At 71.9% G+C, this 57268-nt stretch carries 49 protein-coding genes; 31 read left to right on the top strand and 18 right to left on the bottom strand.

What is annotated here, in order from left to right; all coding sequences use genetic code 11:
• Positions 1-497 precede the first annotated feature (497 nt).
• Positions 498-1511 (top strand): alpha/beta fold hydrolase, encoded by a 1014-nt coding sequence (locus ACFV1J_RS30050; RefSeq protein WP_385863279.1) that lies wholly within the window; start codon positions 498-500, stop codon positions 1509-1511.
• A 129-nt stretch (positions 1512-1640) separates the two neighbouring features.
• Here the strand turns inward: ACFV1J_RS30050 and ACFV1J_RS30045 are convergent, their stop codons facing one another.
• A complete protein-coding gene (locus tag ACFV1J_RS30045; RefSeq protein WP_385863277.1) occupies positions 1641-2390 on the bottom strand; it encodes a PIG-L deacetylase family protein in 750 nt (249 codons plus the stop codon).
• A gap of 545 nt (positions 2391-2935) precedes the next feature.
• Between ACFV1J_RS30045 and ACFV1J_RS30040 the strand changes: the two genes are divergently transcribed.
• From ACFV1J_RS30040 to ACFV1J_RS30015, 6 genes are all read left to right on the top strand, one after another.
• Positions 2936-3688, top strand: a complete 753-nt coding sequence (locus ACFV1J_RS30040) for a GntR family transcriptional regulator (protein ID WP_385863275.1) — start codon at positions 2936-2938, stop codon at positions 3686-3688.
• Positions 3689-4302: 614 nt separating this feature from the next.
• On the top strand, positions 4303-6024 hold the full coding sequence (locus ACFV1J_RS30035) for an APC family permease (protein WP_385863272.1): 1722 nt from the start codon (positions 4303-4305) through the stop codon (positions 6022-6024).
• A 267-nt stretch (positions 6025-6291) separates the two neighbouring features.
• Positions 6292-6471, top strand: coding sequence for an SPOR domain-containing protein (locus ACFV1J_RS30030; protein WP_385863270.1), 180 nt, complete (start codon positions 6292-6294; stop codon positions 6469-6471).
• Between the two features lie 50 nt (positions 6472-6521).
• Positions 6522-6947, top strand: a complete 426-nt coding sequence (locus tag ACFV1J_RS30025) for a (deoxy)nucleoside triphosphate pyrophosphohydrolase (protein ID WP_385863269.1) — start codon at positions 6522-6524, stop codon at positions 6945-6947.
• 265 nt (positions 6948-7212) lie between these two features.
• Positions 7213-7674 carry an ATP-binding protein gene (locus tag ACFV1J_RS30020; protein WP_385863314.1) on the top strand — a complete coding sequence of 154 codons (462 nt, stop codon included), beginning with the start codon at positions 7213-7215 and terminating at the stop codon, positions 7672-7674.
• A 171-nt stretch (positions 7675-7845) separates the two neighbouring features.
• On the top strand, positions 7846-10521 hold the full coding sequence (locus tag ACFV1J_RS30015) for a SpoIIE family protein phosphatase (RefSeq protein ID WP_385863311.1): 2676 nt from the start codon (positions 7846-7848) through the stop codon (positions 10519-10521).
• A gap of 423 nt (positions 10522-10944) precedes the next feature.
• On the opposite strand, the gene ACFV1J_RS30010 is transcribed toward ACFV1J_RS30015, so the two are convergent.
• From ACFV1J_RS30010 to ACFV1J_RS29995, 4 genes are all read right to left on the bottom strand, one after another.
• Positions 10945-11763 carry a succinate dehydrogenase/fumarate reductase iron-sulfur subunit gene (locus tag ACFV1J_RS30010; RefSeq protein WP_385863267.1) on the bottom strand — a complete coding sequence of 273 codons (819 nt, stop codon included), beginning with the start codon at positions 11761-11763 and terminating at the stop codon, positions 10945-10947.
• Complete coding sequence (locus ACFV1J_RS30005) at positions 11760-13703, bottom strand: fumarate reductase/succinate dehydrogenase flavoprotein subunit (protein ID WP_385863265.1); 1944 nt, start codon at positions 13701-13703, stop codon at positions 11760-11762. Before ACFV1J_RS30005 ends, ACFV1J_RS30010 begins: the two co-directional genes overlap by 4 nt.
• A 90-nt stretch (positions 13704-13793) precedes the next feature.
• Entirely contained in the window at positions 13794-14621 is an 828-nt protein-coding gene (locus ACFV1J_RS30000) for a hypothetical protein (protein ID WP_385863263.1), read from the bottom strand.
• A 96-nt stretch (positions 14622-14717) separates the two neighbouring features.
• Entirely contained in the window at positions 14718-15017 is a 300-nt protein-coding gene (locus ACFV1J_RS29995; protein ID WP_385863261.1) for a hypothetical protein, read from the bottom strand.
• 408 nt (positions 15018-15425) lie between these two features.
• On the opposite strand from ACFV1J_RS29995, the gene ACFV1J_RS29990 reads away from it, so the two are divergent.
• From ACFV1J_RS29990 to ACFV1J_RS29960, 7 genes are all read left to right on the top strand, one after another.
• On the top strand, positions 15426-17816 hold the full coding sequence (locus ACFV1J_RS29990; protein ID WP_385863259.1) for an ABC transporter family substrate-binding protein: 2391 nt from the start codon (positions 15426-15428) through the stop codon (positions 17814-17816).
• A 183-nt stretch (positions 17817-17999) separates the two neighbouring features.
• Positions 18000-19904: a translational GTPase TypA gene (gene typA / locus ACFV1J_RS29985; RefSeq protein WP_385863258.1), complete on the top strand. Its 1905-nt coding sequence runs from the start codon at positions 18000-18002 to the stop codon at positions 19902-19904.
• Positions 19905-20253: 349 nt separating this feature from the next.
• Positions 20254-21873 carry an ABC transporter substrate-binding protein gene (locus tag ACFV1J_RS29980; protein WP_385863256.1) on the top strand — a complete coding sequence of 540 codons (1620 nt, stop codon included), beginning with the start codon at positions 20254-20256 and terminating at the stop codon, positions 21871-21873.
• Positions 21874-21897: 24 nt separating this feature from the next.
• Positions 21898-22821, top strand: coding sequence for an ABC transporter permease (locus tag ACFV1J_RS29975; protein ID WP_385863254.1), 924 nt, complete (start codon positions 21898-21900; stop codon positions 22819-22821).
• Complete coding sequence (locus ACFV1J_RS29970; protein ID WP_385863252.1) at positions 22814-23803, top strand: ABC transporter permease; 990 nt, start codon at positions 22814-22816, stop codon at positions 23801-23803. Before ACFV1J_RS29975 ends, ACFV1J_RS29970 begins: the two co-directional genes overlap by 8 nt.
• Before the next feature lie 11 nt (positions 23804-23814).
• The gene (locus ACFV1J_RS29965) at positions 23815-24834 is read left to right on the top strand and encodes an ABC transporter ATP-binding protein (protein ID WP_385863250.1); all 1020 of its coding nucleotides are present in this window, start codon (positions 23815-23817) and stop codon (positions 24832-24834) included.
• Entirely contained in the window at positions 24821-25855 is a 1035-nt protein-coding gene (locus ACFV1J_RS29960; protein WP_385863248.1) for an ABC transporter ATP-binding protein, read from the top strand. The genes ACFV1J_RS29965 and ACFV1J_RS29960 overlap by 14 nt, the downstream gene beginning before the upstream one ends.
• An 8-nt stretch (positions 25856-25863) precedes the next feature.
• On the opposite strand, the gene ACFV1J_RS29955 is transcribed toward ACFV1J_RS29960, so the two are convergent.
• The 6 genes from ACFV1J_RS29955 to ACFV1J_RS29930 form a co-directional block, all read right to left on the bottom strand.
• The gene (locus tag ACFV1J_RS29955) at positions 25864-26232 is read right to left on the bottom strand and encodes a MerR family transcriptional regulator (protein WP_385863246.1); all 369 of its coding nucleotides are present in this window, start codon (positions 26230-26232) and stop codon (positions 25864-25866) included.
• Positions 26233-26316: 84 nt separating this feature from the next.
• A complete protein-coding gene (locus tag ACFV1J_RS29950; RefSeq protein ID WP_385863244.1) occupies positions 26317-27450 on the bottom strand; it encodes an ABC transporter ATP-binding protein in 1134 nt (377 codons plus the stop codon).
• 12 nt (positions 27451-27462) lie between these two features.
• Complete coding sequence (locus tag ACFV1J_RS29945) at positions 27463-28524, bottom strand: ABC transporter ATP-binding protein (protein WP_385863242.1); 1062 nt, start codon at positions 28522-28524, stop codon at positions 27463-27465.
• Positions 28525-28535: 11 nt separating this feature from the next.
• Positions 28536-29507, bottom strand: a complete 972-nt coding sequence (locus tag ACFV1J_RS29940; protein ID WP_385863240.1) for an ABC transporter permease — start codon at positions 29505-29507, stop codon at positions 28536-28538.
• Between the two features lie 141 nt (positions 29508-29648).
• The gene (locus ACFV1J_RS29935) at positions 29649-31448 is read right to left on the bottom strand and encodes an ABC transporter substrate-binding protein (RefSeq protein ID WP_385863238.1); all 1800 of its coding nucleotides are present in this window, start codon (positions 31446-31448) and stop codon (positions 29649-29651) included.
• Positions 31449-31558: 110 nt separating this feature from the next.
• The gene (locus ACFV1J_RS29930) at positions 31559-32593 is read right to left on the bottom strand and encodes an ABC transporter permease (RefSeq protein WP_385863237.1); all 1035 of its coding nucleotides are present in this window, start codon (positions 32591-32593) and stop codon (positions 31559-31561) included.
• 507 nt (positions 32594-33100) lie between these two features.
• Between ACFV1J_RS29930 and ACFV1J_RS29925 the strand changes: the two genes are divergently transcribed.
• On the top strand, positions 33101-34225 hold the full coding sequence (locus ACFV1J_RS29925) for a hypothetical protein (RefSeq protein ID WP_385863235.1): 1125 nt from the start codon (positions 33101-33103) through the stop codon (positions 34223-34225).
• 166 nt (positions 34226-34391) lie between these two features.
• Here the strand turns inward: ACFV1J_RS29925 and ACFV1J_RS29920 are convergent, their stop codons facing one another.
• The gene (locus tag ACFV1J_RS29920) at positions 34392-36554 is read right to left on the bottom strand and encodes a prolyl oligopeptidase family serine peptidase (protein WP_385863233.1); all 2163 of its coding nucleotides are present in this window, start codon (positions 36552-36554) and stop codon (positions 34392-34394) included.
• Between the two features lie 268 nt (positions 36555-36822).
• Between ACFV1J_RS29920 and ACFV1J_RS29915 the strand changes: the two genes are divergently transcribed.
• From ACFV1J_RS29915 to ACFV1J_RS29875, 9 genes are all read left to right on the top strand, one after another.
• Positions 36823-37017 (top strand): hypothetical protein, encoded by a 195-nt coding sequence (locus ACFV1J_RS29915; protein WP_030413952.1) that lies wholly within the window; start codon positions 36823-36825, stop codon positions 37015-37017.
• A gap of 137 nt (positions 37018-37154) precedes the next feature.
• Positions 37155-38096, top strand: a complete 942-nt coding sequence (gene mshB, locus ACFV1J_RS29910) for an N-acetyl-1-D-myo-inositol-2-amino-2-deoxy-alpha-D-glucopyranoside deacetylase (protein ID WP_385863230.1) — start codon at positions 37155-37157, stop codon at positions 38094-38096.
• Positions 38093-38611, top strand: coding sequence for a DUF6113 family protein (locus ACFV1J_RS29905; protein ID WP_385863229.1), 519 nt, complete (start codon positions 38093-38095; stop codon positions 38609-38611). Before mshB ends, ACFV1J_RS29905 begins: the two co-directional genes overlap by 4 nt.
• Before the next feature lie 218 nt (positions 38612-38829).
• Complete coding sequence (locus tag ACFV1J_RS29900; protein ID WP_385863227.1) at positions 38830-40971, top strand: hypothetical protein; 2142 nt, start codon at positions 38830-38832, stop codon at positions 40969-40971.
• 169 nt (positions 40972-41140) lie between these two features.
• Positions 41141-42136, top strand: a complete 996-nt coding sequence (locus ACFV1J_RS29895; protein WP_385863226.1) for an ABC transporter ATP-binding protein — start codon at positions 41141-41143, stop codon at positions 42134-42136.
• Positions 42133-42870 carry an ABC transporter permease gene (locus ACFV1J_RS29890; protein ID WP_385863224.1) on the top strand — a complete coding sequence of 246 codons (738 nt, stop codon included), beginning with the start codon at positions 42133-42135 and terminating at the stop codon, positions 42868-42870. The genes ACFV1J_RS29895 and ACFV1J_RS29890 overlap by 4 nt, the downstream gene beginning before the upstream one ends.
• Complete coding sequence (locus tag ACFV1J_RS29885) at positions 42867-44123, top strand: sensor histidine kinase (protein WP_385863222.1); 1257 nt, start codon at positions 42867-42869, stop codon at positions 44121-44123. Before ACFV1J_RS29890 ends, ACFV1J_RS29885 begins: the two co-directional genes overlap by 4 nt.
• Before the next feature lie 100 nt (positions 44124-44223).
• Entirely contained in the window at positions 44224-44829 is a 606-nt protein-coding gene (locus ACFV1J_RS29880) for a response regulator (protein ID WP_385863220.1), read from the top strand.
• Positions 44830-44933: 104 nt separating this feature from the next.
• Positions 44934-46067 carry a PP2C family protein-serine/threonine phosphatase gene (locus ACFV1J_RS29875; RefSeq protein WP_385863218.1) on the top strand — a complete coding sequence of 378 codons (1134 nt, stop codon included), beginning with the start codon at positions 44934-44936 and terminating at the stop codon, positions 46065-46067.
• Here ACFV1J_RS29875 and ACFV1J_RS29870 read toward each other — a convergent pair.
• Positions 46034-46903 (bottom strand): tetratricopeptide repeat protein, encoded by an 870-nt coding sequence (locus ACFV1J_RS29870; RefSeq protein ID WP_385863216.1) that lies wholly within the window; start codon positions 46901-46903, stop codon positions 46034-46036. The genes ACFV1J_RS29875 and ACFV1J_RS29870 overlap by 34 nt on opposite strands.
• A gap of 17 nt (positions 46904-46920) precedes the next feature.
• Entirely contained in the window at positions 46921-47991 is a 1071-nt protein-coding gene (locus tag ACFV1J_RS29865; RefSeq protein WP_385863214.1) for a GNAT family N-acetyltransferase, read from the bottom strand.
• 140 nt (positions 47992-48131) lie between these two features.
• On the opposite strand from ACFV1J_RS29865, the gene fdxA reads away from it, so the two are divergent.
• Both fdxA and ACFV1J_RS29855 read left to right on the top strand, forming a co-directional pair.
• The gene (gene fdxA / locus ACFV1J_RS29860) at positions 48132-48452 is read left to right on the top strand and encodes a ferredoxin (protein WP_018089397.1); all 321 of its coding nucleotides are present in this window, start codon (positions 48132-48134) and stop codon (positions 48450-48452) included.
• Between the two features lie 151 nt (positions 48453-48603).
• Positions 48604-49716 (top strand): bifunctional succinyldiaminopimelate transaminase/glutamate-prephenate aminotransferase, encoded by a 1113-nt coding sequence (locus ACFV1J_RS29855; protein ID WP_385863212.1) that lies wholly within the window; start codon positions 48604-48606, stop codon positions 49714-49716.
• A gap of 92 nt (positions 49717-49808) precedes the next feature.
• On the opposite strand, the gene ACFV1J_RS29850 is transcribed toward ACFV1J_RS29855, so the two are convergent.
• Complete coding sequence (locus ACFV1J_RS29850) at positions 49809-50294, bottom strand: ATP-binding protein (protein WP_385863210.1); 486 nt, start codon at positions 50292-50294, stop codon at positions 49809-49811.
• Between the two features lie 318 nt (positions 50295-50612).
• Complete coding sequence (locus ACFV1J_RS29845; RefSeq protein WP_385863208.1) at positions 50613-51539, bottom strand: heavy metal transporter; 927 nt, start codon at positions 51537-51539, stop codon at positions 50613-50615.
• Positions 51540-51579: 40 nt separating this feature from the next.
• On the opposite strand from ACFV1J_RS29845, the gene dapE reads away from it, so the two are divergent.
• Positions 51580-52671 carry a succinyl-diaminopimelate desuccinylase gene (gene dapE, locus ACFV1J_RS29840; protein WP_385863207.1) on the top strand — a complete coding sequence of 364 codons (1092 nt, stop codon included), beginning with the start codon at positions 51580-51582 and terminating at the stop codon, positions 52669-52671.
• Between the two features lie 121 nt (positions 52672-52792).
• Positions 52793-53548: a TIGR00730 family Rossman fold protein gene (locus tag ACFV1J_RS29835; protein ID WP_385863206.1), complete on the top strand. Its 756-nt coding sequence runs from the start codon at positions 52793-52795 to the stop codon at positions 53546-53548.
• Positions 53549-53602: 54 nt separating this feature from the next.
• Here the strand turns inward: ACFV1J_RS29835 and folP are convergent, their stop codons facing one another.
• Complete coding sequence (folP, locus tag ACFV1J_RS29830) at positions 53603-54502, bottom strand: dihydropteroate synthase (RefSeq protein ID WP_385863203.1); 900 nt, start codon at positions 54500-54502, stop codon at positions 53603-53605.
• A 91-nt stretch (positions 54503-54593) separates the two neighbouring features.
• On the opposite strand from folP, the gene ACFV1J_RS29825 reads away from it, so the two are divergent.
• Both ACFV1J_RS29825 and ACFV1J_RS29820 read left to right on the top strand, forming a co-directional pair.
• Entirely contained in the window at positions 54594-55034 is a 441-nt protein-coding gene (locus tag ACFV1J_RS29825) for a DivIVA domain-containing protein (RefSeq protein WP_385863202.1), read from the top strand.
• Entirely contained in the window at positions 55034-55639 is a 606-nt protein-coding gene (locus ACFV1J_RS29820) for a DNA-3-methyladenine glycosylase I (protein WP_385863201.1), read from the top strand. Before ACFV1J_RS29825 ends, ACFV1J_RS29820 begins: the two co-directional genes overlap by 1 nt.
• A 143-nt stretch (positions 55640-55782) precedes the next feature.
• Here the strand turns inward: ACFV1J_RS29820 and ACFV1J_RS29815 are convergent, their stop codons facing one another.
• A complete protein-coding gene (locus tag ACFV1J_RS29815) occupies positions 55783-56583 on the bottom strand; it encodes an enoyl-CoA hydratase/isomerase family protein (protein ID WP_385863200.1) in 801 nt (266 codons plus the stop codon).
• A 324-nt stretch (positions 56584-56907) separates the two neighbouring features.
• On the opposite strand from ACFV1J_RS29815, the gene ACFV1J_RS29810 reads away from it, so the two are divergent.
• Positions 56908-57075 carry a DUF3117 domain-containing protein gene (locus ACFV1J_RS29810; protein WP_179198936.1) on the top strand — a complete coding sequence of 56 codons (168 nt, stop codon included), beginning with the start codon at positions 56908-56910 and terminating at the stop codon, positions 57073-57075.
• Positions 57076-57268: the final 193 nt, after the last annotated feature.

Below are 57268 nucleotides of genomic sequence, written 5' to 3'. Positions count from 1 at the left end.
CGGCGCGGGCCTGTCGGCTGTGCGGCCCGTTAGTTGTGTGTGCCCCGTTAGCCGTGTGTGCCTGTTAGCCGTGCGTGCCTTGTCAGGCCAGGCGGTCCGTTAGCCGTGCGTGCCCGTTAGTCGTGCGGCTCCGTCCGGACGGGCCGGCGCACGCACTACGACGGTCGCCGTCACCCGCACCGGCCCCCGGTCACCGGCCCCCGGTCACCGGTCGCCGGTCACCGGGCGAGGAGGGTCCGGCCCCTGAGGGGCGGGGCCCTCCTTGCGTGCTGTCTCCGCCTTGCGTGCCGGCTCCGCGGCGGGTGTGCGCTTGCCGGCTCCGCGGCGTACCGGAGGGCGCGCCGGATGGAGAGTGTCGGATGGAGCGCGCCGGATGAAGCGCGTCTGACGGAGCGCGCCGGGTGGAGGGGGTTGATCCATTCTCTCCCGGAAATGGGGGCCCGCGCATCGACTTCGCAGATGATCTTGAACGCATTTCGCGGCCCTAGCGTGGAGGCATGACGCAGAGCGCGAAGAACGGGAATACCGCGAAGAACGGACAGAGCGGGAAGAGCGGGCCGAACGCGAGCTACGTCGCCGAGGACCTGGTGTGCACGGCCGGCGACGGGGTGGAGCTGGCGGTGCGGGACCACGGCGGGGCGGGCACGGCGGTGCTGCTGGTGCACGGGGCCGGGCGGACGCTCGTGGACTGGGAGCGGGCGGCACCGCTGCTGGCCACCGGGCACCGGGTCCTGGCGATGGACCTGCGGGGGCACGGGCGGTCGGGGGACGGCGCGGTGCCGTGGACGTTCGAGCTGGCCGTCGAGGACGTACGGGCGGTGCTGACGGCGTGTGGGATACCGCGGGCCGTGGTGGTCGGGCACTCCCTGGGCGGCATGGTGGCCGTACGGTGCCTGGAGGCACTGGCGGACGTCGTGCCCGCGGCGGTGAACCTGGACGGGCACGGGATGGGGCGGCCGGAGCAGTACCTGGGGCTGGACCCGGAGTGGGTGCGCGAACGGCTCGCTGAGGCAAGGAAGTTGGCGGAACAGGCGGGCGGACGGGCCTTCGACGCCGAGGCGTTGGCCGGCGTGATCGGTTATCAGGTGGGCATGGCCGGTGAGTTGGGGATTCCCGCCGACGTGATGGAGGCGGGGGTACGGCGCGCGCTGGCCGAGACCGCGGACGGGCGGCTCTTCCTGCGGCCCGGACGGCAGCAGGCCGGGGAGCTGCAGGAGGCGATGGCCGGCATCGACCTGTTCGGGCGGTACCGCAACGTTTCCCGGCCGCTGCTGATCGCCCGCGCCCTGCGCCCCAACCCGCCGGTGCCGGGCGTGCCGTCGTGGTTCGACGACCTGATGGCGGCCTACGTGGAGGGCCTGCGCCACGATCTGGCGGAGCTGGCCCGGACACAGCCGCAAGTGACCGTCGCCGGGGTGGACGCGACCCACGCGATGGTGCTCGAACGCCCGGAGGAGATCGCACGGTTGGTGGCCACGTTCGTGGCGGGGGCGGTGAACGGGGAGCGGTAAGGCGGGCGGTGAACCGGGTGCGGCGGGTGAGACGGGGCGGTGAACGGGGGCGGCGGTGAGACGGGGCGGTGAGGCCGTACGTGTCGCGTACGCCCGGGTGGGGGCGGACAGGTGCGGCGCGTCGCCGGGCTAGCGCGGGAACAGCTGGAACAGGGTTGCCGGGCGGCCCCGGTGGCGTTCGCCGCCGGCGCGGAGGGTCTGCTCGATGAAGGCACGGGCGTAGGACTGCGCGTCCTGCCCGTGCCCGCGCAGGCCGTTGATGTACGTACTGTGCGCCGCCAGGGAGGCCACCGCACGGTCGATGCCGGGGCCGACCTCGGCGGCGTGCGTGGGGTACGGGGAGCCGGCCACGGCCACCCAGCGCACGCCGTTCCAGGGCGCGATACCGGAGGCGTCGGCGAGCTCCGGGAAGATCCAGCGGTTGCCGGCGTCGCCCGCCGCGTCCAGGACCGCGCGGCCGACCACCCGGTGGTCCGGGGTGTTCCAGTGCACCCCGGCCCAGGTGTCGTGGTGGTTGACGGTGAGCAGGAGCTCCGGGCGGTGGCGGCGGATGGCCGCGGAGAGGTCGCGGCGCAGCGCCGGCCCGCCCTCGATCGTGCCGTCCCGGTAGTGGTCGAGGAATTCCACGGTGTGGACGCCGACCAGCGCGGCGCCGGCCCGCTGTTCGGCCTCGCGCACCCGGGCGCACTCCTCGGGAGCCAGCCCGTCGATACCGGCCTCCCCACGGGTGACCAGGAGGTAACTGACCTCGCGCCCCGCCGCGGTCCATTCGGCGATGGCCGCGGCGGCGCCGTACTCGAGGTCATCGGGGTGGGCGGCGACGGCGAGGGCGCGCTGCCAGTCCTTGGGCATGGGGGAGAGGTGGGACTCGGCGGGCATGGACGCCTTCCTTCCTGCTCCGGTCGTTCCGGTCCGGGGTGGTCGTTCCTGCTTCGGTCGTTCCGGTTGGGGGTGATCGTTTTCGGGGGCGGTCGTTTCCGGTTGGGGAGCGGTCGTTTCTGTTCCGGTCGTCGTTCCGGTTCGGGAGCGGTCGTTCCTGTTCCAGCGTGGTCGATTCTGCTCCGGGTGGTCGTTCCGTTTCCGGGTCGCGGCGCTCCCTGCTCCGGAGCGGCCCGGGACGGTCGCTTTTCGGTCGCGTTTCGACCGCTTTCCGGGGTGGTCGTCGGCCGTCCCGTGGCAGCGGCTGGTGTCGGGCCCGTCCCGATGTGGGGCGTGTGGACGATCGTGACATGACGAGGTGGCGCTTGCGGGTGTGACGCGGGGGATGGGCGAGGCGGAAGATGCGCAAGGCCGGTGCGGTCGCGGACGGTCCGCAGGTGGCTGAGCTGGGTTTCATCACATCAGGTGAATATCTGGCCCAAGCTTGCGGTCGACCACGCGCGGTTGCCACGCTGTTGCTGACTGTCAAGCTGTTGGGAGGGCACGTGCCTTTCGGTGAGCAGCCCGCGTACCTACGCGTCGCCGGCGACCTGCGCCAGAAGATCGTCGAGGGGGTGCTGCCGCCGCACACCCGCCTCCCCTCCCAGGCCCGGATCCGCGAGGAGTACGGCGTCTCGGACACCGTCGCCCTGGAGGCCCGCAAGGTCCTGATGGCGGAGGGCCTCGTCGAGGGCCGCTCGGGGTCGGGGACGTACGTACGGGAACAGCCCGTTCCGCGGCGTATCGCGCGGGGCGGGTTCCACGCGGCGGGTGGGTGCACGCCCTTCCGGCAGGAGCAGACGGACGAGCGGGTGCGCGGCACCTGGGAGTCCAGCAGCGAGCAGGAGGCGGCCAGTTCGGCGGTGGCCGGCCGGCTGCGGATCCCGCCGGGCGCCAAGGTGATGCGCACCCGCTACCTCTTCCGCGCGGAGGGCGAGCCGGCGATGCTCTCGACGTCCTGGGAGCCGCTGGAGGTGACCGGCCGGACGCCGGTGATGCTGCCCGAGGAGGGGCCGCTGGCCGGACGCGGCGTCGTCGAGCGGATGGCGGCGATCGAAGTGGTGGTGGACAACGTCATCGAGGAGGTTGGCGCGCGCCCCGCGCTGGCGGAGGAGGCCATGGCGCTGGGCGGTGTCCCGGGCCATGCGGTGCTGGTGATCTCGCGGACGTACTTCGCCGGCGGCCGCCCGGTCGAAACGGCCGACATCGTCACCCTCGCGGACCGCTACCGGGTCGCGTACCACCTGCCGGTCAAGTAAGGCGCTGGACGGGGCGGGTGGGCGGGCGTGGGGTTCGCCGCTGACCCATGAGCCGTAGGCCGGCCGCTGTCCATGAGCCGTAGGGCCGCTGGCCCTTTGGGCGTAGAGCCGCTGACCCTTAGGGCGGGGGCGAACAGATCCCGTAGGGGTAGCGAGCGCCCCCTGTGGGCCCACAACGGCCCGCGAGGCGCAGGTATTCCCACGTCGAGCACCCGAGACTTCCCGTCCAAGCACCCGAGACTTCCCGCGTTGCGGACCGAGGCTTCCCGCCCAAGCACCCGAGACTTCCCGCGTTGCGGACCGAGGCTTCCCGCGTGAGCACCCGAGGCTCCCCGCCAAGAGGGCCCGGTACTCCCTGCGTCAGCACCCGAAGCTCCCCGCCGTGAGCATCCGAGGCCGCGCCCCTGCGAGATCCGTAGTGACTTTCGGCCTCAAGTTCGTTGTCCGTTTTGTCGGTGTATGCACGTAAACGTTGGCCGGATCTTGGTGTTGGAAACGTCACACAGCCTCAACTGGGCGGCTGTTTTGGCCGAGTGCGGGAAACCGATCTTCGGATTCGCTCTTACGATGGCGAAGTTTGTGCACGGCACGGGGGAAGACCAGGAGACCAGCACGTGAGCACGACGAAAACCCCGAGTGCGGAGCAGGGTTCGCACTCGCATTACCGTCGGTCCCTCGGGACCATCGCCCTGACCGCCACGGGTCTCGGGTCGATCATCGGCTCCGGTTGGCTCTTCGGGGCCGAGCGGGCCGCCGCCATCGCGGGGCCGGCCGCGATCATCGCCTGGATCATCGGCGCGCTGGTCGCACTCACCATCGCCCTGACCTACTCCGAGCTCGGCGCGATGTTCCCCAAGGCCGGCGGCATGGTCCGTTACGGCCAGTACTCGCACGGCTCGCTCGCCGGCTACCTCGCCGCGTGGGCGAACTGGATCGCCATCGTTTCGGTCATCCCCGGCGAGGCCACCGCCTCGGTCCAGTACATGAGTTCCTGGGACTTCGGCTGGGCGCACGCGCTCTACGACGGCAAGGAGCTGACCGGCACCGGCGTCGGGCTCGCCAGCATCCTGCTGATCTTCTACTTCTTCCTCAACTGGTTCGCGATCACGCTGTTCGCGAAGACCAACACCGCGATCACGGTCTTCAAGGTCGTCGTCCCGGTGCTGACCGCCAGCGCCCTGATGCTGGCGCACTTCGACACCAGCAACATCGCGCACCACGGCGGCTTCACCCCCAACGGCTGGAGCTCGGTCTTCACCGCCGTCGCCGTCTCCGGCATCGTCTGGGCCTACAACGGCTTCCAGTCCCCGCTGAACCTCGCCGCCGAGGCCCGTAACCCCGGCAGGTCGCTGCCCAAGGCCGTGGTCTCGTCGATCATCATCGCGCTGGTCATCTACGTGGCGCTGCAGGTCGCGTTCCTGATGGCGGTGCCCGGCGGCAAGCTGGGCGCCGGCGGCGGCTGGGCCGGCCTCGGCTACAACTCGCCGCTCGCCGACCTCGCGGTGACCTGGGGCCTGAACTGGCTGGCACTGCTGCTGTACGCGGACGCCTTCGTCTCGCCGTCCGGCACCGGCATGATCTACGCCGCCACCACCTCGCGCATGATCCACGGCGTGCAGGAGAACGGCCACCTGCCCGGCGTCTTCGGCAAGGTGGACAAGAAGACCGGTGTGCCGCGCCCCGCGCTGCTGCTCAACCTCGTGATCGCGTTCCTCTTCCTCGCGGTCTTCCGCGGCTGGGGCTCGCTGGCCGAAATCGTGTCGGTCGCCACGGTCATCTCGTACATCACCGGACCGGTCGCCGTGATGTCGCTGCGCCGGCTGTCGCCGAACCTCAAGCGCCCGGTCAAGCTGCGCGCCATGCCGGTCATCGCGCCGGTCGCGATGATCTTCGGCTCGCTGGTCCTGTACTGGGGCCGCTGGCCGCTGACCGGCAAGGTCATCCTGATCATGGCCGTGGGCCTGCCCGTCTGGGCCTGGTACGAGATCGGCAAGCCGCTCACCCAGGGCCGCAAGCCGTGGGCCGCGCTGCTCCCGCACCTCAAGGCCGGCGTCTGGATGGTGGCGTACCTGCTGGTCATGGCCGCCGTTTCGTACCTGGGCGGCAAGGACTTCGGCGGGAAGGGCTACCTCCCCGAGGGCTGGGACATCCTCCTGGTCGCCGTGCTCGCGCTCGCCTTCTACTACTGGGGCGTGCGCAGCTCCTGGCGTAACCCGTCCCTGGTGAAGGTCGAGGAAGAGATCACCGCCGCGGAACAGAGCGATGCGGCGGACGAGGCGGGAGAGGCCGACGGGACGGGAGCGGCCGAGGGGGCCAAGGCGCCCGTGGGCGCGTAAGGGACCCTCCCCTCGGGTGGCCCGCGCCGGGTCACCCGCCCCACCCCGCCCCACCCCACCCGCCCGAGTCGTTCGGGCCACACCGGCCACTCGCAGGCCGCCCCGGTTCGCCGGGGCCCGCGGGTGGCCGGTTCGGTATCTCTTTGTGTAATTCCATATCCGGTGCGTAAAGGTCGGGCGTACGCTCGGGCATATGCGGATTGCGATTTCGGCATCAGCAGACGAGGGGCGCGTCACGGCGCGCTGTACGGCGGACGGAGGGGCGCAATGACCGAGAACGGAGCCGTGCTGCCCTGGCTCGTCATCCGCCAGGACGAAGGCGGCAACCGGTATCGCGTGGGCCGATATGCCACCCGAGCGGAGGCGGAGCGGGTGGCCGAACGGCTCGATACCCGGGGCAACCAGCGGCTTTACGTGGTCGAGAAGGTCAATCGCGCGACGACCTGAGGGACGCCGCGCAGAAGCGGGACGAGGACGGGGGACGTAGGCTGCCGCGCATGACGACGGTGCACGTAGTGGTGGGCGGAGCGGTGTGCGAACGCGGGCGGCTGCTGGCCGCCCGGCGCAGTGCGCCGCCCGCGTTGGCCGGCCGCTGGGAGCTGCCCGGCGGCAAGGTCGAGGACGGCGAGACGCCCGAGCGGGCGCTGGAGCGCGAGCTGCGCGAGGAGCTCGGCGTCGAGACCGAGATCGGGGAACGCATCCCGGGCGAGTGGCTGCTGCGGCCCGGCTACGTCCTCCAGGTGTGGACGGCGCGGCTGGTGTCCGGAGTGCCGCAGCCCCTGCAGGACCACGACGAGCTGCGCTGGCTGCGGCCCGGCGAGGAAGAGCAGGTCGACTGGCTGGACCAGGACCGGCCGGCGGTCGCCGAGGCGATGCGCCGACTGGCCGCCACGGCCGCCGGGGTACCGGGCGTACGGCGCTGAGCGGCAGCAGCGGGTCGGGAGGCGCTCCGGCTCGGTGTCCTGACGGCGCGTGCCCATCGGTCCGCCGTCCGGCGCGCCCGGCGTAGCGTGGCCCCTCCGCCGCGCGCGCAGGCCCGCCCACCAGGCATCTCTCACGTCACCGCAGACATATGCGCCATTTGCGGCACAGTGCGTGGTTGCGGGCGGTACTCCACCCCCGATATCGGGTATGTCCTGTTTGAGTCCTTGAATGCGGGTAATCCGACGGGCATGCCTCGGCTGGGATGTGATCGGCGTGAGCGACAGCGCAGCGGAAGGCGTCCCGGCACCCGGTCCCGGCCGCGTCCGCAAGCGCGGTATGGCCACCGGCTCACCGATCGCCGAATGGAGCTTCCCGGCCGATCCGGGCGCCGTACGCACCGCCCGCACCGTCGTCCGCCGGGTGCTCAACGACTGGGGCCTGAACGGCGCCGCCGACGTGGCCGTACTCCTCGTCAGCGAGCTCGTCACCAACTCCCTGCGCCATGCCACCGGACCGATCGGGGTGCGCATGGTCCTGCTGAGCGCCGGCGAGCTCCTCGTCGAGGTCTCCGATCCGCTGCCCGACCCGCCGCAGGAACGCACCGCCGCCCCCGATGACGAGGGAGGACGCGGATTGCAGCTGGTCGCCTGCAGTTCGCGGCGCTGGGGGACCCGACGCGGAAAGAGTGGCAAGACAGTGTGGTTCGAGCTGTCGGTGGCTGGTTAGGAGACAGGTGGGGTCCTGATCGTTGCCATTTCATCGACATTCTGTCGATGGCCTGCGATCGAGACTGTGCTGTGATCGTGAAGACCGTGTTCCGGATAGCCGAGGTGCTGGATACTCGGGGTGGTCCGGTCCGGGCACGATGAGCTGGAGGGGACGGGGCTCGTGAGCGAGATGTCAACTGGCGGGGCAGAACCCGCGCAGGCCGATGGTCAGGGCGGTGCGGACAGCCCCGGCGACCCAGGTGCCGGTCCGCACGCGCGCGAACCGCAAGGCCCGCCCATCTGGCAGAGCAGCCGCCCCGGATCCATCTACGACTACATCCGCGTGGCCTCCTTCTCCCTCGGGCCCGACGGGCGCATCGACCAGTGGAGCGAGCGCGCCGAGCAGATGCTCGGCATCCCCGCCCGCTACGCCCTCGGCAAGGACCCCGTAGCGGCCTTCGTACCCAGCGAGTTGCGGGAGACCGGGCGCCGCAAGGTCTCCGAGATCCTCGACGGCCGGGAGTGGACCGGCCTGGTGCCCTACCGCCGCAACGAGGACGGACCGGCCGACGGGCTCGCCGAGATCTACGTCATGCCGTCCCGCAACGACGCGGGCGAACGCGCCGCGGTCTGCGTCGTCGTCGACGTCCGCGCGCTGCGCGGCATCGAGACCGACCTCGCCGCCTCGCAGGCCGTTTTCGGTCAATCTCCCATGGGCTTCACCCTGTTCGGCACCGACCTGAAGCTGCTGCGCGTCAACGAACGCTTCGCCACGGTCTTCGGCGGCCCGGCGAGCAAGTACCGCGGCCGCACCCCGCACGACTTCCTGCCCCGCCCCGAGGCCGAGCGGATGACCGCCGCGCTGCGCCGCGTCCTGGAGACCGGCGAACCGGTCACCGAGATGCAGCTGGTCGGCGCGGTGCCCGGCGAGGACGAGCGCCGCCGCTGGTCGATCTCGCTCTACCGGCTGCACGGCGCCAGCGGCCGCCCCATCGGCGTCGCCGCGCTCGCCGCCGACGTCACCGGCCGGCGCCGGGCCGAGCGCGAGGCCGCCAACGCCCGCCGCAACCTCGCCCTGCTGAACGAGGCCGGCGCCCGGATAGGCAACTCCCTCGACCTGGAGACCACCGCCCGCACCCTCCTCGACGTCGCCGTCCCCCAGTTCTGCGACCTGGCCTCCGTCGACCTCTACCAGGGGCTGCTGTCCGGCGACGAGGCCCCGCCCGGCACCAGCGACGGCAGCGCCGAACTCCGCCGGGTGGCCTTCGCCAGCGCCGTCTCCGACGCCCCGCTCGCCGGGGCCCCCTGCTGCGAGCCGCCGGACGCGCCGGGCCCGGTCGCGGTCGGCGCCGTCCACCGCTACCCGTTCAACTCCCCCTGCGCCGGCGCCCTGCGGACCGCCCAGGCGCAGATCATCCCCGGCCGGGAGAGCGACGACGGGCCGGAGCTGGGCGCCGTGGTGCACTCCACCCTCGCCGTCCCGATGGTCGCCCGCGACACCGTCGTCGGGCTGGTGCAGTTCTCCCGTACGAAGGGCAGTGAGCCGTTCGGCGAACGCGACACCGCACTCGCCGTCGAACTCGCCGCGCGCGCCGCGGTCTGCATCGACAACGCCCGCCTCTACCGCCGCGAACACGAACGCGCCCTGATATTGCAGCGCAGCCTGCTGCCGCCGGGCGACCCCGAGGCAGCCGGCCTCGACATCGCCTGCCGCTACCTGCCCGGCACCACCGCCACCGAGGTCGGCGGCGACTGGTTCGACGTCATCGAACTCCCCGGCCACCGCACCGCGTTGGTCGTCGGCGACGTCATGGGCCGCGGACTGCGCGCCGCCGTGGCGATGGGCGAACTCCGCACCGCCGTACGGACCTTGGCCCTGCTGGACCTGGAACCCGCCGAGGTGCTCTCCGCGCTGGACGAGATCGCCCGCGGGCTCGGCGGCGGCGGCGACGGCCGCGCCAAGGTCCGCGACCCGCGCGGCCGCTCGGGCACCGCCGGGCCCGCCGCCGAGCCGAGGCGCTCGGCCCGTACCGCCGACCTCTCCGAGGTCTACCTCGCCACCTGCGTCTACGCCGTCTACGACCCGGTCACCCGGCGCGCCACGTTCGCCAACGCCGGGCACCTGCCCCCGGTGCTCGTCGAGGAGGGCGAGGACGCGCTGCTGCTCGACGTACCGCCGGGGATGCCGCTGGGGGTGGGCGGCGAACCGTTCGAGGAGATCGAGGTCGACCTGCCGGACGGGTCGCTGCTCGCGCTCTACACCGACGGCCTGGTCGAATCCCGCGAACACCCGCTGGACGAGGGGCTGCAGGCGTTCCGCCGGGCGCTGTCGGGCGCCGACCGCCCGCTGGAGGACGCCTGCGACCACGTGCTCAGCGCCCTGGACACCTCGCACGGTGAGGACGACATCGCGCTGCTGATGGCGCGGGTGCACGGGCTGCCCAAGGACGCGGTGGGCGACTGGAGCCTCGCGCCGGACGCCCGCTCGGTGGCCCGGGCCCGCGAGCTGGCCCGCGACCAGCTGATGGACTGGGGCCTGCAGGGCCTGGTCGACACCACGGAACTGCTGGTCAGCGAGCTGGTGACCAATGCGCTCCGGCACGGCCACGGCGAGATCCGGCTGCGGCTGCTGCTGGACCGCACCCTGGTCTGTGAGGTCTGGGACGCCGACCTCGCCCAGCCGCGCCGCCGCCGCGCCCGCGACACCGACGAGGGCGGCCGCGGGCTGCAACTGGTCGGCCTGCTGAGCGAGGGCTGGGGAAGCCGCCGTACGCCCCGCGGCAAGACGGTCTGGTTCGAACTGGCCCTACCGGACGGCAACTCCACGACACCCGACCCGACAGAGGCCCTGCTGAGCCTCTTCTGAGGGGCGTACGCCCTCCTGGGGCTGGGCTGGGCTGGGGCCGGGAACGGGAACGGGCCTCGCGGCGGGCGGGGTCGGGGGCGGAGGGTGAGGGCGGCGGGGCGGTTGTCCACAGGGCGGGGCGGGGTCTGGGCGTACGGCCTACCCTGGGTCGAACCGGGGGCCCATCGGTCCCCTACGGGAGATCCCGTAAGGGCCGGGGCGGGTCGAGGGCCAGGGCGGGTCGAGGGCCGGGGCGAGCGGGTGGTTGTCCACAGGCCGGGTGACGGCCTGGGCGCGGCCGGCGGGGCACCCCTACCCTGGGTCGAACCGGGGGCCCGTCGATCCCCTAAGGGACATGCCGTAGGGGGCCGCGCCCCACCCCCTTTGCCGGTCGGGCAGGCATGTCGGGCCGCCGGGTGGTCACGTCGGGCCGTCCGGCCGACGTCATTCCGTGCGGCGACGGATCTTGTTGCCGAGCCATACCAGCGGGTCGTACTTCCGGTCCGCGGCGCGTTCCTTGAGCGGGATCAGCGCATTGTCGGTGATCTTGATGTGCTCGGGGCAGACCTCGGTGCAGCACTTGGTGATGTTGCAGTAGCCCAGCCCGTGGTCGTCCTGCGCGGTGCGCTTGCGGTCGATCCCGGACTCCGGCGCCGCGTCCAGCGGATGCATGTCCAGCTCGGCGATCCGCATCAGGAACCGCGGACCGGCGAACGCCGCCTTGTTCTCCTCGTGATCACGGACCACATGGCAGGTGTCCTGGCACAGGAAGCACTCGATGCACTTGCGGAACTCCTGCGAGCGGCCCACGTCCTCCTGCTGCATGCGGTACTCGCCCGGCCCCAGCTGCGGCGGCGGCACGAACGCCGGGATCTCCCGGGCCTTGGCGTAGTTGAAGGACACATCGGTGACCAGGTCCCGCACCACCGGGAACGCCCGCATCGGCGTCACCGTGATCGTCTCCGTACGGTCGAACACCGACATCCGCGTCATGCACATCAGTCGCGGCCGGCCGTTGATCTCCGCACTGCACGAACCGCACTTGCCCGCCTTGCAGTTCCAGCGGACCGCGAGGTCCGGGGCCTGGGTGGCCTGCAGGCGGTGGATGATGTCGAGCACCACCTCGCCCTCGTGGACCTCGACCGTGAAGTCCGCGAGGTCCCCGCCGTCCGCGTCCCCCCGCCACACCCGGAAGTGCGCCCGGTAGGCGCCGGACGCCCCCGGCTGCTCCGCCACGTGCTGCGCTGTCTGCTGCTCGGTCACCGGGTCAGCTCCTCGTCGGTCAGGTACTTCGCCAGCTCGTCCTTCTCGAACAGCTCCAGCAGGTCGCGGCGGATCGGCGGGGTCTCCCGCCGGGACAGCCGGATCTGGCCCAGTGACGGGTCCCCGGCCCGGGCGTCGCCCTGCGGATCGGCCAGTTCACAGACGAGGTTGATGTTGCGCCAGCTCCGGTCCATCGCCGGGTGGTCGTCGCGGGTGTGCCCGCCGCGGCTTTCCTCGCGCTCCAGCGCCGCCCGCGCCACGCACTCGCTGACCAGCAGCATGTTCCGCAGGTCGATGGCCAGGTGCCAGCCCGGGTTGTACTGCCGGTGGCCCTCGACGCCGGCCCGCCGGGCCCGCACCCGCAGATCGGCCAGCCGCTTGAGCGCCTCGAACATCTCGCTCTCCTTGCGGATGATGCCGACCAGGTCGTTCATCGCCTGCTGGAGCTCCTGGTGCAGGGTGTACGGGTTCTCCGCCGGGCCGCGGTCGGGAGCGCCGTCCGGCTCGTTGCCCTCGGCGCTGAACGGACGGAGCGCCTCCGCCTCCGCGGCGTCGATCTGCAGCGGATCGGCCGCCGGCCGCGCGGTCAGCCCGCTCACGTACTCGGCCGCGTACAGACCCGCCCGGCGGCCGAAGACCAGCAGGTCGGAGAGGGAGTTGCCGCCCAGGCGGTTGGAGCCGTGCATCCCACCGGCCACCTCACCGGCGGCGAACAGGCCCGGTACGCCGATCGCCGCCGCGGTGTCCGGGTCCACGTCCACCCCGCCCATCACGTAGTGACAGGTCGGCCCGACCTCCATCGGCTCCGCCGTGATGTCGACGTCCGCCAGCTCCTTGAACTGGTGGTGCATCGACGGCAGCCGGCGCTTGATCACCTCGGCCGGCATCCGGGTCGAGACGTCCAGGAAGACGCCGCCGTGCGGGGAGCCGCGCTCCGCCTTGACCTCGGCGTTGATGGCCCGGGCGACCTCGTCGCGGGGCAGCAGCTCGGGCGGGCGGCGGTTGTGCTCCGGGTCCTCGTACCAGCGGTCGGCCTCGTCCTCGGTCTCGGCGTACTTCTCCTTGAAGACGTCCGGGATGTAGTCGAACATGAAGCGCTTGCCGTCGCTGTTGCGCAGCACCCCGCCGTCGCCGCGCACCGACTCGGTGACCAGGATGCCCTTGACCGAAGGCGGCCAGACCATGCCGGTCGGGTGGAACTGCACGAACTCCATGTTGATCAGCGGCGCCCCGGCCAGCAGCGCCAGCGCGTGCCCGTCGCCGGTGTACTCCCAGGAGTTCGACGTGACCTTGAAGGACTTGCCGATACCGCCGGTGGCCAGCACCACCGCGGGCGCCTCCAGCACGAAGAACCGGCCGGACTCCCGCTCGTAGCAGAAGGTGCCGGACACCCTGCCGTCGGTCTTGAGGACCCGGGTGACCGTGCACTCCTGGAAGACCTTCAGCCGGGCGTCGTACGCGCCGAACGCCTTCTCGTCCTCCTGCTGCAGCGAGACGATCTTCTGCTGGAGGGTGCGGATCAGTTCCAGGCCGGTACGGTCGCCGACGTGCGCCAGCCGCGGGTACTCATGGCCGCCGAAGTTCCGCTGGGAGATCCGGCCGTCCGGCGTACGGTCGAACAGCGCGCCCCAGGTCTCCAGCTCCCAGACCCGGTCCGGCGCCTCCCGGGCGTGCAGCTCGGCCATCCGCCAGTGGTTGAGGAACTTCCCGCCGCGCATGGTGTCGCGGAAGTGGACCTGCCAGTTGTCGTGTTCGTTGGCGTTGCCCATGCTGGCCGCGATACCGCCCTCGGCCATCACCGTATGGGCCTTGCCGAACAGGGACTTGCAGATCACGGCCGTCCGCATGCCTGCCTCGCGGGCCTCGATGGCGGCGCGCAGTCCGGCGCCGCCCGCGCCCACCACGACCACGTCCCATGTCTGCCGGTCCACATGCGCCATCGGGGGGCACAACCTTCCTTGGAGAACTGTCGTAGGAACAGGAGTTGTTGAGGGGGAGGGGGCAGGGCGCCAGGGCCCGCGGGCGCCGGGTCAGAAGAAGCGCGGGTCCGCGAACGCCCCGCTGGCCAGCAGGAAGACGTAGAAGTCCGCCAGCGCCACGCTGATCAGCGACGACCAGGCGAGCAGCATGTGCCGCTCGTTGAGCTTGCCGATCCAGCCCCAGAGCCGGTAGCGCACCGGGTGCTTCGAGAAGTGCCGCAGCCGGCCGCCGACGATGTGCCGGCAGGAGTGGCAGGAGAGGGTGTACGCCCAGATCAGCACGATGTTGGCGAGGAACACCAGGCTGCCCAGGCCCATGTGGCCCCAGGCGTAGTGCTCGTCGCGGAAGGTGAGCGCGGTGTCGTAGGTCAGCACGCCGGCCACCAGCACCGCGAAGTAGAAGAAGTAGCGGTGGATGTTCTGCAGGATCAGCGGGAAGCGGGTCTCACCGGTGTACTTCTTGTGCGGTTCGGCGACCGCGCAGGCCGGCGGCGAGGCCCAGAAGCCGCGGTAGTAGGCCTTGCGGTAGTAGTAGCAGGTGAGCCGGAAGCCCAGCGGGAAGATCAGGATCAGCAGGGCCGGGGACAGGCCCCACCAGCTGCCGAAGATCTCCCAGTTGGGCCCGCCGCGCATGGTGTGGCAGTTCTCCGCCAGGCACGGCGAGTAGAACGGCGAGACGTAGGGCGCGCTGTAGTAGTCGGCGTTCGCGAACGCCCGCCAGGTCGAGTAGACGATGAACGCGAGCAGGGCGGCGGCGGTGGCGGCCGGTGCCAGCCACCAGCGGTCGGTCCGCAGATGGCGGACCGGGATGGCGGCGCGCGACGGGGTGTGGACGCCGTTCGTGCCCGTGGGTGAGGTGGGTTCGGTGCCAGTGGCCAACGTCGGTCTCCGTGAAGGGTGCTCCGTCGGGGCGGCGGGGCGGGATGGGGGGCGGACGGGGTGTGACCGGGGGATCTCCCCCTGCGGCCTCGGTCCTCAGGGGGCGTGCCGGTGTCTCGACCCGAGCCCCTCGTCGTCGGCCCCGGCCCACAGCGCGGAGTTGTAGGGCGCGTCGGAGATCGTGACCATCTCGGTCTCGGCGGCCTGCGCGCGGGCGGCCGGTCCGCAGGACACGCTCTGCTTGAGCAGGGCGACGCTCTGCCGCAGGTGGTCGGTGTCGCTCCGGACGCGGCGGATGTCCAGGCCGCCGCCGAGCCGCACCTCGAGCCTGCCCACCGACCGGACCAGGTCGTCCAGGCTGCGTTCAACCGCCGTCAATTCGTCCTGAAGGGACATAACGTGCCCTCACTTTTGAAGGTGTGCTGGGCGATCTCATGCGCCCGAGAGTGTCGCGCGTCACAGTAGGCGTTGGGAAGGGGTCCGGCGCGACTACGACTCGAACCGGTGCGTTTCGGCACCCATGCGCCACGGCGGGGGGCGAACGCCATTGCGAGAAACGGCGGATGCGGCACCCCGCGCGCCCCCGTCGTGCGCCGCCCCCCACTCCGCCGTACGGGCCTGATATTGGGCCGGGCGGGTGGCCTTGGCGCGGCAGTCGCCGTGTCGGGATGCCGGGTCGTCTCCGGTCGCCTTCAGTAGGGATGCCATAGATGTGATGAGCCGCAAAGTCGGCCGAACGTGGTGCGCCGGTCCGGCACCAGCGCGGTGCTCGGCGCGGCGCGGGCGAGCCCGGAGGTAACCGTCATGACCGACCACGACCACCCCTCAGGCCGCCGCTCGGCGGGCCGCAGACGCCGCTGCGCCGCGCTCGTCGCGGCGGGGGTGCTGCTCCCCCTGCCGGCCCTGGCCGGATGCAGCAGCGACGACCGGGAGGTGTCCGCCGAGGCGTCCCAGGACATCGCCCCCGCGCCGCGCGGCGAGCTCAAGGACGGCGGCACCCTGCGCTGGGCCGTCGACGCCATGCCCGGCACCTTCAACGCCTTCCAGGCCGACGCCGACGCCACCACCGCCCGGATCACCGGCGCGGTGCTGCCCAGCATGTTCACCGTCGACGCCAACGGCACGGCGCAGCGCAACGCCGACTACCTGGACGCCGCCGACGTCAGCGCCCGCGACCCCAAGCAGGTCGTCACGTACAAGATCAACCCCAAGGCGCGGTGGAGCGACGGGAAGCCGATCACCGCCGCGGACTTCATCGCCCAGTGGACCGCGCTGCGCGGCAAGGACAACGCCTTCTGGACCGCCCGCAACGCCGGTTACGACCGGATCGGCAAGGTCGAACAGGGCGCCGGCGCCCACGAGGTCAAGGTCACCTTCGCCCGGCCCTACGCCGACTGGCGCTCGCTGTTCACCCCTCTCTACCCCCAGAGCGTGATGGGCAGCCCCGACGCCTTCAACGACGGGGCGCGCGAGCGGCTCCCGGTCGGCGCCGGCCCGTTCCTGGTGCAGAAGCGCGACGCCGACGAGGGGCGGGTGGTCCTCGTCCGCAACCCCTCGTGGTGGGGCGCCCGCGCCAAGCTGCAGAAGATCGTGCTGCAGGCGCTGCCCGCGGAGAAGCGGGCCGCGGCGCTGGCCGACGGCTCCATCGACGTCGCGGCGGTCGACCAGAGCGCCGCCAAGCGGGTCGAGGCGGCCGGGAAACGGGACGCCGGCAACGCGGGCCCGCGGCCCGGCCGGGCGGCCGGCTCCGGCACGAAGGCGGCCGCCGGGACCACGGCGCTGCGCCGCTACGTCATCCACAAGGCCCTGGAACCCGCCTACACCCAGCTCGCCCTCAACGGCAGCAGCGGCCCGCTGGCCGACGACCGGGTGCGCCGCGCGGTGGCCCGCGCCATCGACCGCCAGGCCCTCGCCGACACCGTGCTGAAGCCGCTCGACCTGCCCTCCAAGCCGCTCGGCAGCCATCTGCTGATGGCCGGGCAGCCGGGCTACGAGGACCACAGCGACGCGCTCGGCGACCAGGACGCCGACGCCGCCAAGGCACTGCTCGCCGACGCCGGCTGGAAGCCCGACGGCGCCGGCCACCAGCAGGCCGGTGAGAAGGCCGGCGCGCCCGCACCCGGCGGCTGGCTCGGCACCCGCGACTACGGCGACGAGGACGAGGACGAGCGCACCGACGGCCGCGACGACGGGTACGGCGACGAGGGCGGCTACGACCCGGACGCCGACGGTGCCGCCGACGGCCGCAACCCCGGCCGCCCGGTCCCCGCCCAGGGCGCCGCCCCCGCCAAGGGCGACCACGGCAAGGGCGCCCGGCCCGCCGCGGCCGAGGCCCCGCTGTCCTTCACCGGCGCGGTCGGCTCCGAGGTCCAGCAGGCCGCCCTGCTGCGGCAGAGCGCCGCCTTCTACAAGGACGCGGCCGCCACCGAGAAGGACGACGCCGACGGCGACACCGGGTCCGGCGCCTACGCGAAGTACAAGCGGTACAAGAAGCGCGCCGCCCAGGCGCTGAGCGCCGCCGAGCGGATCGAGACCGGACAGGCCCCCGACCTGCCGGGCTCCGGCGGCCACCCGGGCCCCCGGCACGCCGCCGTCCCGCGCCCCTACGACGCCCCGCTCGCCGCCGTCTCCCCGGCCGGTGACAAGGCCGCACGGGTGCCCGCCGTCAAGAAGGACGGCAAGCCGCTCACCCTGCGCTTCGTGCTCCCCGACGGCGCGGCCTCCCAGCAGCTGCGCACCGTGGGCAGCCGGATCGCCGCGATGCTCGCCAAGATCGGCGTGCAGACCTCCCTCCAGCGGGTCTCCGACGCCAGCTACTTCCAGGACCACGTGGCCGCCGGCGACTACGACCTGGCGCTGTACTCCTGGCCCGGCACCGCCTACCCGGCCACCGACGCCCGGCCGATCTACGCCAAACCGCAGCCCGCACCGGACGGCTCGCTGACCGTCGAGCAGAACTACACCCGGGTCGGCACCGACCACATCGACCAGCTCTTCGACCAGGCCGCCTCCGAACTCGACGAGGACGCGGCCCGCACGCTCGTCGAGCAGGCCGACGCCCGGATCTGGGCGGCCGCCGGCTCGATCCCGCTCTACCAGCGGCCCGAGCTGGTGGCCACGAAGAAGTCGCTCGCCAACGTCGGCGCCTTCGGCTTCGCCACGCCCCGCTTCCAGGACATCGGCTACCAGAAATAGAGCCCGGCGCACACCCTCTTTTCGAAGGGAAAGCGCAGGTCAGCGGTGCTGCGTACGGGCTGGGGCGGCCTTTGTCGCCCCGGCCCCGTACCATGGGGTGAGGCCGTGGCGTCTTCATGCCCGGCGGGCGCGCGTACCGGTCCGTACGCGCTGCCACCCACGATTCCGGGAGAAGCACCGCTAGTGCCCACGCGCCACGACATTCGTAACGTAGCCATCGTCGCCCACGTCGACCACGGCAAGACGACCCTCGTCGACGCCATGCTGAAGCAGGCCGGCGCGTTCGCCGAGCACGCCGCCGAGAAGCTCGACGACCGGATGATGGACTCCAACGACCTGGAGCGTGAGAAGGGCATCACGATCCTCGCCAAGAACACGGCGGTGAAGTACCACCCCAAGGACGGCGGGGAGCCCATCACGATCAACATCATCGACACCCCCGGCCACGCCGACTTCGGCGGTGAGGTCGAGCGCGGCCTGTCGATGGTCGACGCGGTCGTCCTGCTGGTCGACGCCTCCGAGGGTCCGCTGCCGCAGACCCGTTTCGTGCTCCGCAAGGCGCTCGCCGCCCGGATGCCGGTCATCCTGTGCATCAACAAGACCGACCGCCCCGACTCGCGCATCGACGAGGTCGTCAACGAGACCTACGACCTCTTCCTCGACCTCGACGCGGACGAGGACCAGATCGAGTTCCCGATCGTCTACGCCTGCGCCCGGGACGGCGTCGCCTCGCTGACCAAGCCGGAGGACGGCACGGTCCCGGCCGACAGCACCAACCTGGAGCCGTTCTTCACCACGCTGCTGGAGCACGTCCCGGCGCCCGAGTACGACGACGCCGCCCCGCTGCAGGCGCACGTCACCAACCTCGACGCGGACAACTTCCTCGGCCGTATCGCGCTGCTCCGCGTCGAGCAGGGCGAGCTGCGCAAGGGCCAGAACGTCGCCTGGATCAAGCGCGACGGCTCGATCTCCAACGTCCGCATCACCGAGCTGATGATGACCGAGGCGCTCACCCGCAAGCCCGCCGAGAAGGCCGGCCCGGGCGACATCTGCGCGGTCGCCGGTATCCCCGACATCATGATCGGCGAGACGCTGGCCGACCCGGAGAACCCGATCGCGCTGCCGCTGATCACGGTCGACGAGCCGGCGATCTCCATGACCATCGGTACGAACACCTCGCCGCTGGTCGGCCGTGGCGGCACCGGCAAGGGCGCGGACGCCAAGGCCGCGGTCAAGGACCGCAAGGTCACCGCCCGCCAGGTCAAGGACCGCCTCGACCGCGAGCTGGTCGGTAACGTCTCGCTGCGCGTGCTGGACACCGAGCGCCCCGACGCCTGGGAGGTGCAGGGCCGCGGTGAGCTGGCGCTGGCCATCCTGGTCGAGCAGATGCGCCGCGAGGGCTTCGAGATGACGATCGGCAAGCCGCAGGTCGTCACCAAGGAGGTCGACGGCAAGACCTACGAGCCCGTCGAGCGCATGACCATCGACGTGCCCGAGGAGCACATGGGCGCCGTCACCCAGCTCATGGGTGTCCGCAAGGGCCGGATGGACAACATGTCCAACCACGGCTCCGGCTGGGTCCGCATGGAGTTCGTCGTCCCCTCCCGCGGTCTGATCGGCTTCCGTACGGAGTTCCTGACCAACACCCGCGGCACCGGCATCGCGCACTCCATCCACGAGGGCCACGAGCCGTGGTTCGGCACGCTGACCACCCGTAACAACGGCTCCCTGGTCGCCGACCGGGCCGGTTCGGTCACCGCCTTCGCGATGACGAACCTCCAGGAGCGCGGCGTGCTCTTCACCGACCCGGGCACCGAGGTGTACGAGGGCATGATCGTCGGCGAGAACTCCCGCGCCGACGACATGGACGTCAACATCACCAAGGAGAAGAAGCTCACCAACATGCGCTCCTCCTCGGCCGACTCCTTCGAGGCGATCGTGCCGCCGCGGAAGCTGTCGCTGGAGCAGTCCCTGGAGTTCTGCCGCGACGACGAGTGTGTCGAGGTGACCCCGGAGGCCGTGCGCATCCGCAAGGTCGTCCTGGACCAGAAGGAGCGCGGGCGCACGGCGTCGCGCGCGAAGCGGTAACCCGGGTCTCCCCACGTACCTGGCTCTCCCGCCGCGGTGGTTGCTCGCCGTAGCTCCCCCACTGCCTAAAGGGCGTGGGAGGTGCCCCCAGCGGCGGGCGTGGAGTGTCGGGTGCGGTGCCGCTCCTCCGGACTTCGTCCTGCGGCGCGGCCCCTCCCGTGAGTGGGTGGAATTCAGGCCGGTGGGGGTGCACGTGATCACTTACGTGCACCCCCACCGGCCTTTTCCGATGGCGGGACAGCAGATGACGTGGCGGCAATCGGAGTAGCGACGGCCGCCGCCGATGTGCGGTATGTCCGGGTCTGCGATCTTATGTGGCTAGGCTTGATCGCGGACCTGAGGAGGCGTCATGGGGGCTGTGCGCGCACGCGCTTGCGCTGGTGTCCTCCTCGTGGCCGTCGCGCTGGCGGCCACCGCCTGTGGCGGGGGAAATGCCGGCCAGGCCGGCGTGGTCAGCGCTTCCTGGGGGGACCCGCAGAATCCGCTGGAGCCGGCGAACACCAATGAGGTCCAGGGCGGAAAGGTCCTGGAAATGCTGTTCCGGGGGCTCAAGCGGTACAACCCGAAGACCGCCGCGGCGGAGAACGTGCTCGCGGACCGGATCGAGACGGCGGACTCGCAGAACTTCACCGTGACCCTGAAACCGGGCTGGACCTTCAGCAACGGGGAGAAGGTCACCGCCAAGTCCTTCGTGGACGCCTGGAATTACGGGGCGTTCATCGGCAACAAGCAGAAGAACGCACCGTTCTTCCAGTACATCGACGGCTTCGACCGGGTGCACCCGGAGAACGGGAAGCCCACCGCCCGGACGCTTTCCGGACTGGTGGTCAAGGACGACAAGACCTTCACCGTCCGGCTGAACCAGAAATTCTCCAGCTGGCCGGACACCCTCGGCTATTCCGCGTTCATGCCACTGCCCCGGGCGTTCTTCACCGACCACGACGGCTGGCTGCAGAAACCGGTGGGGAACGGGCCGTATCTGGTGGACTCCTACGAGAAGGGGTCCGTGCTGCGGATGCGGAAATGGGTGAAGTACCCGGGCAGTGATCCGGCGCGCAACGGGGGGATCGACCTTCGGGTCTACACGGACAACAACACCGCGTACACGGATCTGCAGGCGGGAAATCTGGACCTGGTGGATGATGTGCCGGCCTCGCAATTGCGGCATGTGAAGACGGATCTGGGCGGGCGGTACCTCAACCAGCCGGCCGGGATCATTCAGACGCTCACCTTTCCGATGTACCGGAAGGAATGGTCGCGGCCCGGTTCCGACAAGGTCCGGCGGGGGCTGTCGATGGCCATCGACCGGCAGCAGATCACCAAGGAGATCTTCGAGAACACCCGCACCCCGGCGACCGACTGGACCTCGCCCGTACTGGGCACGGACGGCGGCTACCGGCCCGGGCTGTGCGGTCCGGCCTGCGCGTTCGACCCGGCCAAGGCACGGCAGCTGATCAAGGAGGGCGGGGGCCTGCCGGGCGGCCGGATGACCCTCACGTACAACGCGGACACCGGGTCGCACAAGGACTGGATCGACGCGATCTGCAACAGCATCAACCGGTCGCTGGGCAACGACCGGGCGTGTGTGGGCGATCCGGTCGGCACGTTCGCCGACTTCCGGAACAAGATTTCGGCGAAGGCGATGACCGGGCCGTTCCGGGCCGGCTGGCAGATGGACTACCCGCTGATCCAGAACTTCCTGCAGCCGCTGTATTACACCAACGGCTCGGCGAACGACGGGAAGTTCAGCGACCGGCGGTTCGACAAGCTGGTGGACCAGGCGAACGCGGCGACGGACCGGGGAAAGGCCGTGGCGACGTTCCAGGACGCGGAGAAGATCCTCGCGCAGCAGATGCCGGCGATTCCGCTGTGGTACCAGAACGGCAGCGGCGGCTATTCGGAACGGATCAGCCATGTCGCGCTGAATCCGTTCAGCGTGCCGGTCTACAACGCGATCACGGTCAACTGACCAGACGAGAGAGGCGGCGCGCGCGTGGGGCGTTATGTGGTCCGGCGGCTGCTGCAGATGATCCCGGTGTTCATCGGCAGCACCTTCCTCATCTTCTTCATGGTGTACGCCCTCGGCGACCCGGTCGCGGCCATGTTCGGCGACCGGGCACCGGACCCGGCCACCGCCGCCCAGATCCGCCGCGACCTCTATCTCGACCAGCCGCTCGGCGCGCAGTACCTGCATTACATGGGCCAGATCTTCCGGGGGGATTTCGGTACCGCGTTCAACGGGCAGTCGGTCACCGAACTCATGGCCTCGGCCTTTCCCGTGACGCTCCGGCTGACGCTGGTCGCCATCGTGCTGGAAATGCTCGTGGGGATCACCCTGGGGGTGTTCAGCGGGCTGCGGCGCGGCCGGGGCATCGACACCGGCGTGCTGCTGCTCTCGCTGATCGTGGTGTCCGTCCCGACGTTCGTCAGCGGTTATCTGCTGCAGTTCCTGTTCGGCGTGCGGTGGGCCTGGGCGGCTCCGTCCGTCGCCCCCGAGGCCCCGCTGAACGAACTGCTGCTGCCCGGCCTGGTGCTGGCGCTGGTCTCGCTCGCCTATGTGACCCGGCTGACCCGTACCTCCATCGCCGAGAACGTCCGCGCCGACTACGTCCGCACCGCGCACGCCAAGGGCCTGCCCCGACGCCGCGTCATCACCCGCCATCTGCTGCGCAATTCGCTGATCCCGGTCGTCACCTTCATCGGCACCGACATCGGCGCCCTGATGGGCGGCGCGATCGTCACCGAGCGGATCTTCAACATCCACGGTGTCGGATTCCAGCTCTACCAGGGGATCCTGCGGCAGAATTCGCCGACCGTGGTGGGCTTCGTGACGATCCTGGTGCTGGTCTTCCTGATCGCCAACCTCCTCGTCGACCTGCTGTACGCCGTCCTCGACCCGAGGATCCGCTATGTCTGAGCCCTACGTCCCCAAGGAAGCCATCGGCCACGGCGACGGCGGTACCGCCGCGCTGGCCATCGGCGAGGCGGAGTCGCTGGAGCGCCGCCCGTCCGCCGCACCGCCGTCCGCCGGCCCGCCCGGCGTCCCCGCGGGCAAACCCCGCAGCCTGTGGAGCGACGCCTGGCACGATCTGCGCCGCAACCCGGTCTTCGTGCTCTCCGCGCTGGTCATCGTCTTCCTGGTGGTCATCGCGATCTGGCCGCAGCTGATCGCCACCGGCAACCCGTACCGCGCCGACCTCGCCAAGGCGCAGCAGGGCTCCCAGCCCGGCCACCCCTTCGGCTTCGACACCCAGGGCCGGGACGTCTACACCCGGGTGGTGTACGGCGCCCGGGCCTCCATCACCGTCGGCGTCTGCGCCACCGCCGGCGCGGCACTGCTCGGCAGCCTGCTCGGCGGGCTCGCCGGGTTCTTCGGCGGCTGGGGCGACACCCTGCTCTCCCGGCTCGCCGACATCTTCTTCGGCATCCCGGTGATCCTCGGCGGCCTGGTCTTCCTCTCCGTCGTCACCAGCACCACCGTCTGGCCGGTGGTCGGCTTCATCGTGCTGCTCGGCTGGCCACAGGTCTCCCGGATCGCCCGCGGCTCGGTCGTCACCGCGAAGCAGAACGACTACGTGCAGGCCGCGCGGGCGCTGGGCGCGAGCAACCGGCGGCTGCTGCTGCGGCACATCGCGCCCAACGCGGTGGCGCCGGTCATCGTCGTCGCCACCATCGCGCTCGGTACGTACATCGCGCTGGAGGCGACGCTGTCCTACCTGGGCGCGGGCCTGAAGCCGCCGACCGTCTCCTGGGGCATCGACATCTCCACCGCCTCCACCTACATCCGCAGCGCCCCGCACATGCTGCTGTGGCCCGCCGGCGCGCTGAGCATCACCGTCCTGGCCTTCATCATGCTCGGCGACGCGGTCCGCGACGCCCTCGACCCCAAGTTGCGCTGAGGAGACGGCAGATGACCCACGACGGTCGGAACGGGGACGGCGGCGGGGCGGCCCTGCTGGACGTACGGGACCTGAAGGTGGAGTTCCGGACCCGGGACGGGGTGGCGCACGCGGTCAACGGCGTCAGCTACCGCGTGGCGCCGGGGGAGACCCTGGCGGTGCTCGGCGAGTCCGGCTCCGGCAAGTCCGTCACCGCGCAGGCCGTGATGGGCATCCTCGACTCCCCGCCCGGCCGGGTGACCGGCGGGCAGGTGCTCTTCCACGGCCGTGATCTGCTGACCCTGCGCAGGGAGGAGCGGCGCCGGATCCGGGGCGCGAAGATGGCGATGATCTTCCAGGACGCGCTGTCCGCGCTGAACCCGGTCCTCAGCGTCGGCGCCCAACTCGCGGAGATGTTCCGGGTCCACGAGGGCACGTCCCGCAAGGAGGCCCGCGGCCGGTCCGTGGAGCTGATGGAACGGGTCGGGATCCCGGCCGCCCGGGCGCGGGTGGACGACTACCCGCACCAGTTCTCCGGCGGCATGCGCCAGCGCATCATGATCGCCATGGCGCTGGCCCTCGGCCCCGACCTGATCATCGCGGACGAGCCGACCACCGCGCTGGACGTCACCGTCCAGGCCCAGGTGATGGACCTGCTCGCCGAGCTGCAGCGCGAACTCACCATGGGACTGATCCTGATCACCCACGACCTCGGAGTGGTCGCGGACGTCGCCGACACCATCGCGGTGATGTACGCGGGCCGGATCGTCGAAACCGCGCCCGTCCACGCCCTCTACCGTGCGCCCGCCCATCCGTACACCCGCGGACTGCTGGAGTCCATCCCGCGGCTGGACCACAAGGGCCGCCGGCTGCACGCCATCAAGGGACTCCCGCCCAGCCTCACCGCCATCCCGCCGGGCTGCCCCTTCCACCCGCGCTGCCCACTGGCCCAGGACATCTGCCGCACCGACCCGCCCCCGCTGTACGAGGCCGGCCCGGGCCGGGCCAGCGCCTGCCACTTCTGGAAGGAGACGCTCGATGACGCCCGGTGAGCCGCTCCTCGAAGTGTGCGATCTGGTCAAGCACTTCCCGCTCACCCGGGGCGTGCTCTTCCGGAAGCAGGTCGGGGCGGTCAAGGCCGTCGACGGGGTCTCCTTCACGCTCCGGAAGGGGGAAACGCTCGGTGTGGTCGGGGAATCGGGGTGCGGGAAGTCCACCCTCGCCCGGCTGCTGGTCGGTCTGGAGCGTCCGACGGCCGGCCGGATCCGGTACCGGGGCGAGGACATCACCGCCCTCTCCGGCCGCGCGCTCAGCTCCGTACGCCGCAACATCCAGATGGTCTTCCAGGACCCCTACACCTCCCTCAACCCCCGGATGACGGTCGGCGACATCATCGGCGAACCGTTCGAGATCCACCCGGAGGCCGCCCCCAAGGGAGACCGCCGCCGGCGGGTCCAGGAGCTCCTCGACGTCGTCGGGCTCAACCCGGAGTTCATCAACCGCTACCCGCACCAGTTCTCCGGCGGCCAGCGCCAGCGCATCGGCATCGCCCGCGGTCTGGCACTGCGCCCGGAGATCATCGTCGCCGACGAACCGGTCTCCGCGCTGGACGTCTCCGTCCAGGCCCAAGTGGTCAACCTCCTGGAGCAGTTGCAGGACGAGTTCGACCTGTCCTACGTCTTCATCGCGCACGACCTGTCCGTCGTCCGGCACATCTCCGACCGGATCGCGGTGATGTACCTGGGCCGGATCGCCGAGACCGGCACCGACGAGCAGATCTACGACCACCCCACCCACCCCTACACCCAGGCCCTGCTCTCCGCCGTCCCCGTCCCCGATCCGGAGGCCCGCGCCCACCGCGAACGCATCCTGCTCAGCGGGGACGTCCCCTCACCCGCCGACCCGCCCTCCGGCTGCCCCTTCCGCACCCGCTGCTGGAAGGCCCGCCCGCTGTGCGCCGAGGTCGTCCCGCCGCTGGACGTGCCCCCGGAATTCCGGGAGTCGACGGGGCCGGCGCACCACGCCTCGGCCTGCCACTTCGCGGAGGAGCGGCACGTGGTGCCGAGCGAGTAGCCGGTGCCTCAGCCCGGGACGCCGGCGCGCACCACGGCGAGGTACGCGTCGATGGCGTCGCGGTTGCGGCGCAGCGTCTCGATGCGTTCGGTCATCCGGTCGCGCTCGTGCTCCAGCGTGGCGAGCATCTCCGGGGTCGCGTCCGGGAAGTGGATGGCCCGGGGCTGGTGCAGACACGGCAGGATCTGCCGGATGATCCGGGTCGGCAGCCCGGCCTCCAGCAGGCCCCGGATCTGCAGCACCCGGTCGACGGTCGGCTCGTCGTACGAGCGGTAGCCGTTGGCGCAGCGGTCCGGGACGATCAGCCCCTGCTCCTCGTAGTACCGCAACAGCCGCCGGGGCGTGCCCGTACGCGCCGCCAGCTCCCCGATCCGCATCGGCCCCCACCTCCTGTGGAAACGACAGCGCCGCCGCGGCGGGGATCATTCCCGCCACGGCGGCGCCGGGCCGTCGCGTGCGCGCTACTCGGCGGCCGCGGGCCCCTCCTGGGCCTCCTCGATGGCCGCCAGCGCCGGGTCGAGGATGATGTCCTCGTCGCGGGCCGCGGTCGTCGGCTCCTCGGGGAAGTGGCAGGCCGTCAGGTGGCCGGCGGCGTTGCCGTCGATCTGGAGGAGCGGCGGCTCCTCGGTCGCGCACTTCTCCTGCGCCTTCCAGCAGCGGGTGCGGAAGCGGCAGCCCGAGGGCGGGTTGACCGGCGAGGGCACGTCACCGGCCAGGCGGATGCGCTCGCGGTCCTCCTCCTCGCTCTCCACGAACTTGGCCTCGGGCACGGCCGAGAGCAGCGCGTGGGTGTACGGGTGGCGCGGCCGGTGATAGATGTCGTCGCGGCTGCCCACCTCGACGATCTTGCCGAGGTACATCACCGCGACCCGCTCGCTGAAGTGCCGCACGATCGCCAGGTCGTGGGCGATGAACAGGAACGCGATGCCCAGCTCGCGCTGGAGGTCCTGGAGCAGGTTGACGACCTGCGCCTGGATGGACACGTCGAGCGCGGAGACCGGCTCGTCGGCGACGATCAGCTTAGGTTGCAGGGCGAGCGCCCGGGCGACGCCGATGCGCTGCCGCTGGCCGCCGGAGAACTCGTGCGGGAAGCGGTTGTAGTGCTCCGGGTTCAGGCCCACGGTCTCCAGGAGTTCGCGGATCCGCTTCTCCCGGCCACCGGGCGGGTTGATCCCGTTGATCTCCATCGGGCCGCCGATGATCGTGCCGACCGTCTGCCGCGGGTTGAGCGAGGCGTACGGGTCCTGGAAGATCATCTGGATCTCGGAGCGGATCGGTGCCAGCTCCTTGCGACCCGCGTGGGTGATGTCCTGGCCCTGGTAGGTGATCCGGCCGGAGGTCGGCTCCATCAGCCGGGTGAGCAGCCGCCCGGTGGTGGACTTGCCGCAGCCGGACTCGCCGACCAGGCCGAAGCTCTCCCCGGCGTGCACGGTCAGGTCGACGCCGTCGACGGCCTGGACCGCGCCGACCTTCCGCTTGATCGGGAAGCCGCCGTAGATCGGGAAGTGTTTGGTGAGGCCCTCGGCGGTGAGCAGCGGTTCGCCCTTGGCGGGCGCGGCGTCCCGGGGCGCGGGGAGGGTGACGTTGTCGGTCATGGTGGTCGCTCCCTAGCCCAGCCGGGGCTTGATCTGCTCGATGAAGAAGGTCTGCTTCTGCTCGGCGCTCAGGTGGCACGCGGCGGCGCGTCCCGGAGCCAGCGGCGGCCGCTCGTCGGTGCAGCGGCTGCCGCCGACCTCGCCGGTGAAGCCGCAGCGGGGGTTGAACGGGCAGCCGGACGGCGGGTTCAGCAGGCTCGGCGGGGAGCCGGGGATCGGGTGCAGCGCCTCGTTGACGTCCGAGGAGAGCCGCGGCATCGAGCTGAGCAGGCCCCAGGTGTACGGGTGCCGCGGCTCGGTGAGGATCTCCTTGACGGAGCCCCGCTCGACCGCCCGGCCCGCGTACATCACCAGCAGCTTGTCCGCCGTGTTGGCGACCACGCCGAGGTCGTGGGTGATCAGGATGATCGCGGAGCCGAACTCCTGCTGGAGGTCCTTGAGCAGGTCGAGGATCTGCGCCTGGACGGTGACGTCGAGGGCGGTGGTCGGCTCGTCGGCGATCAGCAGCTGGGGGTTGCAGACCAGCGCCATGGCGATCATGGCGCGCTGGCGCATACCGCCGGAGAACTGGTGCGGGTAGTCGTCCACCCGCAGGTTGGGCTGCGGGATGCCGACCTTGGTCAGCATCTCGATGGCGCGCTGCCGGCCCTCGCGCTTGCTGGCGCCGGTGTGCTTCATGAACGGCTCGGCGATCTGCCGGCCGACCGTGTAGTACGGCGACAGCGCGGTCAGCGCGTCCTGGAAGATCATCGCCATCTTGTTGCCGCGGAGCTTCTCCAGGGTCTTCTCCTTGGCCCCGGTCAGCTCCTCGCCGTCCAGCAGGATCTCCCCGCCGATCTCGGTGGCCTTGGGGTTGTGCAGGCCCAGGATCGCCAGGTTGGTCACCGACTTGCCGGAGCCCGATTCGCCGACGATGCCGAGCGTTTCACCGCGTTCCAGATCGAAGGAGAGACCGTCGACCGCCTTGACGATGCCGTCCTCGGTGGAGAACCGCACGTGCAGGTCACGGACGGACAGGAAGGGGTCGGACCCGGCCGGCACGGTGGTGCCTTCGGTCTTGGTGAGTGTGGTCACTTCAGGCTCTCCTAGGACAGGCGCACGCGCGGGTCGATGAAGGCGTACGTCGCATCCACGATGATGTTGAACACCAGGATCAGGGCGGCGCTGAAGACCAGCACGCCCAGGACCATGGGCAGATCGAGGGTGATGACGGAGTCGATCGCGAGCCGTCCGACACCGGCCAGCTGGAAGGTGAACTCGGTGATCATCGCGCCGCCGAACAGCGAGCTCAGGTCCATGCCGAGGATGGTCACGATCGGGATCAGCGAACCGCGCCAGGCGTAGCGCAGGAAGACGTAACTGCCGGACATGCCCTTGGCCTTGGCCGTCCGGACGTGTTCCTCCTGCAGCTGCTCGATCATCGTCGAGCGGGACATACGGGTGTACTGCGCGGTGAAGATGGTCGCCATCACGACCCAGGGGAGCAGCAGGCCCATGAACCAGCCGGCCGGGTCGGAGGTGAAGTTCACGTACTTGGGCGAGTCCATGAGGCCGCTGTAGACGAACAGACCGAGCGCGATCGGGCCGAGGATGTAGATCTGCGCCGAGCTCAGCACCATCGAGATGGAGGTGAGCACCTTGTCGATCATGGAGCCACGCTTGTAGGCGGCGAGCAGGCCGGTGCCCAGACCCACGGTCAGGAACACCGCGGCGCCGCCGATGGCCAGCGAGGCGGTGGTGGGCAGCCGGTCGATCAGCGTGGACCAGACGTCCTGCTTGGTGGCGAAGGAGTAGCCGAAGCAGGGGGCGCTGCAGTGGCCGACGGAGTAGTCCCGGCCGGCGAAGATGCCGACCAGCCAGTCCCAGTACTGGGTCGGCAGCGGCTTGTCGAGGCCGAGGTTCTGGTGGATCAGCGCGATGTTGTCCGCGGTGCAGTTCTTTCCGCAGGACATCGCCGCCGGGTCACCGGCACCGAAGAACACGAAGAAGGTGAAGGCACTGAGCAGGAGAAGGATGACAACAGCGCCGAACGTCCGGCGAAGTAGGAATTGAAGCATGGCAGTTCGCTGCTCTCAGGACGGCGGCGGCAGTGGGCGTGAGGGGTGGCGGACGAAGGCCCCGGAGGGCGCGCGTTCCGCCGTGTGCGCGCTCTCCGGAGTACCTTCGTCAGGCGATCGCCTGAGGGGCGATCGCTCGGGTTACTTCTTCAGGTACAGCGTGTTCGGGTCGAGGTAGCTGACGTCCAGGTTGTAGCGGACGCCGCCGACGTTCGAGCCGTACAGCTGGAGCACCTTGGTGTAGAAGGCCGGGCCGGCCGGGTCGACCTTCTCCACGATGTACTGGTGCAGCTTCTGCCACTCCTCGGTCGCCTTCTTGACGTCGGTGATCTCGGAGATCCGGGCGATCTCGGAGTTCACGTGCTTGTCGTTGACGTGGGAGTAGTTCGAGGCGCCGTCCTGGATCGTGGTGCCGTCGTACGACGGCGGGATCACGGTCGAGGCGTCCGGCCAGTCCTGGCCCCAGCCGGTCATGTAGATGTCGAAGCCGTTGTCGACCTTGCCCATCTGCTCGTACCAGGAGGCGGCGTCGACCTCCTTCTTCTGCACGTTGAAGCCGGCCTTGGTCAGCGCGTCCTCGATGGCGACGGCTTCCTTCTGACGCGACTCGGTGTTGGAGTACGCGTAGACGAGCTTCATGCCCGTCTTGCCGGCCTCCTTGAGGAGCTTCTTGGCCTTCTCCGGCTCGCCGTTGGGGTGCGAGAGCTTGCCGTAGGGGTCGTAGCCCTTCTTGTAGCCCGCGACGGTCGGGGCGAGCAGACCGCCGGCGATCTCACCGCCGTAGCTGCCGCCGTTGAGGCGGACGAGCTGCTGGTCCGGCAGCGCGTAGGTGATCGCGTCACGGATCCGCTTGTCCTTGAGGCGGTCCATGTTGTAGTTCATCTGCCAGACGTAGGGCTGGTAGCCCTGCACCATGCGCTTGCTGGCGCTGGCGTTGTTCAGCACGTCCTTGGTCAGCGTGGGGTCGACCGCGTTGGTGAAGCTGACCGCGTTCTTGGCCTCACCCTGGTCGGCCATCAGGCGCTTGGTGGAGTCCGACGCCTGGTGGTTGAAGGTGATGTTGAAGCCGTCCGGGTACTGGTGGTGGACCGGGTCGGTCTTCGCGTCCCAGTTCTTGTTGCGCACCAGCTGCATGGACTTGCCGGACTTGAACGACGCGATCTTGTACGGGCCGGAGCACACCGGCGCCACGTCGTAGGCGTCCTTGGTGTCCTTGGCGCTGTCCGGGACCACGCTGTAGCCGGGCATCGTCAGCGCGTACGGCAGCTGCGACTGCGGCTTCTTGAAGTGGAAGATGACGGTCTTGTCGTCCGGCGTGTCCAGGACGCTCTTGGGCAGGTGGTCGCCCTTGTACGGACCGTCCGGCAGCGCCTTGCGGTAGGTGGTGCCGCTGCCCGACAGCCAGGTCTGGACGTAGGTCGGGCCGTCGGTGATGAACTTGGCGTACAGCCGCTCTATCGAGTGACGGATGTCCTTCGAGGTGATCGGCTTGCCGTCCTCGAACTTGATGCCGTCCTTGAGCGTGTACTTCCAGGTCTTGCCGCCGTCGGACATCTGGCCGGCGTCGGTGGCGAGGTCACCGACGACCTTGGCGTTGCCCTTGTCGTCCTGCTTGAACGCGGTCAGACCACGGAAGATCAGCTGCGACAGCGCCTTCATGTCGCTGACGTACATCTGACCCGGGTCCAGGTGGTTGTAGCTGTCACGCTGGTACACGCGGAGAGTGCCGCCGTTGCGGGCACCCTTGACGGCGACGGCCGGGCCGGTGGAGTCGGCGGCGGTGCCCATCGGGATCGTCTTGGCCTGGGCCGCGGCGTCGGCGTCGGTCTGCGCCTTGTCCTTGTTGTTGTTGCTGCCGCCGCTGCAGCCGGTGAGCGCGAGTGATCCGGCCGCGAGGGCCACGATCACCGCGCGAGCTCTGCGCGTAGAAAGTGCGTTCATGAGGTTCCAAGCACCTGCCTGTCAGTTGGTGGGTCCAGATGTGCTGTCTGACGCATCCCGGTACAGGCCCGGACGGGTGGGGTGACAGCAAGCCCCCCTCAAGTGGACGATCAGCGCCCGGACTTGGGATCGAAGGCGTCGCGTACCGAGTCTCCGAGGAGGTTGAAGCACAGCACGAAGATCAGCATGGCCGCGGCGGGGAAGAGCAGGAAGGTCGGGTCGTTCTCGTAGAAGCGGGCGCCCGCCTGGAACAGCCGGCCCCAGTCCGGGGTCGGCTCGATGATGCCGACGCCCAGGAAGGACAGGCCCGCCTCGGCGGTCACGAAGAGGGGCAGCATGTAGGTGCTCTGCACCAGCACCGGGGTGACCACGTTCGGCAGGAGCTCCTTGCGGATGATCCGCCAGGGCGAGGCGCCGGTGATCTTCGCGGCCTCGACGAACTCCCGCTCGCGCAGGGAGAGCACCTGGCCGCGGAGCAGTCGGGCCAGACCCATCCAGCCCAGGAACCACTGGACGATGATCAGTGCGCAGACCCGGACGTAGGTGGGCGTCTCGTCGCCCGGCGGCACGAACAGCGCCACCACGACCGGCATGAAGGCCACGAAGGTCAGCTGGCTCGGGAACGCCAGCAGGAAGTCGATCACCCGGCTCAGGAAGTAGTCGGTCTTGCCGCCGACGTAGCCGGCCGTGACGCCGATGATGATGCCGGTGACCACGGTCAGGATGGTCACCGCGACGGAGATGCCCAGCGACATCCGCATGCCGTAGATCAGCTGCATGAAGACGTCGCGGCCCAGCTGCGGCTCGATGCCGAACCAATGCTCCGGGGAGATCCCGCCGTTGGGGCCGGCCGGATAGCCGAATTCATCGAGGAGATTCGGGTCGTCGTTGCCGTAGAGGACGTACGGGTCCTTGCCGTACAGTGCGCCGATCACCGGGGCCAGCGCCGCGATGACGAAGAAGGCGAGTACGACGATCGCGCAGATCACGCCGGTGCGGTCGCGCTTGAAGCGCGTCCACATCAATTGGCCGGGGGAACGGCCGACGAGCTCACCGCCCTTGCCCTTCTTTTCCTTCTTCAGGCCGCCGGATCCAAGTCCTGGGGTGTCGGACCTGTCAGCGGCGGTCTGGGATGGACTAGTCATCGCGAAGTGCCCCCGCGCCGAGTTCTCTTGGAACGTGAAGCGGTGTCGATTCGCACCGCTGGATGTGCGGACTTTCGCAAGTGATTTATGGCGGAGTCAAGGGGATCGGGTGTGCTCGCGAACAGGTCGTCTACTTCTTGAGCGAAGATTGCGCAGATCGACGCCAGGGCGTGCTTGACAGGTGGGCGGGATATCCGGCATTGGTGGACATATCGTCACCAACCGCTTTAACGTGAAGGCAACTTGCCTGTCGCAACACCGATATACGGACGCGCCATGATGAACAACGTACGGCCGTGCGGGTGCCGTAGACCGGCCGGGACGCCAGGCGGCGGCCCGGCCGGTTGTCGTTTCGGGCGATTTCGTCCCCGCGTCACGGCGGCCCGCCCCCGCACCTCGTCCCGGTCTGTTGTGCCCGCGCCGGTAGTGGAGTAGATCTGCGGTGGACGCCGCGTCCCCGCGGCGCCCGAGGCCACCCGGTACACCGACACGGACGGGGGACGGGCCGTGTCCACAGAGCGGGACAGCTTTCTCACCAACGGTATGCGCCGCACCACCACTTGGCTCTGCCTCCTGCTCGCGCTGACCGGCGCCGGCTGGATCGTCCGGGACCTCGTCGTCGCCGGGCAGGCCGCGGACCTGTGGCGGCACTGGTCCGGCGCGGCCGTCCGCCCGGGCCGGGGCACCGTCTGGGCCACCTCGGCCCTGGACCCGCTGCTGGTGCTCGGCGCGCTCGGTGCCGCGGCGGTCGTACGGCGCCGGGCCTCCGCCCCGGCCGTGGCCGCCGGCGCCCTGTGCTCCCTCGCGGCCGGTGTCGTCCTGCTGCGGCTGCCGGTGCTGTGGACACCGGCCGCGGACCGGCTGCCCGGCGCGGACGACGGGTTGCTGACGTGGGCGTGGGCGACCGCCGCGGCCCAGTTCGTGGCGGCGGCGCTGCTGCGTGGGGTGGCGGCCGGCGCGGTCCGGCGGCGCGGACACCCGGGCCGGCCCGGCGGACGCCGTACCGACGCCCTGCCCGAGGTGGCGTCCTCGGCGTACGGGGTCGTGCACGCGGTGCCGTACGGGGCGGACCCCGGCCCGGCCGGCCGCCCGTACAAGGGGCCCGCGGCCCTGGCCGGCGTCCTCCTGGGCGCCGCCGGACTGGCCCTGACGGCCCGGGAGATCCACCACTGGGTACGGCTCGGCGGTCCGGCGTACGGCAGACGGCTGACCGGCGGGACGGGGGCCGTGCGGGCCCTGCTGGAGCCCCCGGCCGACTGGGAGACGGCGGTGCTGGCGGTGCTGGCGCTGGCCGCCGCGACGGCCGCCTTCCGCCGGGCCGCCCGGGCCCGGCCCGCGGCGGTCGCCGCCGGAGCCCTGCTGACCGTGCACGGCGTGGTGGCACTCGCCCTCGCCGGCCGCGCGGGGACGTTCGGGCGGCTGGCGGTGCTGCCGGCCGGGACCCAACTCGGGCTCGGCGCGGCCGCCCTGGCGGCGACCGCCGGCCCGCTCGCACTGATCGCCGCGGCCCGGCCCGGCCTCCCGCCACCCGCCGCCGCCCCGGACGAGCTGCTCGCCTACGGCTCCGCCCCCGGCGAGGCACGGCCACCGCACGCCCCGCCCCCGCCGACGACATTGCCGCCGGGGTGGTGAGCAGGGGGCGGGGTGGGCTGGTGACTACCGGGGGCGGTGGTGACCAGCGGGGGCGGGGCGGGGGTTGCGGCGGGGTGGGGCCTTAGGGGGCGGGCGAACGGATCCCGTAGGGGATGGGCGCGCCCCCTCGGGGCCACAACCGGCCCGGGGCGGGGCGATATTCCCGTTACAGCCCCAGCGACCGCTTGAGGAAGTCCACCTGGAGCAGCAGCAGGTTTTCGGTCACCTGTTCCTGGGGCGTCATATGGGTCACCCCGGACAGCGGAAGGACCTCGTGCGGGCGGCCGGCGGCCAGCAGTGCCGAGGACAGCCGCAGCGAGTGGGCCACGACCACGTTGTCGTCCGCCAGGCCGTGCACGATCAGCATCGGGCGGTGCGGTTCCCGCGCCCCGGCCAGCCCCTCGTCCGTGACCAGCGAGTTCTCCGCATAGACCGCCGGTTCCTCGTCCGGGTGGCCCAGGTACCGCTCCTGGTAATGGGTGTCGTACAGCCGGAGGTCGGTCACCGGCGCACCGACCACCGCGGCATGGAAGACATCGGGGCGGCGCAGCGCGGCCAGCCCCGCCAGATAGCCGCCGAAGGACCAGCCGCGGATCGCCACCCGCCCGAGGTCCAGGGGAAAGGATCCGGCCAGTGCCTGGAGGGCGTGCACCTGGTCGTCCAGGGTGATCTCCGCGAGCCGCCGGGAGACGGCCTTTTCCCAGGCGGGGGATCGGCCCGGGGTGCCCCGGCCGTCCGCGACGATCACCGCGAACCCCTGGTCGGCGAACCACTGCGAGGTCAGATACGCGTTGTGCGCGGCGACCACCCGCTGGCCGTGCGGACCGCCGTACGGGTCCAGCAGCACCGGCAGCGGACCGTCGCCCTCCGCGTAGCCGTCGGGCAGCAGCACCGCGCAGGGGATCTTCCGCTCGCCGGCCAGGACCAGCCGGGGCCGGGCGGTGAGCACCGGCTCCTCGGCGTACGAGCCGATCGTGGCGAGGGTCTTCTCCCCGCCGTCCGGGTCCAGCCGGACCACGTCCACCTGGGTGCCGGGACGCTCCAGCGACGTCTGGGAGAGCACGGTCAGCGCACCGCCGCGCACCGCGGAGGACACCGTCGGGTACGGCCGGTCGCCCACCCGCTCCCAGCCGCCCTGGTCGCCGCTGCCCCGGAACCACGCGCGGTAGACGCCGATGTCGTGCATGTCGGTGCTGCTCGCGGAGAACAGCACGTCCTCCTCACCGATGTCGAGCACCGCCCGGACGTGCAGCGGCGCCCCGGTCAGCGGCCGGGCGCCGACGAACAGCTTGCGTGCACCGCCCTCGTCGGCGATCCGCACCAGCCGCCCGTCCGGCGTCCAGGCCGGCACCCCGGGGAACGGCTCGACCCACGCCTCGTCCTCCTCCTCGTGCACCGTCCGGGTCGCACCGGTCGCGGTGTCGACCGTCAGATAGCGCTGGTCGCGCTGGTCCCGGGCCTGGACGAGGAGCAGCGGCGGGCCGGCCGCGGACCAGTGGACGCGGGCGAGATAGGGGTAGCGGCCGCGGTCCCAGTCGATGTCGGTGCGCGAGCCGTCCAGGCCGAACAGGCTCAACGAGACCTCGGCGTTGGCGGTGCCGGCGGCCGGGTACGCGACCTGCGCGGGCTCGCGGTCCGGGTGCGCCGGGTCGGAGATCCACCAGCGCCGCACCGGCGTCTCGTCCACCCGCGCGGCCAGCACCGCGTCGCTGTCCGGGGACCACCAGAAGCCCCGGTACCGCCCCATCTCCTCGGCCGCGATGAACTCCGCGAGGCCCCAGGTCACCTCGGGCCCGTCCGGCTCGGCCAGCACCCGGCCCGCCGCCCCGCCGCCGTCCGACGTCGCCCCGCCGTCCACCGCGACCACCCGCAGCCGGCCCTCCGCCACGAACGCCACATGCCGGCCGTCCGGGGACGGCCGGGGGTCCACCACCGGGCCCGGCACGGGGAGTTCACGCGTGGTGCCGGCCCGCAGCTCGGAGACGAACAGCCGGCCGGAGAGCGGGAACGCCGCCAACTCCACGGCGGCGTCCGTGGCATAGCCCACGATGCCCGCCGAACTCTCCCGGCTGCGCTCGCGCCGGGCCCGCTCCTGCGGGGAGAGGTCCTCCTCGGCACCGGCCAGCAGGGCCTCGGGATCGGCGGCGGTGAACTCCCGCCCCTCGTCCAGGTCCAGCACCCACAGCTGCTGGCTGCGCTCGGTGCCCGAGGGGGAACGGAGGAAGACGATCCGCGCGGCATCGGGGGAGACGGTGTAGCTGCGCGGGGCGCCCAGGGTGAAGCGCTGCGTACGGGCGTACTGCCGCGGAAACGAAGGCTGTCCGGTCATGGGCCGAGCCTAGGCGAGGTGCCCCCGGATCGGGCAGGTTCGTGAGCGGGCGATTGCCCGGCTCACCGCGGTCGCGCTCGTGAAGATCGTGTGCGCCCCCGCTCTGCTTCCGTGCTCCGACTTATGCGCTCGGACGGAAAGTTATGATCCCTTGCGCGTAGTGGGTACGGGGTAAAGAGCCCTTGGCATACCCCGGTGCACGGTCCGCGGCGGCGCTCCGTGCACCATCAACTCTGTTCGGGCCGTGGATACTTGGAGGTGAGCCGCCGTGGCACTCTCGATTTCGGCGGTGGTGCTGCTGGCGATCATCGTCTTCTTGCTCGTCAAGAAGTCCGGGCTGAAGGCGGCGCACGCCTTCGTCTGTATGTTGCTGGGCTTCTATCTGGCCAGCTCGTCCATCGCACCGTCGGTCAAGCAGCTGACGACGAACGTCGCCAGCATGATCGGCGGCATCAAGTTCTGAGCAGCGGGTCCTGAACGGCACCTCCTGAGGCGCACGCGGCGACGGGTGCGTGCTGAGCGGTGCGTTCCGGCCGGTTCCCGGCCGGCGGACCCGAGCGCGGGGTGAGGGTGTCGGTGGCGGCTCGTAGGCTTGTCCGCATGACCGCGCACCCTCCCTCCGCCCGCCGTCTCCTGCTGGTCCACGCCCATCCGGACGACGAGTCGATCAACAACGGCGTGACCATGGCCAAGTACGCGGCCGAGGGCGCGCGGGTCACCCTCGTCACCTGCACGCGCGGCGAGGAGGGCGAGGTGATCCCGCCCGAGCTCGCCGGTCTCGCGCCGGACCGGGACGACACCCTCGGTCCGTACCGCGTCGGTGAGCTGGCCGCCGCCATGGCGGAGCTGGGCGTCACCGACCACCGCTTCCTCGGCGCGCCGGGCCGGTACCGCGACTCCGGCATGATGGGCGCCCCGCAGAACGACCGGCCCGACTCCTTCTGGCAGGCCCCGCTCGACGCCGCGGCCGCCGATCTGGTGGCCGTCATCCGTGAGGTCCGGCCGCAGGTCCTGGTCACCTATGACCCGAACGGCGGATACGGCCACCCCGATCACATCAAGGCGCACCGCGTGGCCATGCGCGGCGCCGAGCTGGCCGCACTGCCGGATTTCCGGCCGGAGCTGGGCGGCGCGTATGCGATCGGGAAGATTTACTGGAACTGCAACCCCCGTTCCGTGGTCGAGGAGGGCTTCGCACGGCTGCGTGCGGCCGGGCACAGCTTCCCCGGTGTGGCCACCGTCGACGACGTGCCGGGGGTGGTGCCGGACTCCGAGGTGACCGCCTCGATTTCCGGCGGTCCGGCGTACGCCGCCGCCAAGGCCGCGGCGATGCGCGCCCACTACACCCAGATCGCGGTCGACGGGCCGTTCTTCGCGCTCTCCAACGACTTGGGGCAGCCGCTGTTCGGCACGGAGCACTATCGGCTGGTGCACGGCGTGCCGGGGGTGGCGGCCGGGGACCGTGAGGACGACCTCTTCGCGGGTATCGGCGAAATGGTGGGTATGGAGGAGAGTGCCCGGATTGAGGAGGCGGCGGAATGAGCAAGGCGAAGGGCGGCAACGGCGGTGCGGCCGCTGACGACGGCAAGGGCGGCGCGGCCGACGGGCAGCGGTCCCGCGCGGCGTCCGCCGGCGGGTCCGGCACCCGCCCGCGGTCCGGCGCACCCGCGGCCGGACCGGCACCCCTCACCCCCGGCCGGATCGGGATATACGTCCTGCTCCTGGTCGCCGGTGTGCTGGTGGGGCTGGCCGGGACGCTGGTGCAAGCCGCCTGGTTCCCGGGCGGATTGGTGCTGGCGCTGGCGGCCGTCGGCGGCCTCTTCTACGGCGGCACCCGGGCGTCCGGCACCACCGCCGGTGCGCTGGTGCCCGGCGCGGCCTGGCTGGTGACGGTGTTTGTGCTGTTGAGCGACGTCCGCCCGGAGGGCGACTTCCTCTTCGGTCCGGGCGTCGGCTCCTACGTCTTCCTGCTGGGCGGCATCGTGGTGGCTGTGATCTGCGCCACCGCGGCCCAGATGCGGACGATGGGTGCCCGGCCCGGCCGAGTTGGCGGATGACATGGTGCATACCAGGACGGATGCCGCGCGGGTCCGGGTGAACGGCCCCGGTGCAGGGGGTTCGCCCATGGCGGCGGTGTTCGTCGGCTCCCCGGGTGTCCGCCCGCGGCGGACAGTATGGTGGTGCGCGCCGTCGCGCCGCCCTGGGGGCACCCTCCGGTCCTGAGGCCGGGGATCATCTCTGACGAGCGGCGGAGCGCCAACCGGGAGAACCTGCTTTGAGTCGTGAATCTGACAGTTCGTCCTCCGGCCCGCGGGGCCGTGGCGGAGCCGCGTACCCGTCAGGGACGCCGCCGTACGGCTCGCCCAGGGGAGACGCCGACGAGGTGCTGGCGCCCGGTGCCGCGGCGCAGCCGGAGGAGCCCAAGACCGAGACCACGCTGACGACGCGGATCAAGATCAACATTCCGGGCTCCCGCCCGATCCCGCCGGTCGTCGTGCGCAAGCCCGTCGGTGAGGAGTCCGGCATGAACGCATCGGCAGCGTCCGGCGGTTCCCGCGGCGCCCCGCGCCCGGCGCGCGGTGCCGACCGCGGCGCCGAACGCACCGGCAGCACCCCCCGGCCCGAGGCCACCGCGGACGACGCCACCACGGGCGGTCGCGGCGACAAGACCAGCGACTGGTTCGCGCCGCGCAAGCCGCAGGCCGGGCCGCCCGGCTCGTCGTCGAGCACCGGATCGCACCCGGCGCCGCCCGCCCCGGGCGGTACGACCCCGCCGCCCGGCCCGTCGGGCACCGGCGCGCCCCAGCGCCCCGACCTGCCGTACTTCTCCGACGCCCCGGCGGCGGGCGGCGGCTCGCCGTTCGACGAGGGCGCCCGGCCCGGTGGCGGCTCGCCGTTCGACGGCGGGCAGCGGGATGCCGCTTCGCCCTTCGACGGCGGGCAGCGGGATACCGCCTCGCCGTTCGACGGTGCGGGGCACGGCAGCGCCTCGCCGTTCGACGCGCCCACCGGTGTGCCCCGCGACCACAGCCCCTTCGACGCCCCGGGAGCCGGCCCCACCGGCCCCACGACCGGTCCGGCCAAGGGCGACTCGGCGTTCAACCTCCCGCCCGGCTTCAGCGACCCGGCGTCCGGCCCGGCACCGAAGATCGACGACACCGCCGAACTCACCCCGCAGGCCCCCGGTCCGCTGACCGGCCCCGGCAGCGGCATCGGCCCCGGCGGCATCTCCGGCGGCCTGCCCGGCTCACAGGCCGGCCCGGTGCCCGGCGGTCCGAAGGGCGGCCCCCGGAGCGGGGCGCCCGGCCGTCGCGACCGGGTGTCCGGCGACACCCTGGTCAGCGGCATCCCGGCGACCCCCGGTGCCGACGGCCCGTCGGCCCCCTCGCCGTTCGCCCCCGCACCGGGCGAGGGCGACAGCGCCGCCCCCAAGCCGCGGCCCAAGATCCCCGACCCGATCAACCCGCCCAAGAAGGGCCGTAACAAGCTGGTCCTGGCGGGCGTCGCGGTCGTCGTCCTGGCCGGCGTCGCCTACGGTGCGGGCCTGCTGCTCGACCACGCCGACGTGCCCAACGGCACCACCGCGCTCGGCGTGGACATCGGCGGCGCCACCAAGGAAGAGGCCGTCAAGAAGCTGGAGTCGGCGCTCAAGGACCGCCGCACCGCGCCGCTCAAGCTCACCGTCGACGGCAAGGCCGAGACCCTGCTGCCGGCCAAGGCGGGCCTGGACATCGACCCGCAGGCGACGGTCCGCAACGCGGCCGGCCGGGACTACAACCCGGTCTCCGTCATCGGCTCGCTGTTCGGTGTCCACCGGACGGCCAAGCCCGCGATGGTGGTCGACGACGAGAAGCTGGCGGTCGCGCTGGAGAACCTCGCCGGTGCCGGAGGTGCCGCCGAGGACGGCGGGATCACCTTCGAGAACGGCAAGGCGGTGCCCCACTACGGCGTCCCGCACAAGGCGATCGACGTCAAGGCGTCCCGCCAGAAGGTCGCCGACGCCTACCGCGAGCGGGCCACCAACGGCACCGACGCCCCGGTCGTGCTCGCCGCCAGCACCCAGCAGCCGCGGGTGAGCAAGGCCGCGGTGGACCGGGCGATGAAGCAGTACGCCGAGCCCGCCATGTCCGGCATGGTGACGGTCCGTTCGGGCGCCCACGGGCTCTCGTTCAGCCCGCAGAAGTCCATCCCGAAGTTCCTGTCGTTCAAGATCGGCAGCAACGGCGAGCTGGTGCCGTACTACGACCGGACCGCCCTGAAGGAGCTCTACGGCGACACCTTCAACGGCGTGCTGCTCACCAAGGGCGACGGCTCGAAGAAGCCGATCACCGTCGAGGAGGTGGCCAGCGCGGTCGCCAAGGCGCTGCTCGGCCGCACCCCCGCCGAGCGGATCCAGACCATCGGCGCGGACGGCTGACGGCGGACCGTACGAGCCCGGCCGGCCACCGGCCCGAGGCCCCCTGGAGGCCCTCCCGGAACACCACCCCGGGAGAACCCCTAGGGGGCCTCCCCCATGACAGATGTCATGCCGGAGTGCGTACGTCCGACACTGCCGGGCAGCGGGGCGGGACCGGGAAGCTGGCACCATGACGACGACAGCGACCAGCACAGTCACCGCCGCCCAGGAGGCGGACCGGTCACCGGTGGTCAGCTTCCGGCAGGTCAGCAAGAGTTACGGCGCGGTGCGCGCGGTCGCCGACCTGGACCTGGAGCTGCACCCCGGCGAGACCGTCGCCCTCCTCGGCCCGAACGGCGCCGGCAAGTCCTCCACCCTCGACCTGCTGCTCGGCCTGCGCAGCCCGGACGCCGGCACGGTGACCCTCTTCGGCACGACCCCGCAGCGCGCCATCGAGGAGGGCAGGGTCGGCGCCATGCTGCAGAGCGGCGACCTGATGGAGGGCGTGAAGGTGCGGGAGCTGGTCAAGCTGGCCCGCGATCTGCACCCGCGCGGCCATCCGCTCGACGAGGTCCTGGCCACCGCCGGCATCACCGAGATCGCCGACCGTATGGTGGACAAGCTCTCCGGCGGCCAGGAGCAGCGGGTCCGCTTCGCCCTCGCCACCGCCGGCGCCAGCGACCTGATCGTGCTGGACGAGCCGACCACCGGCATGGACGTCTCGGCCCGGCAGGCCTTCTGGGGCACGATGCGCCGGCAGGCCCAGCAGGGCCGTGCGGTGCTGTTCGCCACCCACTACCTCGAAGAGGCCGACGCGATCGCCGACCGGGTGATCGTGCTGCACCGCGGCCGGGTGCTGGCCGACGGCACCGCCGCCGAGATCAAGGCCCGGGCCGGCGCCCGCCGGGTCACCTTCGACCTCGACGAGCCGATCGACCGCGCCGCACTCGACGCCCTGCCGCACCTGACCTCCCTGACGGTGTCCGACAGCGGCTCCGCCGCGGGCTCCCGCCGCACCGTCCGGATCCAGTCCGAGGACGCCGACGCCACCGTGCACGCCGTCTACCGCCTCGGCCTCTACCCGCACCACCTCGAAGTCTCCGGCCTCGGCCTGGAGCAGGCCTTCATCGCCCTCACCACCGCGTCCGACCGGACCCCCGCCACCGCCGAGGAGGCGGCCCGATGAGCACCCTGATCAAGCTGGAGATCGTCCGCGCGCTGCGCAACAAGAAGTTCATGTTCTTCTCGGTGATCTACCCGCCGGCGCTGTACCTGATCATCGCCGGTGGCGCGGACAGCACGCCGATACCCGGTACCCAACTGGACATGGGGCTGTACTTCATGGTGTCCATGGCAGCATTCGGTGCCATGACCGCCGTGCTGCTGGGCAACAGCGAGCGCATCGCCAAGGAGCGCGAGAAGGGGTGGGTGCGGCAGCTGCGGCTGACCGCCCTGCCGGGCCGCGGCTACGTCGCCGCCAAGATGGGCGCCGCCGCGACGGTCAGCCTGCCGTCCATCCTGCTGGTCATGCTCGTCGCCGCGGTCGTCAAGGGCGTCCGGCTGGAAGCCTGGCAGTGGCTGGCGATCGCCGCCGCCACCTGGCTCGGCAGCTTCGTCTTCGCCGCCCTGGGCGTCGCCATCGGCTACCTGGCCACCGGTGACGCGGTCCGCCCGATCGCGATGCTGATCTACTTCGGCCTGGCGTTCCTCGGCGGCCTGTGGATGCCGCTGACGATCCTGCCGCAGTGGGTGCAGGACGTCGCCGAATGGGTGCCCACCCACGCGTACGCGGCGCTCGGCACCGCCATCGAGGCCGGCGGCGCACCGCACCTGAAGGACATCGCCCTCCTCGCCGGCTACCTGGTGCTGTTCGCCGGCGGCGCGGCCTGGCTGTACCGCAAGGACACCCGGAAGACATGACACCGGTGGAGAAGAAGAGCGCACCCGAGGACTACAACCCGATACGGATCGGCCAGGAACCGCACAGCCGCCGCCAGGCCCTCGGCAAGTCCGCCTGGATCGGCGTCTGGCTGCTGTACCTCGCCGGGCCGGTGGGCCAGCTCCTCCAGCCCGGTGTGCCCGCCGCCCCGCGGATCTGGGGCTTCCTCGGCCTCGCGCTCTTCGTCCTCACCTACTTCGCCCTGGTCTTCCGCCACATGTGGCGCAGCCTCACCCAGCAGGTGACGTACGGGTCCCTGGCCGTGCTGCTGGCGCTGTCCCTCGTCCTCTCCTGGACGATGGACTTCTCCTGGCTGGTGCTGTTCATCTTCACCAGCGTGGCCAGCGGCGTGGTCCTGACCTGGCAGCAGTCCCGCTGGGCCATCCCGCTGGTCACCGCGCTGCTCCTCGCCGTCGGCTGGCACTACCCGCAGATCCGCGACTACTACCTCTTCGCCTACGGCCTGCCCGCCCTGGGCTGCGGCTTCATGATGGTCGGCGTGCAGCACCTGATCCGTACGACCCAGGAGCTGCGCGCCGCCCGCCAGGAGGTGGCCCGGCTCGCCGCCAACGACGAGCGGCTGCGGCTCGCCCGCGATCTGCACGACCTGCTCGGCCACTCGCTCTCCCTGATCACGCTCAAGAGCGAGCTGGCCGGCCGGATGCTGCCGGACCGCCCGGACGACGCCGCCCGCCAGGTGGCCGACATAGAACGGGTCAGCCGGCAGGCGCTGGTCGACGTGCGGGAGGCGGTCACCGGCTACCGCCGCCCCCGGATCGCCGTCGAGCTGGCCGGCGTCCGGGCCGCGCTGCGCACCGCCGGCATCACCGCCGCCGTCGACCCGGCGCTGGACGCCGAGCAGCGGGGCCTCGCGACCGAGGGCGAAGGCGCCCTGGCCTGGGCGCTGCGCGAGGCCGTCACCAACGTCGTCCGGCACAGCGGCGCCCGCCGCTGCGAGTTGCTGCTGACCGAGGAGTGGGAGGCCGACGAGCGCCGCCAGCTGTGCCTGTCGGTCATCGACGACGGCATCGGGCCGCCCCCCGGCGGCGGCCGCGACGGCAACGGCCTGACCGGTCTGCGCGAGCGTCTGGCGCTGGCCGACGGCCGCCTGGAGACCGGCCCCGCCCCGCGCGGCCGCGGCTTCGCCCTGCGCGCCTACGTACCCCTGGCCGCCCCGGCCCCCGCGCCGCCCGCCGCCACGGCCTTCCCGGAGCCGCTGCCGGACCAGGCGTAGCCACCGCCATAACGCCTTCCCGGAGCCGCTGCCGGGCCCAGGCGTAGCCACCGCCGTGACGCCGGCCCGGAGGGTCCCCACACGCCCTAAGCTGACCGGCATGATCAGAGTGCTGCTGGCCGAGGACCAGTCGATGGTCCGGGAGGCGCTGGCCGCGCTGCTGTCGCTGGAGGCGGACCTGGAGGTCGTCGCACAGGCGGCGCGCGGCGACGAGGTGGTGGCCACCGCGCGGGCGCACGACGTGGACGTCGCCCTGCTGGACATCGAGATGCCCGGCCTCAGCGGCCTGGAGGCGGCGGCCGCACTCCGCCGCGAGCTGCCCGGCGTGAAGATCGTCATCCTCACCACCTTCGGCCGCCCCGGCTATCTGCGCCGCGCCATGGAGGCCGGCGCGGACGCCTTCCTGGTCAAGGACGCCCCGGCGGCCCGGCTCGCGGACGCGGTGCGCCGGGTGCTGCGCGGCGAGCGGGTCATCGACCCGGCGCTGGCGGCGGCCGCGCTGGCCGACGGCGCCAGCCCGCTCACCGAGCGCGAACGGGACGTCCTGCGGACCGCCGCGGACGGTTCCACCAACGCCGAGATCGCCGCCGCCCTCCACCTTTCCCGGGGCACGGTCCGCAACTACCTCTCCACCGCCATCCAGAAGACCGGCGCCCGCAACCGCGCCGAGGCGGTCCGCACGGCCCGCGACAAGGGCTGGCTGTAGTCACCCGCGGCGCCCGGAGCCCCGTCGGGCCGGGCCAAGGCTGCCGGCCTCGGGCCCTTCGCCCCTGTGCGCCGCCGCGCGGCGTCCCGCAGGCTTGAAGTGTGATGCCCCGCAATCGCGCCCCGGAGGGCGGCCGCGGCACCACCGTGGTGCTGATCCTCGTGATCGTCGGCGTCACGGTCCTCGACGCGGTCGACATCGGCCCCGAACTGCACCAGTCCGCCTTCCTGGGCATCGCCCCGCTGTACGCCGCGCTGCGCTGCTCCCTGCGGCGCACCGTCCTGGTCGCGGCCGTCTATCTGCTGTGCCTGATCTACGTCGACACCTTCACCGTCGCCGACTGGGCCCTGGTCAGCCGGATCACCGCCGTCTTCGGGGCCTGTCTGGCGGCGGCCTTCTCCGTCATGCTGTGCCGGGTCCGCCTCCAACGGGAGGCGCTGTACGCCCGGACGCGGCTGGTGGCCGACACCGTGCAGCGGGCCGTGCTGCGCGAGCTGCCGCTGCGCGCCGGCCCGGTCGAGGCGTACGGCTTCTACGTCTCCGCCCAGGAAGGCGCCCGGGTCGGCGGCGACATCTACGAGGCCGTCGACACCCCGCACGGGCTGCGGCTGATGATCGGCGACGTCCAGGGCAAGGGCATGCCGGCGATCGGCGCCGGCCTGGAGGTGCTGGCGGCGTTCCGGGAGGCCGCGCACTACCACGACGCCCTGGAGACGGTGGCCGACCGGATGGAGCAGGCGCTGGCCCGCTACAACGCCCGGTCGGCCGAGCAGGGCGCCGACGAGCGGTTCGTCACCGCGCTGCTGGTGGAGGTGCGGGACGGCGAGGGCGGCCCGTCGCGGGGTCGGGTGCTGTCCTGCGGCCACATCCCGTACTACCTGATCCGGGACGGCGCGGTGTACGAGCGCCGGGACGGCGAGGGCGGGCTGCCGCTGGGCCTGGGCACGCTCGGCGGCGAACCGCGGCGCGGCGTACCGGTCCGCCCGGAGCCCGGCGACCGGCTCGTGCTGTGCACGGACGGCGTGACCGAGGCGCGCGGCCCGGACGGCACCTTCTACCCCCTGGGCGAGCGGCTGCGGGGCTGGACCGGGCTGGAGCCGCCCGAGCTGGCCCGTACCCTGCGGGCCGATCTGGAGGGCTTCACCGGCGGCGACCTCAAGGACGACGCCACGGTCCTGGTCGTCGGCCGCCGGGCCGCCGCCCCTCAGTTGAGCATGGCGCGGGCCGCCGCGGCCTGACGACGGATCGCCTCCGCACCGGCCGGGTCGACCGCCGCCACTACCTCGGCGTACTCCGTCAGCTCCGCCGCCCCTTCGAGGAACTGCCCGCGCCGGACCAGGAGTTGGGCCCGTTCGTGGCGCAGTCGCGCGGGATGGCTGGGCAGCAGCAGCGACAGGTCCAGCGCCCACAGCTGCACCGCGCTCTGCTCGGGCCGGGCCTCGGCCCAGGCCCGGATGTTGTTGAGCACCCGCAGCACGATCTCCCGGGGATCGGCCGGGGCCGTCATCGGCCGGGTCAGCTGCCCGCCGGTCGCCCCCGCGACCAGCAGCGCCGCGTCCTCCTCGGTGAGCAGTCGGCCGCCGGCGAACGGATCGGCGAGCACATGCGCCCCGGCCGGATCGCCGAAACCGACGACGAAATGGCCCGGCAGCGCGACCCCGTACACCGGGGCGCCGGCCCGCCGGGCGACCTCCATCCACACCACCGACAGCAGGATCGGCAGCCCGCGGCGGCGCCGCAGCACCTCGTGCAGCAGCGAGGACTCAAGCCGCCGGTAGTCGGCGGGCGAGCCGCCGAAACCGCAGCGGGTGCCCAGCAGCTCGGCCAGATTGCGGGCCCAGGCCCCCGGGCCGCCCGACGGGTGGTACGGCAGCTGACCGGCGAGCCGGTCCAGCTCGATCTGGACCGCGTCCATGCCCGCCTCGTCCAGCCCCGGGTCGGCCTCGGCCGCGACCAGCAGGCAGAGCAGGGACAGATCGGGCCGCTCCTCGCGGGCGGCCGCGGCGAACCGGCGCCGCCGCGCGGCCCTCGCGTCCGGCTCCGGCCCGGGTTCCTCAGGCGTACGGGGTGCCATACGTGACCGATACCCGTTCAGCGCCCGCCGGGCAGGGCCCGCCGGTAGTGGTAGCCGTGGTGGTCGGTGAAGCCGAGCCGCTCGTAGAGCGCCAGCGCGGCCGCGTTGTCCGCCTCGACCTGGAGGTACGCCGCGGAGGCGCCCTCGTCCAGCGCCCGCTGGGCGAGCGCCGCCATGACCAGCGAGGCCAGCCCCCGCCGCCGCTCGGCCGGGGCCACCTCGATCGCCGCGAAGCCCGCCCAGCGCCCGTCGACGACCAGCCGGCCGATGGCCGCGGTCCCGCCGTCCGCGGCCCCTACCGTCGCGAACCACACCGACGGGCCGCCGGTCAGCACCTTCAGCGCCGTCGCGGTGGGCCCGCCGGCGTCGCCGGTCCGGTTGTAGAGGGCCAGCCACGCCGCGCCCGGCTCCCGGGACAGCGTGACGCGGGAGAGGTCCGCGTCGGTGTCGGCCAGCGGGGCCAGCGCCGAGATCAGGACCCGGGTGTGCCGTTCGGCTTCCCAGCCGCGCCGCTCCAGTTCGGCGGCGAGCGCCTCGTCGGTGTCCGCGCGCCCGGTGGCGACCACGATCACCGGCGGCAGCCCGCGCGCCGCGTACCACTGCCCGATCCGCTCCAGCGCGGTGTCCAGCGGAACCCCGGGATCGCCGACCGGCAGCACCGAATTGGCCCGCCTGGTGAAGCCCACCCGTCGCCCGGCCACCGTCCCTCCGGGACGGGCTTCGCCCGGCACCTCCTCCACGCTGGCCCGCAGGGTCCACTCCCCGAGACGCTCGGTCTCGGTGGCGGGCCAGCCGCGCGCCGCGACCTCCTGGAGCTCCCGCGCGGACGCCGAGGGCACCTTCCTGCGGGGCCGGGCCGCGGGTACGACCTTGGCGGCGACCAGCGAGGATTCCGCGATCCGTACGCACTCGCCGGAGCGACGTGTGATGCTCAGCACACCCTCGTCCCACGATGTGAGCACCCCGACCGCGTCCGTGAACGCCGCTCCCCCCTCCCGGTCCCCGGTGAGACGCCGGACGGATACCCTTTTGCCCACGTCAGCACGGGTGATGCGGACCTCCGCGCGACCGCCGGCCAGGAATTCCATCGCTCAAACCGCCCCTCTTGTTCGTCTCGTGCCCGGGAACGGAGATACTAGGTGGCGGGCATCGACGACGCCGCGCTCCCGCGCGCCCTGCGGCGGTACCGCCAATCGGTCCGCCGGCCCTAACGAGGAGGAACGACAGCGTGACCTACGTCATCGCGCAGCCTTGTGTCGACGTCAAGGACAAGGCGTGCATCGAGGAGTGCCCGGTCGACTGCATCTACGAGGGCTCCCGGTCCTTGTACATCCACCCGGACGAATGCGTCGACTGTGGCGCCTGTGAGCCGGTCTGCCCGGTTGAGGCCATCTTCTACGAGGACGACACCCCGGAGGAGTGGAAGGACTACTACAAGGCGAACGTCGAGTTCTTCGACGAGCTGGGCTCGCCCGGTGGCGCCAGCAAGCTCGGCCTGATCGAGCGCGACCACCCCTTCATCGCAGCGCTGCCGCCGCAGAACCAGTAACCGCCCGGACCGGAGGGGAGCCCCGCGGCGTCCCCTCCCCGGCGTCATCAGCGGCCGCACGGCGCCGCCTCGGTCCCGTACGGCCTGATCGCCTTGATCGCCGCCGTACGGGACCGAGGCGTTTGCCGCACCGAGGAAAGTGAGCCACCCCGTGTCCGCAGTCTCCGACCGGCTTCCGGTCTTCCCCTGGGACAAGCTGGAGCCGTACAAGAAGACGGCCGCCGCGCACCCCGACGGGATCGTCGACCTCTCCGTGGGCACCCCGGTCGACCCGGTCCCCGAGCTGATCCAGAAGGCGCTGATCGACGCGGCGGACTCCCCGGGCTATCCGACGGTCTGGGGCACCCCGGCCCTGCGTGACGCGATCACCGGCTGGCTGGAGCGCCGTCTGGGCGCCCGCGGGGTCACCCACCACCACGTCCTGCCGATCGTCGGCTCCAAGGAACTGGTGGCCTGGCTGCCGACCCAGCTGGGCCTCGGCCCCGGCACCGGGACGTCCAAGGACGTGGTCGCCTACCCGCGCCTGGCCTACCCGACCTACGAGGTCGGCGCCCGCCTGGCCGGCGCCGCGTACGTGGTCTACGACGACCCGCGCGACCTGGACCCGACGCACCTGAAGCTGCTCTGGCTGAACTCGCCGTCGAACCCGACCGGCAAGGTCCTGTCCAAGGACGAGCTGACCGGCATCGTCGCCTGGGCCCGCGAGCACGGCGTGCTGCTGGTCTCCGACGAGTGCTACCTCGAACTGGGCTGGGAGGCCGACCCGGTCTCGGTCCTGCACCCGGACGTCAACGGCGGCTCGTACGACGGCCTGGTCGCGGTCCACTCGCTCTCCAAGCGCTCCAACCTGGCGGGCTACCGCGCGGCCTTCCTCGCCGGCGACCCGGCCGTCCTCGGCCCGCTGCTGGAGATCCGCAAGCACGGCGGCATGATGACCTCGGCCCCCACCCAGGCCGCGGTGGTGGCGGCGCTCAGCGACGACACGCACGTCCAGGAACAGCGCGAGCGCTACGCCGCCCGCCGCACGGCGCTGCGCGAGGCGCTGGTGCACCACGGCTTCCGCATCGAGCACAGCGAGGCGTCGCTCTACCTCTGGGCGACCCGCGACGAGCCCTGCTGGGACACCGTCGGCGCCCTCGCCGAGCGCGGCATCCTGGTCGCCCCCGGCGAGTTCTACGGCGCCGCCGGCGAGCGGTTCGTCCGGATCGCGTTCACGGCCACCGACGAGCGGGTGGCCGCCGCGGTGCGCCGCCTGGCGGGCTGAGCCGCGCCGGCCGACGCCACGCAGACGCCACGCAGTCGCAGGGGCCCGGGGAGAGCATTCTCCCCGGGCCCCTGCGCGTCGTGCGGGCGGTGTTACTGGCCGCCGCCGAGCGGCAGTCCGTCGAGCGGCAGCCCACCGAGCAGCCCGGCGGCCTTCCCTGCCAGCGCCTCGGGCGAGCCGAGCAGACCGCCGGCCGCCTTGACCGGCAGCGAGCTGGTCGAGACCCCGTTCTTCGCGACCGGGCGCACCACGTGCTCGGCCTTGTCCGCCGCGCCCTGGGTGAGCGGCAGGGCCTTCTTCACGACCGGGCCCGCGGTCTCCACCAGCGCCGGGGCGAGCTTCGTCGCCGCCTTGTTGCCGGCCTCGTTCAGGACGCCGACGCCGTGGTGCGCGGCGCGGTCGAGGCTGTCGCCCGTCTTGTGGGAGTCCAGGGGCGCCGTGAGTCCGCCGACCAGGTCGGGTGCCTTGACAGGCAGGCTCGCGGCGCTCGCGGGACCGGCCGCAGCGACCACGGGAGCGGCGCCTGCTGCGACGAGCAGGGCGGCTCGGGCGATCCGACGCGTAACGGGGAGGGACATGGTGCTCCTTTTACGGAGAAGGACTCGGACTTCTGACAGATGTGCTGTGCCATGTCCGCCGGGCGGACGCCCTGACTACCGCGTCAGACCCCCGAAGGTTGCGGTGAACTCCGGTAAAGAGTTGGTAACGCATCACATAATCGGGCGTGTGGAAAGAAGGCCGATATGGGTACGCGCCCGCGGGTGCGGAAACGTCACGCCCCTTGGCGTGCAAGGGAATTGACGGAAAGGGCATTCGCCCCGACGTCAACTCACGCTCTTTCCAAGGCAATTGCCGCCGGAAGGCGTCCGGGGAACCCTTACGGGCGATACCGCAAACTATTGCGCGGTGATGATACGAACGTCGCGCCCGTCCGCCGCGGAACCACCCGGCCGGTTCTGCCAGCCCTTCCCCGAATCGTCCGCCGTCCACGTCCGGCCGGCGTAAGAGATCCGTTCGATGCGCAGCTCCGCGGAGTGCGCCATCGCCCAGGTCGCCAGCTCCCAGCCGCGCCGGGCGCCCTCCACACCCGGGCCGCCACCCTGCCCCACCGGCACCGTCACCCCGCGGTTGTCGCCCGCGCCGCGACCCCGGGCGGCGTCCGTCCGCGGCAGCACCCCGGCCCCGAACTCCCGCACCAGCTTCTGCCGCACCTCCGCCGCGCCGCCCGCCCGGCTGTCCTCCGGCCGGCTCTCGGTGCAGGTCATCGCGCCCGGGTCGCGCCCGGTCAGCGCGCCGGTCAGCCGCGCGGCGTTCGCCTCGTGCTTCGCGTACGCCTGCGGATAGCCGCTGCGCTGCACCTTCTGCGCGGCGACGGTCAGCGGCAGCCGGGAGTAGCCCGGCACCTTCGCCAGATGCCGGTAGAACTCCCCGGCCGAATAGACCGGATCCATGATCTGCCGCACCGTGCCCCAGTCCTGGGACGGCCGCTGCTGGAAGAGCCCGACCGAGTCCCGGTCGCCGAATTCGATGTTGCGCAGCCCGGATTCCTGCATCGCGGTCGCCAGCGCGATGGTCACCGCACGCTCCGGCAGTCCCCGCGAGGACGCCACCGCGGAGATCGTCGCGGCGTTCGCGGCCTGCTCCGGCGACAGCTCGTACGCCTCCTCGTCCCCCTCGGCGCGCACCGTGCAGTGAGGTGCCCCGGGGCCGCCGGTGATGTACTGCACCAGGAGGTAGCCGGCCAGCCCGAGCAGTACGGCGAAGGCTGCGGTGAAACGCCACAGACGGGTGCGGCGGACGGCAAAGGCGGGACGGGCGGACACGAGCCCACCGTACTGGAGTGCTGCCGATAGGGTCGGAACCATGGAGCGCTCCACACATCCCCCGGTCCTCGACCTGTCGCTCGACGCCGCCGCGCTCACCGCGCAGCTGGTCGACATCCCCTCCGAGAGCGGCAACGAGAAGGACCTCGCCGACGCGGTCGAGAACGCCCTGCGCGCCCTGCCGCACCTGACCGTCGACCGGTACGGCAACAACGTCGTGGCCCGTACGCAGCTGGGCCGCGACGAGCGGGTGGTGCTCGCCGGACACCTCGACACCGTGCCGATCGCGGAGAACGTCCCGTCGCGGCTCGACGAGGACGGCGTCCTGTGGGGCTGCGGCACCTGCGACATGAAGTCCGGCGTCGCCGTCCAGCTGCGGATGGCCGCCACGGTCCCCGAGCCCAACCGGGACCTCACCTTCGTCTTCTACGACAACGAAGAGGTCGCCGCGCACCTCAACGGCCTCGGGCACGTCGCCGACGCCCATCCCGAGTGGCTCGCCGGTGACTTCGCCGTCCTCCTGGAGCCCTCCGACGCCCAGGTGGAGGGCGGCTGCCAGGGCACCCTCCGGGTCCTGCTGCGCACCACCGGGGAGCGCGCGCACTCCGCCCGCAGCTGGATGGGCGCCAACGCGATCCACGCCGCCGCCCCGATCCTGGCCCGGCTCGCCGCCTATGAGCCGCGCCGGCCGGTGATCGACGGCCTCGAATACCGCGAGGGCCTCAACGCCGTCCGCATCGAGGGCGGGGTCGCGGGCAACGTCGTCCCCGACGCCTGCACGGTCACGGTCAACTTCCGCTACGCCCCGGACCGGACCCCGGACGAGGCGATCGCCCACGTCCGCGAGGTCTTCGCGGACTGCCCGGTCGACGAGTTCGTCGTCGACGACCACTCCCCGGGCGCGCTGCCCGGGCTGTCGCACCCCGCGGCCAAGGCGTTCATGGCGGCCGTCGGCGGCACCGCGATGCCCAAGTTCGGCTGGACCGACGTCTCCCGTTTCAGTGCCCTGGGCGTCCCGGCCGTCAACTACGGGCCCGGCTACTCGCTGCTCGCGCACAAAAAGGATGAACGGGTCGAGATCGAGCGCATCCTGCACTGCGAGGAGCGGCTGCGCGCCTGGCTCACCGCCTGAGCAACCGCGCCGCCCCCTCGGGACCGGTCGCCGACCCCCGGCGGACCAGCGAAATTCCCCTGCGCTTCAGGCCGTCGGATCTACGCTGAAACGGCAATATCGTCAGCGGAGGGAGCATGTCATGGCCAGTCCCGAGGGAGCACCGGCCCCCGGTGAGCAGCGGCTGGGTCGCGTTCTGCGCCGCCACGACCAGATGCAGGCCGGCACCACGGACCAGCGGCTGCTGGACTCCGCAGGCCCCTCCGAGTGGGTGCACACCGATCCCTGGCGCGTGATGCGCATCCAGTCGGAGTTCGTCGAGGGCTTCGGCGCGCTGGCCGAGCTGGGCCCGGCCGTCAGCGTCTTCGGCTCCGCCCGTACGCCGCGCGACTCCAAGGAGTACGAGACCGGAGTGCGGATCGGGCGGGCGCTGGTGGAGGCCGGCTTCGGGGTGATCACCGGCGGCGGTCCGGGTGCCATGGAGGCGGCCAACAAGGGCGCCCACGAGGCCGGTGGCACCTCCGTCGGACTGGGCATCGAGCTGCCCTTCGAGCAGGGCATGAACCCGTACGTGAACCTCGGTGTCGACTTCCGGTACTTCTTCGTCCGCAAGACGTGTTTTGTGAAGTACGCCCGGGGATTCGTGGTGCTGCCCGGCGGACTGGGCACCCTCGACGAGCTCTTCGAGGCGCTCACCCTCGTCCAGACCCGCAAGGTCACCCGCTTCCCGATCGTGCTGTTCGGCACCGCCTACTGGGCCGGCCTGGTCGACTGGCTGCGCGACACCCTGATCGCCCAGGGCAAGGCGTCGATGCACGATCTGGAGCTGTTCCACCTCAGCGACGACGTGGACGAGGCGATCGCGCTGGTGACCAAGGAGGTCGGCATCCAGACCTGAGCGGGCCGGGTTCAGGGGCGCCCCCCTGAACCCGCCCCGGCGGGGAGGCGTCCCTCAGGCCAGGCCCCGGCGGGCGACCGCCGGGGGCCGGTGGCCGGCGATCGAGGAGACCATGTCGAGGATCTGGCGGGTCTCGGCGACCTCGTGCACCCGGTAGACCTGGGCACCCAGCCAGGCCGACACGGCCGTGGTCGCGAGGGTGCCCAGCAGCCGCTCCTTGACCGGCCGGTCGAGCGTCTCGCCGACGAAGTCCTTGTTGGACAGCGAGACCAGCACCGGCAACGGGGTGTCGCCCGCTCCGGCGAAGCCGAGAGCCTGGGGAACGGCCGTGGTCATCTCGTCCAGCCGGCGGGTCGCCTCCAGGCTGTGCCGGGTGTTCTTGCCGAAGTCGTGCCCCGGGTCGATCAGGATCGCGTCCCGCCGGACGCCCAACTCCGCGGCCCGTTCCGCCAGTCCGAGCGTGACCCGCAGGATGTCGGCCATCACGTCGTCGTAGGCGACCCGGTGCGGGCGGGTGCGCGGCTCGATACCGCCGGCGTGGGTGCACACCAGGCCGACGCCGTACCGCGCCGCCACCTCGGCCAGCAGCGGATCGACCCCGCCCCAGGCGTCGTTGAGCAGGTCCGCGCCGGCCTCGCAGACCGCCTCGCCGACCTCGTGCCGCCAGGTGTCGACGCTGATCACCACATCGGGGAAGCGCTTGCGCACCTCGGCCACGAAACCGACCGTGCGGCGGGCCTCCTCCTCGGCGCCGACCTCCTCGCCGGGCCCCGCCTTGACGCCGCCGATGTCGATGATCGCGGCGCCCTCGGCCACCGCCTGCTCCACCCGCGCCAGCGCGGGCTCGTCACGGAAGGTGGCGCCCTGGTCGTAGAAGGAGTCCGGAGTCCGGTTGACGATCGCCATGATCACCCGCTCGTCCGGTCCGAACTCGCGATTACCCAGCCGCAGCATTCCGTGACTTCCTCTCCGTGGTCCGGGAGCGACCCTAACTGTCAGACCCGCATGGCACGATCGGAGCAGGCACAAGTCCGGGGAGTTGGTCGTGTTCTGGTTCTTGCTGATCGCGATGGTCGTGGTGGTCGCCGCGGTCACGCTCGTGGTCGTCGGCGGTGACGGCGGTGGCCTGCGGGACGCCGAGCCGGACCGGCTGTCCGACCCGCTGCCCGTGGACCGCCCGCTGGGCCGTGCCGACGTGGACGCCGTCCGCCTGCCCATGACCGTGCGCGGCTACCGCATGGACGACGTCGACGGGGTCCTGGACCGGCTGGGCGCCGAGCTGGCCGAGCGGGACGCCCGGATCGCCGAGCTGGAGGCCGCGCTGGCCGGGGCGCACGCCGCGGCGATGGGCGGCCCGGGGCTCATACAGGACGGCCCGGCCGCGCCCGGACCGATGCCCGAGAAGCGGCCGGGGCACGGCGGCGGCCGCTTTGGGGACGCGGACGGGACCGCGGCGCCCCGCGGCCCGGAAGAGGGGGAGCACTGATGACCGGTGTGGTGACGGAGCCGGACGGGATCCCGCGCTGCCCGTGGGGCATGGAGTCCGCGCAGATGGCCGACTACCGCGCCTACCACGACACGGAATGGGGTCTTCCGGTCCACGGCGACGACGCGCTCTTCGAGCGGATGAGCCTGGAGGCGTTCCAGTCCGGCCTCTCGTGGATCACGATCCTGCGGCGCCGCCCCGGGTTCCGTGCGGCCTTCGCCGGGTTCCGGATCGCGGCGGTGGCGCGGTTCACCGAGGCGGACGCCGAGCGGTTGCTCGCCGATCCCGGCATCATCCGCAACCGCGCCAAGATCGCCGCGACGATCAACAACGCCAAGGTCGCCGCCGCGCTGGCCCCCGGCGAGCTCGACGAGCTGATCTGGTCCTACGCCCCCGACCGGGCCGGCCGCCCGGTGCCGCGCACGGTCGGCGAGGTGCAGCCGGTGACGCCGGAGTCCACCGCGCTCGCCAAGGACCTCAAGAAGCGCGGCTTCCGCTTCGTCGGACCGACCACGGCCTACGCGATGATGCAGGCCTGCGGTCTGGTCAATGACCATCTGGCGGACTGCCACGCCCGGGCGACGGTGGAGGCGGCGGCCGGCTGACCCGGCCCGGCCGGCGGGCGGCCCCGGTTCGAGGGGGCGCCCGGTCCGGCCGGTGGGTGCCGTGCGGCGTGGGGCTGCCCGGCCCGGCCGGTGGGTGCCGTGCGGCGTGGGACGCGCCCGGGCCGCCGGCCGGCCGGCTGCGGTCAGCGGCCGAGGAAGACCGGCTTCTCCTTCTTCACGAACGCCTCGACCGCGATGTGGTGGTCCTCCGACGCCCCGGCAAGGGCCTGCAGCTCGTCCTCCTTGCCGAGGGTCTCGACGAGCGAGTGCCCCGCCCCGTAGGCCAGCGACTCCTTGAGCGCGGCGTACGCGGCGGTCGGCCCCTGGGCCAGCCGGCGGGCCACCGCCGCGGCCTCCTCGGCGAGCTCGGCGGCCGGTACGACCTTGTTGGCGATGCCCAGTTCGTACGCCTCCTGGGCGCTGACCGATCGCGGGAAGAGCAGCAGGTCGGCGGCGCGCCCATGGCCGATCAGCCGGGGCAGGGTCCAGGACATCCCGGAGTCGGCGGTCAGCGCGACGCCCGCGAAGGAGGTGTTGAAGGAGGCGGTGTCGGCGACGACGCGGTAGTCGGCGGCCAGCGCGAAGCCCGCACCGGCGCCCGCGGCGACCCCGTTGACCCCGGCGACCACCGGCTTGGCCATCCCGGTCAGCGCGGTCACGATGGGGTTGTAGTGCTCACGAACGGTGTTCATGGTGCCGCCGGAGCCGGTGGCCCGGTCCTCGGCAAGCAGGCCGATGTGCTCCTTGAGGTCCTGGCCGACGCAGAACGCCCGCCCGGTGGCGGTCAGCAGCACCGCGCGTACGGCGGGATCGGCCGCGGCCTCCCGCAGGATGTCCCGCAGCGCGACCTTCGCCTCGACGTTCAGCGCGTTCATCGCGTCCGGGCGGTTGAGTGTGATCGTCGCGAGTCCGTCGGTCACGTCGTAGAGCACGGTGTCGGCCATAGTGGGAGTCCCCTCCGTCGCGGCTCGGCACTGCCTGGTGGAGGCAGTCAGCGCTCAGGATGCCGGAGATCATCGGCCGTTCGCATGTGACGTACATCAAAGATTGCGGGCGCGTCGGGAGTCGGCGGGTGGAGAAGTATCGCAGCCCGCTCCCCGAATTGGGTGGGTTTGCGGGTGCGAGTTGCCGAAGGGATGCTGCCCGATGTTGGTCATCGGGTCGTTCGATGCGGGATAATGGCCTGGAAGCAATGTGTTCGATGCCGGTGACACGTGCCTATTCGGGCCGTCGGCTGAGATGAGCTGGTTTCAGGAAGGGGAACGAGCATGGCGGCCATGAAGCCGCGGACGGGTGACGGCCCGCTCGAGGTGACAAAGGAGGGGCGGGGCATCGTCATGCGCGTTCCGCTCGAAGGCGGCGGGCGGCTCGTCGTCGAGCTGACCCCCGACGAAGCCAAGGCCCTCGGAGAGGCCCTGGAGAAGGTCACCGCCTGACAAGGGTGAGAAACCGGCGGACGCCCGGGCCCGACTGAGCCCGGTACCCCAGCCGAGACCCCGGCCCCGGCGGGGGGGGGCCCGCGGGGGGGCGGGCCCCCCCCCGGGGGGCGGCGGCGGGCCGGGGCCGCCGCCCCCGGGGCGCGCCGGGGGGGGGGGGCGCGGCGGGGGGGGGGGGGAGGAAAACAAAAAA

This window comes from Streptomyces sp. NPDC059649 (assembly GCF_042734445.1).
In the GTDB taxonomy this organism is placed as follows: Bacteria; Actinomycetota; Actinomycetes; order Streptomycetales; family Streptomycetaceae; genus Streptomyces.
The sequence above is the reverse complement of the archived record's forward strand: the minus strand, read 5'-3'. Positions and strand labels throughout refer to the sequence as shown.

Bases quoted from the DNA above. Each gene is read 5' to 3' on its own strand.
- ACFV1J_RS30050 (WP_385863279.1), top strand. From the start codon at position 498: ATGACGCAGAGCGCGAAGAACGGGAATACCGCGAAGAACGGACAGAGC.
- ACFV1J_RS30045 (WP_385863277.1), bottom strand. From the start codon at position 2,390: ATGCCCGCCGAGTCCCACCTCTCCCCCATGCCCAAGGACTGGCAGCGC.
- ACFV1J_RS30030 (WP_385863270.1), top strand. From the start codon at position 6,292: ATGACCGAGAACGGAGCCGTGCTGCCCTGGCTCGTCATCCGCCAGGAC.
- ACFV1J_RS30025 (WP_385863269.1), top strand. From the start codon at position 6,522: ATGACGACGGTGCACGTAGTGGTGGGCGGAGCGGTGTGCGAACGCGGG.
- ACFV1J_RS30015 (WP_385863311.1), top strand. From the start codon at position 7,846: ATGTCAACTGGCGGGGCAGAACCCGCGCAGGCCGATGGTCAGGGCGGT.
- ACFV1J_RS30005 (WP_385863265.1), bottom strand. From the start codon at position 13,703: ATGGCGCATGTGGACCGGCAGACATGGGACGTGGTCGTGGTGGGCGCG.
- ACFV1J_RS29995 (WP_385863261.1), bottom strand. From the start codon at position 15,017: ATGTCCCTTCAGGACGAATTGACGGCGGTTGAACGCAGCCTGGACGAC.
- ACFV1J_RS29990 (WP_385863259.1), top strand. From the start codon at position 15,426: ATGACCGACCACGACCACCCCTCAGGCCGCCGCTCGGCGGGCCGCAGA.
- ACFV1J_RS29980 (WP_385863256.1), top strand. From the start codon at position 20,254: ATGGGGGCTGTGCGCGCACGCGCTTGCGCTGGTGTCCTCCTCGTGGCC.
- ACFV1J_RS29970 (WP_385863252.1), top strand. From the start codon at position 22,814: ATGTCTGAGCCCTACGTCCCCAAGGAAGCCATCGGCCACGGCGACGGC.
- ACFV1J_RS29965 (WP_385863250.1), top strand. From the start codon at position 23,815: ATGACCCACGACGGTCGGAACGGGGACGGCGGCGGGGCGGCCCTGCTG.
- ACFV1J_RS29960 (WP_385863248.1), top strand. From the start codon at position 24,821: ATGACGCCCGGTGAGCCGCTCCTCGAAGTGTGCGATCTGGTCAAGCAC.
- ACFV1J_RS29955 (WP_385863246.1), bottom strand. From the start codon at position 26,232: ATGCGGATCGGGGAGCTGGCGGCGCGTACGGGCACGCCCCGGCGGCTG.
- ACFV1J_RS29950 (WP_385863244.1), bottom strand. From the start codon at position 27,450: ATGACCGACAACGTCACCCTCCCCGCGCCCCGGGACGCCGCGCCCGCC.
- ACFV1J_RS29940 (WP_385863240.1), bottom strand. From the start codon at position 29,507: ATGCTTCAATTCCTACTTCGCCGGACGTTCGGCGCTGTTGTCATCCTT.
- ACFV1J_RS29935 (WP_385863238.1), bottom strand. From the start codon at position 31,448: ATGAACGCACTTTCTACGCGCAGAGCTCGCGCGGTGATCGTGGCCCTC.
- ACFV1J_RS29930 (WP_385863237.1), bottom strand. From the start codon at position 32,593: ATGACTAGTCCATCCCAGACCGCCGCTGACAGGTCCGACACCCCAGGA.
- ACFV1J_RS29920 (WP_385863233.1), bottom strand. From the start codon at position 36,554: ATGACCGGACAGCCTTCGTTTCCGCGGCAGTACGCCCGTACGCAGCGC.
- mshB (WP_385863230.1), top strand. From the start codon at position 37,155: ATGACCGCGCACCCTCCCTCCGCCCGCCGTCTCCTGCTGGTCCACGCC.
- ACFV1J_RS29905 (WP_385863229.1), top strand. From the start codon at position 38,093: ATGAGCAAGGCGAAGGGCGGCAACGGCGGTGCGGCCGCTGACGACGGC.
- ACFV1J_RS29895 (WP_385863226.1), top strand. From the start codon at position 41,141: ATGACGACGACAGCGACCAGCACAGTCACCGCCGCCCAGGAGGCGGAC.
- ACFV1J_RS29890 (WP_385863224.1), top strand. From the start codon at position 42,133: ATGAGCACCCTGATCAAGCTGGAGATCGTCCGCGCGCTGCGCAACAAG.
- ACFV1J_RS29885 (WP_385863222.1), top strand. From the start codon at position 42,867: ATGACACCGGTGGAGAAGAAGAGCGCACCCGAGGACTACAACCCGATA.
- ACFV1J_RS29880 (WP_385863220.1), top strand. From the start codon at position 44,224: ATGATCAGAGTGCTGCTGGCCGAGGACCAGTCGATGGTCCGGGAGGCG.
- ACFV1J_RS29875 (WP_385863218.1), top strand. From the start codon at position 44,934: ATGCCCCGCAATCGCGCCCCGGAGGGCGGCCGCGGCACCACCGTGGTG.
- ACFV1J_RS29870 (WP_385863216.1), bottom strand. From the start codon at position 46,903: ATGGCACCCCGTACGCCTGAGGAACCCGGGCCGGAGCCGGACGCGAGG.
- ACFV1J_RS29865 (WP_385863214.1), bottom strand. From the start codon at position 47,991: ATGGAATTCCTGGCCGGCGGTCGCGCGGAGGTCCGCATCACCCGTGCT.
- ACFV1J_RS29850 (WP_385863210.1), bottom strand. From the start codon at position 50,294: ATGTCCCTCCCCGTTACGCGTCGGATCGCCCGAGCCGCCCTGCTCGTC.
- dapE (WP_385863207.1), top strand. From the start codon at position 51,580: ATGGAGCGCTCCACACATCCCCCGGTCCTCGACCTGTCGCTCGACGCC.
- ACFV1J_RS29835 (WP_385863206.1), top strand. From the start codon at position 52,793: ATGGCCAGTCCCGAGGGAGCACCGGCCCCCGGTGAGCAGCGGCTGGGT.
- folP (WP_385863203.1), bottom strand. From the start codon at position 54,502: ATGCTGCGGCTGGGTAATCGCGAGTTCGGACCGGACGAGCGGGTGATC.
- ACFV1J_RS29820 (WP_385863201.1), top strand. From the start codon at position 55,034: ATGACCGGTGTGGTGACGGAGCCGGACGGGATCCCGCGCTGCCCGTGG.
- ACFV1J_RS29815 (WP_385863200.1), bottom strand. From the start codon at position 56,583: ATGGCCGACACCGTGCTCTACGACGTGACCGACGGACTCGCGACGATC.
- ACFV1J_RS29810 (WP_179198936.1), top strand. From the start codon at position 56,908: ATGGCGGCCATGAAGCCGCGGACGGGTGACGGCCCGCTCGAGGTGACA.